Genomic DNA, 57,155 nt, shown 5'->3' with positions numbered 1-57,155 from the left:
AGTGGCCGGCGCCGACCGTGCCGGCGTGCACGAAACCGTCCTCGCCCTCGGGCTTGAGGGTCTCGAAGATCGGCATCGCCCGCTCGACGTCGGCCTTCTCGCCGCCGACCATGAGCGCGTAGCCGTTCTGCAGCCCCCAGACGCCGCCGCTCACGCCGCAGTCGACGAAGCCGACGCCCTTGGCCGCGAGCTCGGCGCCGTGCTTCTGGTCGTCGACATAGTGCGAGTTGCCGCCGTCGACGAGGAGGTCGCCGGGCGACAGCAGGCCGCCGAGCGCCTCGACCGTCGCCCGGGTCGGGTCGCCGGAGGGCACCATGACCCACACGGTGCGCGGCGCCTGGAGCCGCTCCACCAGCTCCTCGAGGCCGGAGACGTCGCTGACCGCGGGATCGCGGTCGTACCCGATGACGTCGTGGCCGCCGCGGCGCAGGCGCTCAGCCATGTTGCCGCCCATCTTGCCCAGCCCGACCATGCCGATCTGCATACGAGACCCCCTTCAGGGTTTCATCATTCACCTACGCCAGGCGTGCCCGCGCAAGCCTTACCAACTCGGCGTTCCCGCCGACGGGGTCACCCACAGGGCTGTGGAGGACGTCCTCCAGGCCGATGCGCGTGGCGAGTCCAGACTGCCCCGCCTCGTCCAGGAGAATCCAGGCGGGGTCCCCTTCACCGTGGAGAAGTCGCGGACCGGGGACGCCCAGCTCGGCGAGGCGGTCCAGAACGGCGCGCGCCCGGGAGACGGCGGTTTCCGCGGGGCCGCCGAGGATCTCGACGAGCACCCGCACGCATTCCAGGCCGGTCGCGGCGAGCGCGTCGGCGTCGTCCACCGACCAGACCCCGGCCTCCACCCCCACCCCGAGCCGTCGCAGATCATGCCACAGGGCCTCGAAGCCGGGTTCTGAGAGGTTCACCGAGGCGAAGTCCGGCAGCTCGCCGGAGGCGAGCGCGGCCCAGCCGCGGACGGCGTCGCGCCGAGTGTCCACATCCCCGCCGGTTATCCACAGCCCGGTGCTCACCCCCACGGGGAGGCCGGGGCAGGCCTCGCGCACGGCGCGTACGGCCGCCCCGATGTGGGCGGCGCTGAGCGACTCGCTGCCCGCCTCGTCGCGCGGATGCAGGTGAACGGCGTCCGCACCCGCCCCACGCGCCTCACGGGCCGCCTCAGCGAGCTCCAGGGGGGTCAGGGGCAGGGCAGGGTGGTCGCCGGGCCTCCTGGCGCCGTTCAAGCATGCCTTGAGCCACGTCGCCCCCTCCCGCCGCCCCGTCGCCCCGCCGCGCGTCTCCGCGCCTCCGCCCGCCGCCGTTCTCGGCGCGGGATCACTTCCGGGACCCGTGGGGGGATTCACCGCGGGATCCACCGGGTGATCCCCCGCGCCGGGCCGTCGCGGGGCCTCCATCAGCTGGACAGGCGGATGGGCATGATCAGGTAGCGGTAGTCGGGAACACCGCCGTCGTCCGCGGGCTTGCCACCGGTGAGGATGGCGGGCTTGGTGGACGTGGTCATCTGCAGGCGGGCCACGTCGGAGTCGATCGCGCCGAGCCCCTCCAGCAGGAACTGGTGGTTGAAGGCGATGTTGATGTCGTCGCCCTCGAAGTCGACCGGGAGCACCTCGACCGCCTGCGCCTCGTCGCCGCTGCCCGCCTCCAGGACGACCTCGTCGCCGCGGAAGGCCAGCCGTACGGGCGTGTTGCGCTCGGCGACCAGGGCCACGCGCTTGACGGCCTCGACGAAGGCGGCCGTCGGCAGCTCCGCGCGGGCGGAGAACTCCGTCGGCAGCAGCGAGCGGTACTTGGGGAACTCGGGGTCGAGCAGCCGGGTGGTGGTGCGGCGCCCCGCGCTGGAGAAGCCGATCATGCCCTCACCGGTGCCGCCCGCGGAGCTCATCGCGATCTCGACCTCGGCGCCGGTGCCGCCCAGGGCCTTGGCCGTGTCGGCGAGGGTCCTGCCCGGGATCATCGCGATCGCCGAGAAGTCGGGCTGGCCCGGCTGCCACTTCAGCTCCCGTACGGCGAGGCGGTAGCGGTCGGTCGCCGCGAGCGTGACCGTGTCGCCCTCGATCTCCACGCGAACGCCGGTGAGCATCGGCAGGGTGTCGTCCTTGCCCGCGGCCACCGCGACCTGGCCGACGGCCGAGGCGAACACGTCGCTGCCCACCCGGCCGGCGGCGGGGGGCATGGTCGGCAGGGAGGGGTAGTCCTCCACAGGCATGGTCAGGAGTGTGAACCGGGCGCTGCCACAGGTGACGACCGCCTTGGCTCCCTCCACCACGAAATCCACAGGCTGTGCGGGAAGCGCCCTGGTGATCTCGGCCAGGAGCCTGCCGGAGACGAGCACCACGCCCGCCTCGCCCGTCTGCAGTTCGAGGGTCACCTCGGCGGAGACCTCGTAGTCGAAGCCCGAGAGCTTGAGCTGCCCGTTCTCCGTGACCTCAAGACGCATGCCGGCCAGCACCGGCACGGAGGGACGCGCCGGCAGGCTGCGCGCCGTCCATGCGACCGCCTCAGCGAGCACGTCTCGGTCGACCCGGAACATCACGTGGATCCGCCTCCTGTGTGTCGAGCGCCATCCGCTCGGTGCCTGGGGTTCAAGTGTTCACTGTCGCGCACCTGCGCTCCCTCGGAACCCCTCTTATGGCTCTTGGGTTTCCTAGTTAGAGATACAAGTGGCCTTCGTATTAGGGGCTGTGGATACTGTGGAAAGCCATTGTTTCCGCAGGTCAAGTGCTGTTTTTTCATCCACCGGGGCTGTGGGTGGAGACTGTGGACAACTCTTGGGGCTGGGGAGAACCTCGGAGTACACACAGGCCGTCCCCAGATTCGGTGCCCTCTGTCCCCAAGTTTTCCACGAGGTTTCCCCAGGTTATCCACGGGGTAGGAGGTCGTTTTGTCCTTGTGGAAAACTCTCCCCACAGGGCGTCCCCAGGTTATCCACGAGTTGTCCCCAGGTTGTCCCCAAGTTCTCCCCAGGGTTGTCCACATGCGCCGAACAACGTTCGGACCAGCGGGTTTCCGGATGATCATGGTTCGACACCCTGGAGCCTCCCCGGCCCCGGCGAACCGTTGATCCACAAGGTTTTCCACAGCCTGTGCATCACTGGGTGAAAAACCTCATCATCCATTGCGGGACTGCTGCTTGATCCGGGTCGTCAGCTCGTTGACCTGGTTGTAGATCGAGCGTCGCTCGGCCATCAGGGAGCGGATCTTCCGGTCGGCGTGCATGACCGTGGTGTGGTCGCGGCCGCCGAACTGCTGTCCGATCTTCGGCAGCGACATGTCGGTCAGCTCTCTGCACAGATACATGGCGATCTGGCGGGCGGTCACCAGCACCCGCGAGCGCGACCCGCCGCACAGGTCGTCGATCGACAGCCCGAAGTAGGCGGCGGTGGACGCCATGATCGTGGCGACCGTTATCTCCGACCCCGCGTCCTCGGTGATCAGGTCCTTGAGCACGACCTCGGTGAGCTGCAGGTCCACCGACTGCCGGTTCAGGCTCGCGAACGCGGTCACCCTGATCAGGGCGCCCTCCAGCTCGCGGATGTTGGTCGAGATGCGGCTCGCGATGTACTCGAGCACCTCGGGCGGAGCGGCCAGGCCCTCCTGGATCGCCTTCTTGCGCAGGATCGCGATCCGGGTCTCCAGCTCGGGCGGCTGGACGTCGGTGATCAGACCCCACTCGAACCGGTTGCGCAGCCGGTCCTCCAGCGTGACCAGCTGTTTCGGCGCCCGGTCGCTGGAGATGACGATCTGCTTGTTGGAGTTGTGCAGCGTGTTGAAGGTGTGGAAGAACTCCTCCTGCGTCTGCTCCTTGCCCTCCAGGAACTGGATGTCGTCCACGAGCAGGATGTCCACGGCCCGGTAGCGACCCCGGAAGTTGTCGGCCTTGTGGTCGCGGATGGAGTTGATGAAGTCGTTGGTGAACTCCTCCGAGCTCACGTATCTCACCCGCGCGCCGTCGTAGAGGCTCTGGGCGTAGTGGCCGATCGCGTGCAGCAGGTGGGTCTTGCCCAGGCCCGAGTCACCGTAGATGAACAGGGGGTTGTACGCCTTGGCCGGCGCCTCGGCCACCGCGACCGCCGCCGCGTGCGCGAACCGGTTGCTGGAGCCGATCACGAAGGTGTCGAAGGTGTACTTCGGGTTCAGCCGGGCCGGCTCCCCCTGCGTCCGGCTCCCGCGGCCGTCCCACCTGTTCTGCACGCCACCGGCGCCGCCCGCGGCGGGCACGGGGGGCGCGCCGCGGTCGAACGAGTCGGGCTCGGGCCGCGGCGGTGACGGCTGCGGGGTGTAGCCGCGGCCGTATCCGGGGCTCTGCTCCCCCTGCGCGGGCGTCTGCGAGGGCTCCGCGGGCAGGTACGGCTGGGGAGACTCCTCGCCCTGCTGGTACGGGTAGGAGAACGGCTGTGCCTGTGGATAGTCGGTGGACGGCTGCGTGGGCTGGTTGCCCCCCGGATAGGGGTGCTGGAGCCCGGAACCCCCGTGGTGCTGGGGCGGAGCGGGCTGTGCATAACCCTGCCGGTCCCCGCCGGCCTGTGCATAACCCGGCGGCTGGGCCTGGGGATAAGCGTCCTGGCGGGGGGTGAGCCCGGACTCGGGACCCGCCGCGCTGGGGTCGACCATGACCGCCACCCGCATCGGGCGGCCGAACTCCTGGGAGAGCGCCTGGCTGATGAGCGGACGAAGCTTGTTCTCCAGGACATCTCTGGCGAAATCCGTGGGTGCGGCGAGCACCACGGTGTCGTTCATGAGGCCGAAGGGCCGGGTCATGTTGAGCCAGACCCGCTGCTGGGACGGGACGTTCTCGTTCAGGGAGTTCTCAAGAGCCCTCGCCCAGACCGCGCTGAGGTCCGTTCCGTCCATGGTCCGGCTCCCCTCCTCCCGACGCGGCCCGCTGGCCCACCGCGATCTGTTTATCCACAATGGTGGCCGCCGGGCGCACCGGATCTCGTCGTTGTCCACATGCCGGGAGTCCCGTGGCCCCGTCGTGGGCGCCATACGAAATCCACATCGAATCCACAGGCTGTGCACAGCCCGTTACCTGCGGTCCGACGCGTCCTCGCAGCGGAGAGAGGGTCTGGAAGGGCCGACAGTAGCCCTGTCCACAGCTGTGTACAAGACGTTGTCCACAGCCTAGTGGCGTACGGGAGGGACGGAGCGCACATCCTGTGGACGGCGAGGCGCCGGTGGATAACGTGCCTGTGGAAACGTGGATAACCTGTGTGCGCGTGCTTCGGAACACTCTCCGGTTTGACCTGGGACACGCCTGACCCGTAACGTACGACGGTCGGCTTGCCACGCGGCGGCTATTTCGCATGCCCCGCATCCGGCAAGCCAGCCACTGTCGAGCGTCCCCATGTGCTGGGGATGCGTCTTGAGCCTGGAGCCCACTCGTGAGCAAGCGTACTTTCCAGCCGAACAACCGCCGTCGTGCGAAGACCCACGGCTTCCGGCTCCGCATGCGCACCCGCGCCGGCCGCGCCATCCTTGCCGCTCGCCGTCGCAAGGGCCGCGCCGAGATCTCCGCCTGACGCATCCGTTGCGCCCGGTTCGCCGGGCCTAGGCAGTAGCGCCCGTCGCCCGCCGGCATCGCTGCCGGCGGGCGACGGGCGTACCTGCCCAGGGTCACCAAGATCTCTCGTGCTGCCGTCCGGGTCCCGCATGCGCCGGGGCGACGAGTTCGCCGGCGCGATCAGAAGGGGAAGCCGAGCAGGCCGCCCCACCCTGGTCGCGCACCTTGGCATGCGCTCTGACAGGGACACTCCCCCCCTGGTCGGATTCGTGGTGAGTCGTGCCGTAGGAGGCGCGGTCATCAGAAATCGGGTTAAACGTCAGTTGAGACACCTCATGCGAGACCGTCTCGACCGGCTTCCGAGAGGTAGCCTGCTGGTGGTGCGCGCCAATCCACCGGCCGCGTCCGCGCGAAGCGAGCGCATCGCCGCCGAACTCGACGTCGCGCTGGATCGTTTACTCAGGCGGCTGGAGCCCCCCGGGGCTCGCATGGATGGGCGATGATGACGGCGCAGCAGACCGCTGGAATTTCTCCGGCTGCCAGGATCCTGATGGCTCCGATCCGGTTCTACCGGGCCTTCGTGAGTCCTCTGCTGGGTCCCCGTTGCCGCTTCCACCCCTCGTGCAGTGCCTACGGCCTCGAGGCCGTGGCCGTTCACGGCGCGCTGCGCGGCACATGGTTGACGATCCGGAGAATCGGGCGTTGCCACCCATTCCATCCCGGAGGCTTTGACCCGGTGCCCCCGCGCCCGGGCCGGTCCGACGAAACGCAAGGGAGCTAGCTCGGTGGAGCTGTCCTGGCTGAACTGGCTGTACACAGCCGTCGCCCATGTAATCACCTGGATTCACCAGGGCTACAGCACCTTCATCCCGAAGGACAGCGGGCTCAACTGGGCGCTGACCATCATCACGCTCACCGTGCTGATGCGGCTGCTGATCTTTCCGCTCTTCCTCAAGCAGATGCGCTCGTCGAAGAAGATGCAGGAGCTGGCGCCCAAGGTCCAGGAGATCCGCAAGCGCTACAAGAACGACAAGCAGCGCATGAACCAGGAGGTCATGGCGCTGTACCAGGGGCAGGGGGCCAACCCGCTGGGTGGCTGCCTCCCGATCCTGGCGCAGTTCCCGATCTTCATCTCGATGTTCACCGTGCTGCAGGCCATGGCCGCGGGCCAGGCCAAGTTCGGGATGTCGCAGGACCTCGTCAACAGCGCCCGGGCCGCGCACATCTTCGGCGCCCCCATCCCCGCGACGTTCTTCACGAGCTCGGCCGACATCATCAAGCTGGACGCCGACCCGATCATCACCAAGGTCGTGCTCGCCATCTTCGTGGCGGTCAGCTCGCTGACGACCTTCCTCACCGTCCGGCAGAGCGTGACCCGCTCGATCGCCCAGATGCCGGACAACCCGATGGCGCAGCAGCAGAAGATCCTGATGTACGTCTCGCCGCTGTTCGCGATCTTCTCGCTGAACTTCCCTCTCGGCCTGATCCTCTACTGGGTCACCACGAACGTCTGGACCCTCGGCCAGCAGCACTGGTTCTACAGCCGTAACCCCTCCCCGGTGGTCGACGCCAAGGGCAACGTCACGACTCCCGAGCCCAAGCCGAGCCTGCTGAGTAAGGTCAAGAAGACCGCCCCCGAGCCCGAGGCGCCGCCCGTGCCGGAGGCCAAGGTGATCCGACAGCAGCCCACCCGCCAGCCCCGCAGCAAGCGGACCGGTAGCAAGAAGTCCTGACGTCTCATCCCGACAGCACGAAGGAGTGGCCGGACGTGACCGAGGCCGAGGCCGAGAAGGAGCCCGCGAAGACGGCTCCCGATCTCGCCGCCCTGGAGCAGGAAGGCGAGATCGCGGCGGACTACGTCGAGGGTCTGCTCGACATCGCCGACATCGACGGTGACATCGACATGGATGTCGAAGGCGATCGCGCCGTGGTGTCGGTCGTCGACATCAAGGGCGGCGACCTGGTCGGCCCCAACGGCGAGGTGCTGGAGGCCATCCAGGAGCTGACCCGCCTCGCGGTCCACCGCCAGACGGGTGAGCGCTCGCGCCTGATGCTCGACATCGGCGGCTACCGGGACCGCCGCCGGAGCGAGCTGAGCGAGCTCGGCACCAAGATCGCGGCGGACGTCAAGCGGAACGGCGAGCCCAAGTCGCTGCAGCCGATGACCCCGTTCGAGCGGAAGATCGTGCATGACGCCGTCGCGGCGGCGGGCCTGCGGAGCGAGTCCGAGGGCGAAGAGCCCCGCCGTTTCGTGGTGGTGCTTCCCGTTTAACGCCTCTTGGCGATGGCGTGGGCCGGTAGAGGCCGCCGCCCCCGGTTCCCCGGGGACGGCGGCCTTTTTCGTGGGCCGCTCTCTTGGCCCGCTTTGTGGGACCTTTTCGTGGGCCGCTCTCTTGGCTCGCTTCGTGACCCGCTCTCGTGGCCCGTTCTCGCGGACCGTACGGCGCGGACCGTACGGCGCGGACCGCTCTCGTGGCCCGCGCCGTACGGACACCGTCCGGGCCGCCGCGTCCCGGGGACCTCTGCCCGCGTGTGCCCCGGGATGCCGCTTCGCGGCGCCCGGGAAGGCCGCGGCGCCCACCACACGATCCGTCCGGCACCGCCGCACGCGTCGCACGGCATCGTGTCCCGCGCGCCCGCGGCGGCGTCGCCACCCCGTGCTGTACGACGGCGCCGAAGCGGGCCGTTAGCCTTGAGATCGGCCTGACCCCGATATTTCCGAGGGAAGAGTGAGCATCGAGTGAGTGACCAGATCCCCGAACCGCCCGAGGTCGCGCGCGAGGTGTTCGCCGGCGACGCCTGGGCCAGAGCGGAGGCCTTCGCGGAGCTGCTGGCCGGTCCCGGGGTGGTGCGCGGGCTGCTCGGCCCGCGGGAGGTGCCGCGCATCTGGGACCGCCACCTGCTCAACTGCGCGGTGATCGCCGAGGCCGTGCCCACCGGCGTGCGCCTGGTCGACATCGGTTCCGGTGCCGGCCTGCCGGGCCTGGTCCTGGCGATCGTACGGCCCGACATCACCGTCACCCTCCTGGAGCCGCTCCTTCGCCGGACGGTCTTCCTGGAGGAGTGCGTGGAGTCGTTGAAACTCGACAACGTCGAGGTCCTGCGCGGCCGGGCCGAGGAGTTCGCGGGCAGGCGGGAGTTCGACGTCGCCTCCGCTCGCGCGGTGGCGCCGCTCGATCGCCTGCTGAAATGGGCGCTGCCCCTGCTGCGCGAGGGGGGTGAGCTGCTGGCCATGAAGGGCGAGCGTGCCGCCGAGGAGTTGGCGGACGCCGAGCCGCAATTGCGGGCGAGTGGGGTGCAAACCGCCGAGCTTACATCGGTCGGGCACGGTAAGGTCGAGCCGCCCGCAACTCTCATCCGAGTGGTCGCCGGTCGGGCTCCCGAAGGAGCGCGGAAGGCCTCTCGCCGGAAGGATCGTGCCTCGCGAGGCAGGTAAGCGCGAGGTCACCAGGTAAACCGAGCAAAGCGAGTACGAGGCCAGTGAACGACCGTTCGAGTGCGATCGCCAGCGCGAGGAGCGGTCTCGGCTGGCCCGAGGTTCCCGCCGTTTTGCCCCATGGACGCCTTTCCGGTCTGGGCTGGCCGGCAGCGGCACCCGGTGCCGTAGTCAGGCCGGTTGAAAGGAAGACGACCGTGACCCAGACCCCCCTTAATCCCGGCGACTCGCCGCTGGTACGAGAGGCACTCAGCTCAGTGGTTTCACGTGAAACATCGGCCCAGAAGACCGCCGCCACCCCCGGAGGTTCCACCGGGGTCCGGGACGGTGACTGGCCTCGCCCTTCCAAGACCCGGATCTTCACCGTCCACCACGTCGGTCAACCTGGCCGCGGCGCTGTCCATGCACGGCCAGCGGGTGCTCGTGGTCGACCTCGACCCCCAGGGAAACGCCTCGACGGCCCTGGCCGTCGAGCACCGCGGTGACGTACCGGACATGTACAAGGTGCTCGTGGAGGACCTGCCGCTCGCGGAGGTCGTGAAGGAGGTCCCGGACATGCCGGGCCTCTACTGCGCTCCCGCCACGATCGACCTGGCCGGCGCCGAGATCGAGCTGGTCTCCATGGTCGCCCGCGAGGCCCGTCTGCAGCGCGCGCTGGCCGCGTACGACGCCGTCGAGTTCGACTACATCCTCATCGACTGCCCTCCCTCGCTCGGCCTGCTGACGGTCAACGCGCTGATGGCCGCGAACGAGCTGCTGATCCCCATCCAGTGCGAGTACTACGCGCTGGAAGGCCTCGGCCAGCTGCTGAGGAACGTGGATCTGGTCCGCGCCCACCTGAACCCCACGCTCGACCTCTCCACCATCCTCATGACGATGTACGACGGGCGCACCCGCCTCGCCTCACAGGTCGCCGACGAGGTTCGCTCCCACTTCGGCGCGACGGTGTTGAGCACGCTGATCCCCCGAAGCGTGCGTGTCTCCGAGGCTCCGAGCTACGGTCAGTCGGTCATGACGTACGATCCGGGCTCCAGTGGCGCGATGGCCTACATGGACGCCGCCCGCGAGATCGCTTACCGCGGTGCGGCCGTATGAGCACCGCGAGTCCCGTGGCCGCGGCCACGGGCATGTCAGTGAGTGCGACACCTTGAGTCTCGGGAGGGGCAGTGAGTAAGCAGCCGAGAGGGCTGGGCAGGGGACTGGGGGCGCTCATCCCCACGGGTCCGGCCGTCGTCACGGAGACGCCCGTGTCGATGACCGTGACCATGGTCGCCCCCGAGCCGGTGGTGCCGGAGCAGCCGGGCCCCAAGCCGGTCATGGGGGCCTACTTCCTCGAGATCCCCGTCGACGACATCGCACCCAACCCGCGCCAGCCCCGCGATGTCTTCGACGAGGAGGCCCTCCAGGATCTGGCCGCCTCGATCAGCGAGGTCGGCCTGCTCCAGCCGGTCGTGGTGCGGGCCACGGGTGAGGGGCGCTACGAGCTGGTCATGGGCGAGCGCCGCTGGCGCGCCTCCAAGCTCGCCGGGCTCTCCGAGATCCCCGCGATCGTGCGGAACACCCAGGAGGACAAGCTCCTGCTCGACGCGCTCATCGAGAACCTCCAGCGCGAGCAGCTCAACGCCCTGGAGGAGGCGGCGGCCTACCAGCAGTTGCTCGACGACTTCGGCGCGACCCACGAGCAGCTCGCCGCCCGGATCGGCCGTTCCCGCTCGCACGTGACCAACACGCTGCGCCTGCTGAAGCTGCCACCCGGGGTTCAGCTCAGCGTCGCGGCCGGGACGATCAGCGCGGGCCACGCCCGAGCCCTGCTCCGGCTGGACGACCCCGCGGCCCAGGAGCGTCTCGCCCGCCGGATCGTGGCCGAGCTGCTCTCGGTCCGCGCGGTCGAGGAGATCGTCGCCGTGGGCGACGCCAAGGCGGCCCCGGCCCCGGCTCCGCGTGCTCCCCGGGCGAAGCCTGACGAGGAGCCCGCCCTCCGGCATCTGGCCGACCGCCTCTCCGACCGCTTCGAGACTCGGGTGAAGGTCGACTTCGGCCGTCGCAAGGGGCGCATCGTGGTGGAGTTCGCGACCATCGACGATCTGGAGCGCATCATCGGCACGATGGCTCCGGGCTCGCTGCAGGCGATGGAAGGATGATCGAACCGGCTCCGGAAGCCCGGGAAGGCGAGCCCGTGGCGCACCCCCCGGGCCGGTGAATCTCCCCCGAGGCCCCTTCCGGGATGGCTGCCTTCCGGGACGACCCCCGGCGGCCGACCTTCCCGGACGGTTCCCCGACGACGAACGGCCTCCCTGTTTCACGTGAAACAGGGAGGCCGTTCGCGTCCTCCCCGGCTCGCGTGTACCGGTCGCTCCCGTGTCTCGGTCGTTCTCCCCGGCCCTCTCCGGTTCAGCTGGTTCGACCGGACTCCGCCCCCGCTCCGCCGGTCTCGTCTTCCCTCGGCTGCTTCCCGCCCATACGCGGCCCTTTCCCCGCCTTCGGCCTTCCCTCGTCCCGCTTTCCCCGCCGCCACGTCCTTCCCGCCTCTCGCATCCAGGTGCCCGGGACTCGTCCACCGCCCTGTGCTCGCCGCACGGCGTTACGGTGATCGACTGGGCTCCTGCCCCTTGAGACGCGTTCAACGCGTACGCATGCGCGGTTCCAGGGACGTAGAGCCCGCTTCGACGAGACCGCCGCGCGTGGAGTACCGCATTCCCGGCGGGGGCTTTTCGCGAGGCTGGCGGCCGCATCTCGCGGCCGTCTCGTCAGGTGGTCTCGCTGTCGTCATCGTGGAGGCGGCGTCGTTTCACGTGAAACATGAAGCGGTGGGGCATGCGAGCCGGACTCCGGCAAGGCGGGGGTTCCTTGATGAGGAGGAATCGAGGAGCGGCCGGAAAGACCGGGGGCGGAGCCCACGCCCATGAAGAACGGCCGAGATCTTGACGTACGGGAGAAGGAGAGCGGCTTTGGAGGCGGCGGCCGGTGTTTCACGTGAAACGTCGCCGGCTCTGGAGCCAGGCCGTTTCACGTGAAACAGATGCCGTTCAGGGGCCGGGGTTCTCCTGAACGGCAAGACGGATGTCGGCGACGAAGGCGTCGACGTGCTCGGGGGTGGTGTCGAAGGCGGTCACCCAGCGGACCACGTTCTCGGCCGCGTCCCAGACATGGAAGAGATAGCGCTGCTGCAGTTCCGCGATGGCCTTCTCGGGGAGGGCAGGGAAGACGGCATTGGACTGCACGGGATAGCGCAGGGAGACGCCCGGGAGGTCGGCGACGCCGTCGGCCAGGCGGTGGGCCATGGCGTTGGCGTGGGCGGCGTTCTCGCGCCAGAGGTCGTCGGTGAGGAGGGCGGTCAGCTGGGCGGAGACGAAGCGCATCTTGGAAGCGAGCTGCATCCCCTGCTTGCGCAGGAACAGTGCCGGGGAGTCCAGCTCCGGGCGGAGGACCACGAGCGCCTCGGCACCCATGGCGCCGTTCTTGGTGCCCCCGAAGCTGAGCAGGTCCACACCCGCGTCCGTGGTGAGGGAGCGGAGCGAGCAGCCGAGCTCGGCCGCCGCGTTGGCCAGCCGGGCGCCGTCCATGTGCAGGAAGAGGCCGTGCGCGTGCGCGAACTCCGCGAGCTCGGCGATCTCGTCGGCGGTGTAGCAGGTGCCGCACTCGGTCACCTGGGAGATGGAGATCACCCGGGGCTGGGAGTGGTGCTCATTCCCCAGCACGGACAGCTCGCCGCGGACGTCGTCCACGGAGATCTTGCCGTCATCCGTGGGGAGGGTGACCAGTTTGGCGCCCAGCACGCGTTCCGCGGCACCGCACTCGTTGGTGTGGATGTGGGCGGTGGCCGGGCAGAGCACCGCGTCGTACGCCCGAAGCACGAGTCCGAGGCCCACCACGTTGGCGCCGGTGCCGTTGAACATCGGGTAGGCGGTCGCGCGTGCGCCGAACTCGGCGCGGAAGGCGTCCTCCATCGCGGTGGTCCAGGCGTCCCCGCCGTAGGCGAGGGCGTCTCCGGTGTTCGCTTCGAGGATGGCGGTGAGAACCGCGGGATGCACGCCCGCGTGGTTGTCGCTGGCGAAGCTCTTGGGGAATGGGGTGGAGGTCAGCACACGGCCAGCGTAGGGGGAGGCCCGGCCCGCCCGCCGATCAGGTCCGCCGACTCATCCGCCGATCAGGTCCGCCGACTCATCCGCCGATCAGGTCCGCCGACTCGTCCGCTGACCAGGCCCACCGACTCGTCCGCTGACCAGGCCCACCGACTCGTCCGCCGATCAGGCCCGGCATCATGCCGGCCCGGCCCGCGCCCGCGGTGTGGTTCACGCGGGGGAGCCGGGCGAGAGGTCAGGCGCCGCGGGCGGCGGCCTGTTCCAGGAGAACGCGGCAGAGGGTGCCGAGGTCCTCCCCTGCGGCCTCCGCGGCCATGGGGAGGAGGGACGTCTCGGTCATGCCCGGGGCGACGTTCACTTCGAGGAAGTAGGGCAGGCCGTCCGCGTCGACGATCAGGTCGGTACGGGAGATGTCCCTGAGTCCGAGGGCGGTGTGCGCGGTCACGGCCATTTCGGCGCAGGCCGCCGACGCCTCGGGCGACAGGCGTGCCGGGGCGAAGAACTCGGTGTGCCCTGCGGTGTAGCGGGCCGCGTAGTCGTACACGCCCTCGTTGGCGACGATCTCCACGGGGGGCAGTGCCATCGGCCCGCTCCCGAGGTCGACCACCGAGACGGCGACCTCGACCCCCTGGATGCAGCGCTCGATCAGCGCGGTGTCACCGTAGGCGAAGCAGCCGACCATGGCGGCGGGGAAATCCTCGGCACTGCGGACGATCGACGCGCCGAGCGCCGAGCCGCCGCGGGACGGCTTGACGAACAGGGGAAGGCCGAGGCGGTCCACGATGCGGGCCAGCACCGCGGAGGCGCCGAGGTCGTGGAAGGTCTCCTTGGGCAGCGTCACCGACTCGGGGGTGCGCAGCCCGACGGAGCGGACGACGGTCTTGGCGGTGGGCTTGTCGTAGGCGACCCGGCAGGCGTCGGGGCCGGCGCCGACGTACGGGACGGAGAGGAGTTCGAGGACCGAGCGGATGGCGCCGTCCTCGCCCGCCCCGCCGTGCAGGGTGACGAAGACCGCGTCCGGCGGGTCCGCGAGCACGGCGGGAACCAGCGACGCGTCGGTGTCGCGGGTCTCCACGGAGACGCCCGCGCCGCGCAGCACCTCGCTCACCCGCCGGCCGGAACGCAGCGAGACCTCCCGCTCGTAGGAGAGCCCGCCCGCCAGGACGAGCACATGGCCCAGGTCACTCATCCGACATACCTCTCGTCAAGGCCCGCTCCGAGCCTGTCCTGTCGCTCTCGTCACGCGCGGTCCGGCTGTTCCGGCGAACCGGATCGATCACCGCGCACCGGCGCAGGAAGTCACCGTACGGTACCGGCGGGGAGGAGCTCATGCCGGAGGTGCCCCGCGGCACGGAGCACCTACCGGGTGTCAGGGCGTGGCGGGGTCACGCGAGGTCGGGTCCCGGAGTGTCGATCCCGGCGCGCTCGGTGGGCGAGCCGGTCCCGAAGGTGTCGCGGACGCGGAGCTCCTGCCCGATCACCCCGGCCAGCCGGCGGACGCCCTCGCGGATGCGCTCGGGCTCGGGGTAGCAGTAGGAGAGCCGCATGTGCCGCGCGCCGCCGCCGTCGGCGAAGAAACCGGTGCCCGGTACGAAGGCCACCCGCTCGGCGACCGCGCGGGGCAGGAGCGCCTTGGAGTCGAGCCCCTCGGGGAGGGTGGCCCAAACGAAGAACCCGCCACCGGGGCGGGTCCAGGTGACGCCGTCGGGCATCAGGGCCTCGAGCGAGGAGAGCATGGTGTCGCGGCGCTCGCGGTAGAGCTCCCTGAACGACTTGATCTGCTCGCGCCAGGGCTGGGTGGCGAGATACTGGCCGACGGCCAGCTGCGTGAAGGAGGAGTGCGACAACACCGCGGACTCCATCGCCAGCACCAGCTTCTCGCGGATGGCGTGCGGGGCGAGGGCCCAGCCGACCCGGAAACCGGGGGCCAGGGTCTTGGAGAACGAGCCGAGGTAGACGATTCCGTCGGCGTTGTCGGCGCGCAGCGTCCGCATGGGATCGCCGTCGAAGCCGAGCATGCCGTACGGGTTGTCCTCGACGATCAGCACGTCGGCCCGCTGGCAGATCTCCAGGACCTGCTGCCTGCGCGCGACGCTGAGCGTCACGCCCGCGGGGTTCTGGAAGGTGGGGATCGTGTAGAGGAACTTGATCCGATTGCCCGCGCTCTTCAGGGCGTAGATGGTCTGGGCGAGCGACTCGGGGATGATCCCCTCGCTGTCCATCGCGATATGGATGACCTTGGCCTGGTAGGCGGAGAACGTGCCCAGGGCTCCGACGTAGGAGGGGCCCTCGGCGAGCACGACGTCGCCCGGGTCGATGAAGATCCGGGTGATCAGGTCGAGGGCCTGCTGGGAGCCGACGGTCACGACGACGTCGTCGGGGTTGGCCTCGATGCCCTCCATCCGCATGACGTCGCAGATCTGCTCGCGCAGGTGCGGGTCGCCCTGCCCCGAGCCGTACTGGAGCGCGACCGGGCCGCGCTTGGCGATCAGGTCGGCGACCAGCTCCCCCACCACGTCCAGGGGGAGGGCGGTGACGTACGGCATGCCGCCGGCGAGCGAGACCACCTCGGGCCTCGACGCGACGGAGAAGAGAGCTCGCACCTCGGAGGCGACCATCCCGGTTGCCCGTGCCGCGTAACGGTCGACGTAGGCGTCGATGCGCGAGCCTTGGGTCGGGGCGATGGTCTGACCGTGTTCGTTGTCCTGGGGCACGGTCCACCTCCTAGGTAGTGTGGAGCGCGAGCGCTCATACTAGAGAAACCAGGTTACGTCAGGGGTTGCAGTCGTCTGCGTGTGGGGACGGGACCTCCTGAAACCAGGACCCGCACTGGGCTACGATGCCAGCTGGAGACGCCGTTTTCGCGCGTTTTTCGCCATGGCTTGCACTCGTCTCGCCAGGATTGGGGCCAACAGGTGTCGCGTCGGCTGGCAAACGTCACCCTCGACAATCTCGACGACCTGCCGCGCCGCTGCCGCCGGTGCGTCTTCTGGGAGCTCGATCCCGTCAACGCGGACCGGGCCGTGAAGGCCGGTGATCCGGGACTGGAGAAGGAGGCCTGGATCTCCTCCACCCTGCTGGAGTGGGGAAGCTGCGGAAAGATCGTCTATGTGGACGGGGTGGCGGCCGGCTTCGTGCTCTACGCGCCGCCCCACTACGTGCCGCGCTCGGTGGCCTTCCCGACCTCGCCGGTGAGCGCGGACGCGGTGCTGCTGATGACCGCGCACATCATCCCGGAGTTCTCCGGGGGCGGCCTGGGCCGGATGCTGGTCCAGGGCGTGGCCAAGGACCTGACCCGGCGCGGGGTGCGGGCGATCGAGGCGTTCGGCGACCTGAAGTGGGAGCAGCCGGGCGCGTGCCTGATGCCCGCCGACTACCTGCTCTCCGTGGGTTTCAAGACGGTCCGCCCGCACCTGCGTTTCCCCCGCCTCCGCCTGGAGCTCAAGAACGCCGTCTCGTGGCGTGAGGACGTCGAGGTGGCACTGGAGAGGCTGCTCGGGTCGATGAGTCCGGAGAGGGCGCTGCGGCCCGTCTGAGACCCTCTGGAGCCCGTACGGCATGCGTGGGGACCGAGCCGCGCCCTCCCGGGCCCGTGAGCCTGCCTTCGAGGCCCGTGAGCCTGCCGCCGGGGTCCGTAGGCCCGGCTCCGGGAGTCGTGAGTCTGTCTCCGGGAGTCTCGCGAGCCCGCCCGGCGCGGCGCGTGCAGGAAGCCCTGGGCGTGCGCCCTGTACGGGTGCCCGGTTCATGTGAAAGCCCCCCGCGGTGAGACGGGGGGCTTTCAGTGGGTGGGTGTGCCGCTCGGAAGCGGGTGATACGGGCGGACGCCGTGGGGGACGGCCGACCCGCAGGGGGCCTAGATGATGCCCTCGAGCTCGCGAAGCAGCATGGCCTTCGGCTTGGCGCCGATGATCTGCTTCACAACCTCTCCGTTCTTATAGACGTTCAGAGTGGGAATCTGGAGTACGCCGTAGTTTGTCGCCGTTGTCGGATTCTCGTCGACGTTCAGCTTGACGACGGTGAGCTTGTCGGCCTGCTCGCCGGCGATCTCCTCCAGGATCGGCGCGACCTGGCGGCACGGGCCGCACCATTCGGCCCAGAAGTCGACGATCACGGGCTTGTCGCTCTTGAGGACGTCGGCGTCGAAGCTGGCGTCGGTCACGTGCTTGATGGTGCCCAAGGTTCCTGCTCTCCCTCTTGTCTGAGGACGTGTTCCTGATGACCTTGCCGATGGGTGACCGGTGTGCGCGCGGTGCCGTCCGGCGGGGGTGCGACGCGCGCCCGAGGCCTGCCTCGCGGGGGCGTCACACCCGGCCGTGCACCCTGTCGTCACACGCCGTCGTCACACGCCGTCGTCACACGCCGTCGTCACGCGCCGTGGTGCTCGGCCAGCCAGCGCTCGGAGTCGAGCGAGGCGGCGCACCCGGTGCCGGCGGCGGTGATCGCCTGGCGGTAGGTGTGGTCGACGACGTCACCCGCGGCGAAGACGCCCTCCAGGTTCGTGCGCGTCGAGGGCGCCTCGACCTTGATGTAGCCCTCGTCGTCCAGCTCCACCTGGCCCTTGACCAGCTCGGTTCGGGGATCGTGGCCGATCGCGATGAACAGCCCGCTGGCCGCGAGCTCCGCCTCCGCGCCGGTCTTGAGGTTGCGTACCCGCACCCCGCTCACCTTGTTCTCGCCGAGCACGTCGACGACCTCGCTGTCCCACAGGAAGTGGATCTTCTCGTTCGCGAACGCCCGATCCTGCATGATCTTGCTGGCGCGCAGCTCGCCACGACGGTGCACCACCGTCACCGAGGCCGCGAACCGGGTCAGGAAGATCGCCTCCTCCATCGCGGTGTCCCCGCCGCCGACGACCACGATGTCCTGGCCGCGGAAGAAGAACCCGTCACAGGTGGCGCACCACGAGACCCCGTGGCCCGACAGGCGCTTCTCGTTGGGCACGCCCAGCTCGCGGTAGCCCGAGCCCATCGACAGGATGACGGACGTGGCGTAGTAGGTGTCGGTGGCGGTCTTGACGACCTTCGGGTTGGCGGCCAGGTCGACCTCGACCACGTCGTCGGCGACCAGCTCGGCGCCGAACCGCTCGGCCTGCTTGCGCATCCCGTCCATCAGGTCCGGGCCCATGATGCCGCCGGGGAAGCCTGGGAAGTTCTCCACCTCGGTGGTGTTCATCAAGGCGCCACCCGCGGTGACCGACCCCTCGAAGACCAGCGGATTCAGCTCGGCACGCGCGGAGTACACCGCGGCCGTGTAACCCGCGGGTCCCGACCCGATGATGATCACATTCCGGACGTCCATCAGCGCTCGCGCCTCTCCCTCTGTCGATGCCACCGGCGTCAACAGATCCTAGGCGCCGCTGATTCCCGCCCGGCGCGGTGACGGATCCCCCGGTGGAACCGGAAAGCCCGGCACGGACGAATCCATGCCGGGCACCCACGGTGGAAGCGAGGGTTTTGGCGGCGGATTACCCGCCGCGGATCACCTCGGGATCCTTGTCGCCGGCCTGTCACCGGTCATCCCTCGGGATGCTTGTCACCGGTCGTCCCGGGTGTTTCGCCGCCGGCCGCCCCGGGTGGCCTGTCGAGGTCACCCGGGGCCGCACCGCCGGTCACTTCCAGCGTGCGAGGCCTGGCTTCCGCACGTCGTCACACTGCGGGCCCACGACGTGGACGCGCACCGTGTTCTTGGCCTGGTCCTGCCAGAAGAGCAGGATGTTGGCCTCCTGCCCGTTGTAGAACCCCTGGTCCACGGCGAAGGGCGAGAGGCCGACCTGCGCCGAGACCTGCCGGACACACTTGTCGATCCCCGAGTTCTCGGTCGTCCCGAGGATGGTCCCGGGACCGATGTAGTCGAGCAGCGAGCCGCGAAGCTCGGCGTCGGTGTAGTTGTAGTTGCTGTCGGTCAGCGCGTACTGAATCGTGTCCGCCGGCACGGGCTGAGCGAGAGGCGCGGGGGACGGGCCGGACGCCGTCAGCGTCCCGGCTGCCAGCGCGGTCGCGCCGATCACCGCCGCCGCCACGCCCGCCGCCGCGGCGGGCATCGCCCACCGGCGCCGCAGGTTCGCGCCGCGACGCCTGGCCGGGGCCGCCGGGACCACGGTGCCGTCGTCGCCGACGACCCCCAGCCGCACCGGCTCGAGCTCAGGCTCCCGCTGCGGGAGCGGGGCCCGCAGAGGGGTCGTCTCCCATGGCGCCGGTTCTGCGGGAGAGGACGTCTCCCACGGCGCGTCACGCATTATGTCGTCCCAGGCCGGTGCTTCCACCAGGCCCACTCCACCTCCACGGAAGCTGTCTGCCTCAGCGGCCAGTGCGCGGTCGATCCTCAGCGCGACTCCCATCGGCATCGCCGGTGTAGGAGTCGCCGCCAGCACCTCACGAACTGCCGCGAGGTCGGCGAGGCTCTCACCACAGGGATCGCAGATCGCGAGATGCTCGCGTACCCGCATGGCCGTGGCGGCGTCGAGGAGCCCCTCGGCCAGTTCGGCCAAGATCTCCAGGTCGTAGTGCGTATCACCCGTCACGAAGTTCTGCTCCCTTCGCGGATGAGACGCGAGACAGGTCTGATCGGTTCCGCAAATGGGAAAGAATCGGGGCGAGTTTCGCCCTTCCGCGAGCGCACCGGCTCTTCACCGTGCCGCTCGGCACCTCCAGCACCTGGGCCGCGTCCTCGACCGAGTAGCCCATCATGTCCACGAGGACCAGCGCGGCGCGCTGGTCGGAGGGCAGCAGCTTCAGGGCCGCCGAGACCTCCATGGACACCTCGCGCTCGGCCGTCTGGTCGAGCACCGGGGTCTCGCGCTCAGCGGCCTCGACGAGCTCGTCGTCGGCCACCGGGCGCACCGATTTCCTGCGCATGCGGTCGAGGCAGGCGTTGACCACGATGCGATGCAGCCACGTGGTCACCGCCGCCTCGCCGCGGAAGCTCCCGGCCTTGCGGTAGGCCGAGACGAAGGCGTCCTGAACGGCGTCGGCCGCCTCGTCGGGATCGCCCAGCGTGCGCAGGGCGACCGCCCACATGCGGTCTCGATGTCGCTTGACTATTTCACTGAAGGCGTGCGGATCCCCGGCGATGTGCCGGGTGAGCAGGTCGGCGTCGGACACGGGGGCCTTCGCCGTCTGCTCGTCCGCCGCTGGCGGGGTCTCGGGTGGGGAATTCACAAGGAGAGTCCTGCTATACCGATCCGGGGAGAACACCTCTACGGGATAGATGGTGCCACGGATTCTCCGATGATCTGCAAGAAGCCGGGTAAAACAGATCAAATCGGAGCGGTGTCACTTGGTCGCGAGGACCTTCATGTCCAGCACCTGGCCGCGGAACTTCCCCTGGTAAGTGGGCATCTTGGTGAACCAGACGAGCACGTAGCGGCCCTTCTTCGGGCTCTCCGCGGTGAACGTCTTCTTGCCGGAGACTCCGTTGATCTTCTGCAGGACGGACAGGTCGTCCAGCTGCGGGGAGTCGCCGACCCTGAGTTCCACGGTGCCTCCCGAGGTGCTGCCGAAGTTGACCGTCACCTGCTTGACCGGGACGCTCTCGCCCATGTCCAGCAGGAGGCCCACGCCCGTCTTGAGCCGGCCGAAGTCGGCGGAGTCGTACGACTCGGAGTGCCAGTCGGTGGACTCCTTGCCGTCGGTCGCGTTGACGGCCAGCTCGCCGCGCTCCTCGTTGTCGCCCAGCGGGTCGAAGCCGGTGACCGAGGAGGGCTTCACCTCCCGGGTGCCGACGGCCGCGGTCGGCGTGGGCGTGGTGCTCTCCTCGCCGGGCGCCGGGGTGCCGGCGTTGCCGATGCTGCGGCCGAGCGTCCAGGCGCCCAGGCCGACGGCCACCATCACCAGCAGCACGACGACGGTCATGGCGACCTTGTTGACCATGCCGCCGCCCGTCTGGCGGGGCATCGGGTGGTGCTGGTTCTGGTGGTGGTGCTGCTGGGGAGGGGGCGTGTGGCGCTGGGGCGCCGCGGTGTCGATGCCCTCGGAGCGGGAGGCCGCCACCGGCAGCGCCGTCATGGGCATCGGCGTCGGCATCGGCAGGGGACTGGGCCGCGACACCGAGGCCAGGGCCTCGGCGACCTCGGCGGGCGTGGTCAGCGGTTCGAGCCCGCGCCTGGTCTCCGGCAGCAGCGCACGGCAGACGATGGCGTCCAGGTAGCCGGGAACACCCGCGGTGACCTGGCGCGGCGTGCAGAAGTGCCCGTCGCCCATGGGCGCGACGGGCAGGCCGCCGCCGTCCTGCTCGTCGCCCGGCCAGTGGCCGGTCAGCCCGGCGTACAGCAGGCGGCCGAGGCCCTCGGCGTCCTCGCGGGCGGGGTCGTCGCTCGTCACGTCGTCCAGGACGGCGTCGACTCCCAGGCCGAGCAGCTTGACGGTGCTGCCCGCCGTCCACACCAGGTGCTCGGGGGTGAGGCAGAGGTGGGCGAGGTTCGCCTCGTGCGCGTGGGCCAGCGCCTCCGCGGCCTCGGCGACCATCGCGGCGGCCCGCTCGGGGTCGAGCGGCCCGTTCGCGATCATGTCGCCGAAGGACTCGCCGCTCACCCACTCGCTGACGACGTAGGAGTGGCCGTCGTCCTCGGTCGCGTCGAAGACCTGGGTGAGGCGGGGGTCGGTCAGCCGGCTGGCCACCCTGGCCGCCGTGACGACCTCGTTCAGGCGGGGGAAGTCGGGGTCGAAGGTGTGGACGGCGACGGGCCTGGCGAGCACCTCGTCGATGGCCTTCCACAGCGTGGCACCGCCCGACTCGTGGACGCGGTCCTCGAGCCGGAAACGCTCGGCCAGCTTGGTGCCGGGCTCGACGGCGGGGGAACTCACGAGGACCCCGTACCTGAGAACACGACAGCACCATGCCCGGTCAGCACATCACGACACATCACACGATGCTGGGTGGATCCGCCCACGCCCTCCTGCTTCCATTAGCCGCATGTCACCACACGCGTCGCACCATGGTAGTCCCGCGCCGGTTCCGCCCGTGTTCGTCTTGTCAGACGTTTGAGACAAGTCTTTGGGTTACCGGCCTACCCGTCCTGCCACCATTCCAACGATCGAACTCACCTCGGGGATGCGCATCCGGTGGGCGATCGCCAAGTAAAGAACCATACCGAGTCCGCCGCCCACCGCCAGCATGATGGCCGCGCTCAGCGCGTCCAGCCCCGTGAGCTCCTGCGTGAGCCACAGGACGCCGAGCGCGAGCGCCGCCGAGGGGAGCGCGGCCACGTACATCCGGGACAGCCCGGCGGCCACCCTGCGCCCCGCCAGGCCCCCCACGCGGCGCGCCGCCAGGATCCAGGCGACCGCCGCGCCGACCACGTAGGCGACGGTGAACGCGAAGGCCAGGCCCATCACGATGTACCGGGGGGGCAGGGTGTAGTAGGCCACGAGGCTGAGCGTGGCGTTGACCGCCACGTTGCCGAGGGCGAGGAAGGCCGGGGTGCGGGTGTCGCCGAAGGAGTAGAAGACGCGCAGCAGCAGCTGGAAGATCGAGAACGGCACCAGGGCCAGCCCGAAGACCTGCAGCACGTTGCCGATGTGGACCGCCGAGTCGACGGTCATGTTGCCCCACGAGAAGATCAGCACGGTCACCGCGGGGCCCAGCACCATCAGCAGCAGCCCGGCGGGCACCAGCAGCACCGACACCAGCCGCACCCCCGAGGCGAACTCCTCGCGGACCGTGTCGAGCTGCCCGTCGGCCACCCCCCGGCTCATCCTGGGCAGCATCGCGGTGATCACCGAGACCGCGATGATCCCGTACGGGAGCTGGAAGAACTGGTAGGCGTAGGCGTAGGCCGAGTTGCCGGCACCGGGCGCGCGCTCACCCGCGCCCGAGGCGAGCTTGGTGGTGATCAGGAAGCCCAACTGGCTGATCCCGACGTAGGCGAAGGTCCAGGACGCGATCCGGCCCATCTCGCCGAGACCGGCGTTGCGCAGGTCGAACCGGGGCCGGAAACGGAAGCCGACCCGGTGGAGCGCGACGATCAGCACCACGCACTGGGCCACGATGCCGGCGGTGGTGCCGAGCCCGAGCAGCAGCAGGTCGCCGTCCGTCACGGTGTCGATGTCGGTGCCCGAATCGCCCAGTTTCACGTAGTAGACGATCGCGACGCCGATCATCACGATGTTGTTCAGCACCGGCGCCCACATGGGCGCGGCGAACCTGTCGCGGGTGTTGAGGATCGCGCCCGCGATCGCGCCGATCCCGAAGAAGGCGATCTGCGGCAGGATGTATCGAGCCAGGGTGACCGCGACCTCGGTCTTCTCCGTGCCCCAGTCGGCGCTGTAGAGGCCGATCAGCGGCCTGGCCAGCGCCACCGCGACCAGCGCCAGCAGCGTCAGCACGACGACCCCGAGGGTCATCAGGCGCTGCTCGTAGGCCCGGCCGCCGTCGGGGTCCGACCTCTGCCGCCTGACGATCATCGGCACCACGACGCTGCTCAGGATCCCGCCGATGAGCAGGTCGAACAGGATGAGCGGGATCGTGTAGGCCACGTTGTAGGCGTCGCCCAGCGCGAAGGTCCCGATGGCCGCCGCGAGCACCGCCGTCCGGACGAAACCGGTGACGCGGGAGACCATCGTCCCCGCCGCCATGATCGCGCTCGCGCGCAGGACCCTGCTCATGCGCTTTCCTTCGCTAGGTGCTCGGAGCGCCAGGCGCTCAGGACTCGGTGCCGGCGGGCTCGCGCCGGCGCTCCGGCGGCGGGGCGGCCGCGGGGCGGCGGCCTCCCCGGCGGCGCAGGACGCGCAGGACGACGGCCGCCAGCATCACCACGAGAGCCGCCCCCACGATCACCAGGGCGACCCCGGTGTAGCCGGTGGTCCGCACGGTCAGCTCGATCGGCTTGCCGTACTTGCGGCCGTCCTCGGTGGTGAGCTGGACCGTCACGGTCGTCTGGCCGCTGGACCTGGAGGTCATCGGGATCCGGATGGTCTGGTTCTGGCCGCCGCGGATCTCCAGCTTGTCCTCGTACGGCTCGATCTTGAGCAGGTCGGGCTGGTCGGAGGTCACCTTGAGCCGGACCGCGACCGCGACCTCGCCGGCCTCGCCGCTCAGCTCGTTGCGCACGCTGATCGGCACGTCGCCGTTGCTGCCGGCCAGGGTGCGCAGCCGCGACTGCTCGCTGCCGGTGATGTTGACCATGGCGATCCGGCCGTCGATCGCCTCGGCGACCTGCTGGACGTACGGCGTCGCGGCGCCGGTCCGGCCGCGCCACGCCGAGGAGGTCAGGCGCAGCAGCGCCAGGTCGAAGACGTCGAGGTCCTGGGCGGTGGTGATCGCGGCGGTCAGGTCGGCGCGGGCGCCGACGCGCTTGACGCCGGTCAGGTACTGCTTGGAGAGCTCCAGCTTCCGGTCCTGGTCGGTGTAGGTCAGGCCGGCCCGCGGGACCGGGGGGACGCCCTTGGCGCGCTTGACCGCGTCGAGCGTGACGGGCGCCAGCCAGGGCAGGGTGGCGGCCGTCTCGATCAGATCGGTCACGTACTCCGGGTCGGGGTCCCAGCGGCGGTGCGGGACGGCGATCACCGTCCTGGCCGGGGCGCCGGGCTCCGAACTGATCATCGCCGTCTCCGCGATGAACCGCTGGCGGTTCGCCAGCGCCGCGCCGGGGGCGGAGGTGTCGGCGCCGACCGTCTCGCTCAGCGCCGCGTCGGCGACCAGGGCGGTGACCGGGCCGTTCACGCTCTCCAGCGTCGCCGAGGCGTCGGGGGTGGTGACCGGGGGCGTCACCGGCGGCAGGTTCGACACGTTCAGCAGCACGGTGCCGACGCCGCCGGTGGCCAGCAGGTCCAGCCCGTCGTAGTCGATCAGGCCGCCCACCGGCCAGTTCACGTTGGTGATCACGTCGCGGCCGAGGGTCTCCCTGGCGACGATCCCGGCCGCGGCGATCCCGGTCCCGGTGGCGTCGTCGACGCCGTTGTGGGCGAGGGCCGCCACGTCGGGGTCGCCGTACGGGGTCGCCACCACCGGGTGGTCGGCGACGGCCTCGCGGAGGTCGTTCAGCCACTGGGCGGTCTCGGGGGTCGCGGGGCGCTGCTGGGTGCGGTCCTTGACCCTGACCGCGTGCGGCTCGCCCATGGCCCGCGCGTCGTCGAGCAGGGAGGGGTCGACGATCCAGGTGAGCCCCTTGGCGGACGACGTGTCCTGGGCGATCTTGAGCAGGTCGCCCAGCCGCTTGCCGGGGGCCATGGCCGCGGGCAGGCCCTCGTCGACGAAGGTGGAGTCGCCGGCCCGGCGCGGCTGGTCGACGATGGGGAGCACCGTGGCGAGCCGGGTGCGGGCCACCCTGGTCTCCCTGGGCATGTAGGTCACCGTGGTGCGCAGGGTGCCCTGCTGCCCGAAGGCGTCGAGCACCTCGACCATGACCGGGTAGACGCCGAAGCCGGAGAACTTCAGCTCCTGCGGCGTGAAGGAGAACTCCCACGGCAGCTTGCCCGAGGGCGCGATCGGGGCCTGGACGAAACTCTCGCAGCACCACGAGTTCGGGAGGGTCTGTCCCGCCTGGTAGGCCTCCAGGTCGGCGCGCCGGGCGAACGGCTGGGGGGAGTAGTGCATCCGGATGCGCAACCCGTTCAGGGTCTCGGTGCCGGAGTTGACCAGGGAGCCGGACAGTTTGATCTCGGTGGTCGGGTCGCGGGGGGCGTCGGGGCCGATCGCCTCCAGCACGACCTGGAGGCCCGCCCGGCTCACCGAGGTCGTCCGGGCGTTCGCCGTACCCGGAACGACCACGGCCGCGGGAACGAGCAGCGTGGTGGCGAGCAGGGCGAGGAGCGCGGCCTTGTGGATCACGTGCCGGCCAGGGGTCGAGTACGGCGCACGCCGGTAATGCTATGGCCTAACCGGCGAGGGGAAAGGTCGCCGGCTCTCTGCGGGAGCCGTGCCGGGCCAGGTCGACGATCTTTCCTGACACCAGTGTGAGCAGATGGTCGGCACGGATCAGGAGTGCCGTACGACGCTCTCCGGTGGGCACGTAAACGGGTGTGACGGTGCGGGTGAGCCGCTCGTCCACCAGCACGGTGAGCGTGGGGGGCAGCAGCAGCGGGCAGACCAGGCCCGAGGCGTAGTCGGTGGCGGAGTTGACGGTGAAGGCCGAGGCCTGCCGGACCCGTCGGGCCTCCAGGATGCCGGCGACCACGCCGGGGCGCGGCGGGGAGCCGACGGAGGTGACGACCGCCACGGGTTCGCGGCCGATCCGCGTCGTGACCTCGAGAACCGTGACTCCCAAGCAGATCTCGGGACTCGCCGACAGCACCTCGGGGAGTTCGTCCGAGCATGTCATCGCGCGCGGAAGGCGTACGATCTCATGATGGACCTGGTGTGCGAGGAGCCAGCGGTGGATCGCGAGCGCATCCTTCATGTGTGTGCTCCTTGCCTCGACGCACAGTCCCCGAGGTTCCCTGACCGACCGTAACCTGGTGATCGCTTCAGGTGTATCCCCGCAGGGGAACATGTTCCGTAACCGAAGGACCTACCCGGCTTGTCCCTTTCAAATCTGACCCAGAGCCAGCGCCACGGCATGAGCGAGTTGTTCCGGAAGATCGCACCTGTGGCGGACGAGCTCGGCGAGCTCTTCGCCGCCAGGGGATACCAGATCGCCCTCGTCGGCGGCTCCGTACGCGACGTCTTCCTGGGCAGGATCGGCAACGATCTCGACCTGACCACGGACGCGAGGCCCGAGACGGTCCTGGAGCTCGTCCGCGACTGGGCCGACTCCATCTGGACGATCGGCATCGACTTCGGCACCGTCGGCGTCCGCAAGGGCGGGTGGCTGCTGGAGATCACCACCTACCGCAGCGAGTCGTACGATCCCAAGTCGCGCAAGCCCGACGTGGCCTACGGCGACACGCTGGAGGGTGACCTGGCCCGGCGCGACTTCGCGGTCAACGCGATGGCTCTGCGCCTGCCGTCCCGCGATTTCGTCGACCCGCACGGCGGCCTCGACGACCTGCACGCCAAGGTGCTGCGCACCCCGGGCCCCCCCGAGCGCTCCTTCGGCGACGACCCGCTGCGGATGCTCCGCGCGGCCAGGTTCGCCAGCCAGCTCGGCTTCGCCGTCGACCCGGCGGCGCTCGCCGCGATGGGCGCGATGGCCGACAGGATCGACATCGTCTCCGCCGAGCGCATCCGCGACGAGCTGGACAAGCTCATCGGCGGCGGCCACCCCCGCGAGGGCCTGCGGCTCCTCGTCGAGTCCGGGCTCGCCGACCACGTGCTGCCCGAGGTGCCCAAACTCCGTCTGGAGATCGACGAGCACCACCGGCACAAGGACGTCTACGAGCACTCGCTGATCGTGCTGGAGCAGGCGATCGACCTGGAGGAGAGCGGTCCCGACCGGATCCTGCGCTGGGCCGCGCTCCTGCACGACGTGGGCAAGCCGAAGACCCGCCGCCACGAGCCCGGCGGCCGGGTCTCCTTCCACCACCACGAGGTGGTCGGCGCCCAGCTCGCCAGGAAGCGCATGGCGGAGCTGAAGTTCCCCAAGGACGTGGTGGCCGACGTCTCCCGCCTGGTGGAGCTGCACCTGCGCTTCCACGGGTACGGCACGGGCGAGTGGACCGACTCGGCCGTCCGCCGCTACGTCCGCGACGCCGGGCACCTGCTGGAGCGCCTGCACAAGCTGACCCGCGCCGACTGCACCACCCGCAACCGGCGCAAGGCCCAGGCGCTGTCGCAGACCTACGACCAGCTGGAGGAGCGCATCGCCCGGCTGGCCGAGGAGGAGGAGCTCGGCAAGATCCGCCCCGAGCTCGACGGCAACGAGATCCAGGAGCTCCTCGGCGTCCCGCCGGGTCCGGTCGTGGGCCGCGCCTACAGGTTCCTGCTGGAGATGCGCCTCGACCGGGGTGTCCTCGGCAAGGAGGCCGCCGCGGACGCCCTCCGCGAGTGGGCACGGGCGAACGGGGTGGACGGCCGGAGCGGCGACGCCGGCGGTGAGGTGGACCCTGAACGGCGCCCCTGACCTCGGCGGCCTCGGTGGCTCCGGTGCTCCCGGTCCTCGTCCCGGCCGTGACGGCCGGGACGGCCGCGGCGGTCCCGGCGGCCTTGACGAGATCGCGGGAACGGCCGGGATCGCGGAGACGGCCGAGGGCGCGGAGATCGCCCCGGCGGAGATCGCCCGGCTCGACCGTGAGCACGTGTGGCACCCCTACGCGGCCACGCCCCAGCCGGTGGCGCCGCACGTCGTCTCCCGCGCGGACGGGGTGCGGCTGACGCTCGCCGACGGCCGCGAGCTGGTCGACGGCATGTCGTCCTGGTGGGCGGCGATCCACGGCTACAACCACCCCCGGCTCAACCGGGCGCTGAAGGACCAGCTGGAGGACATGGCGCACGTCATGTTCGGCGGGCTCACCCACGAGCCCGCCGTGCGGCTGGCCGCCGCGCTCGCCGCGATGACCGGGCTGCCGAAGGTGTTCCTCGCCGACTCGGGGTCGGTCGCCGTCGAGGTCGCGATCAAGATGGCGTTCCAGTTCACCGGCAGGGGGCGGCTGCTCACCGTGAGGGGCGGCTACCACGGCGACACCTTCGGGGCGATGTCGGTCTGCGACCCGGTCAACGGCATGCACCACCTGTTCTCCGGCGTGCTGCCCGAGCACGTGTTCGCCGACCGGCCGCCGCGCGAGTACGACGAGGGTTACGCGGCCCGGCTGGCGGACCTGGTCGCCCGGCACGCCGGCGAGCTGGCCGCGATCATCGTGGAGCCGGTCGTCCAGGGGGCGGGTGGCATGCACTTCTACCACCCGGCCTACCTGCGGCTGCTCCGCGAGCTGGCCGACGAGCACGGCGTCCTGCTGATCGCCGACGAGATCGCCACCGGGTTCGGCAGGACCGGGGAGCTGTTCGGCTGCGACCACGCCGGGATCAGGCCCGACATCATGTGCCTGGGCAAGGCCCTGACCGGCGGCTACATGTCGCTGGCCGCGACGCTGTGCACCGAGCGGGTGGCCAGGGGCGTCGGCGTGCTGGCGCACGGGCCGACGTTCATGGGCAACCCGCTGGCCGCGGCCGTCGCGAGCGCCTCCCTGGAGCTCCTGCGGGAGCGCCCGTGGCGCGAGGAGGTCGGCCGGATCGAGGCCGGTCTCCTCGCGGGCCTGGCCGGGGCCTCGGGGGCACCCGGGGTGAGCGACGTGCGGGTCCTCGGCGCGATCGGGGTGATCGAGGCCCGCGAGCCCGTCGACGTCCCCGCCGTTCAGGACCTCGTCATGCGGCACGGCGTCTGGCTCCGCCCGTTCGGACGGCTGATCTACGCGATGCCGCCCTACTCGATCGGCGACGGCGACCTGGAGAGGGTCACGACGGCGATGACGGCGGCGGCCCGGTCACTGTGAGGGTGACGACGGCGGGCACGGTCACCGTTGAGATCACTGTGAGGGTGACGACGGCGACGACGGCAGCGGCTCGACGGCCCTGGCCGGCGTGACGATCCGGTAGATCACCGCGCCCGCGACGTATCCGGCGGCGATGACCACCAGCACGAGCAGCGACTTGCCGTCCGGCGGGAGCAGGGCCGCCGCCAGGGCCGCGGCCAGCACGTAGCTGCCGTTGAAGAGCATGTCGTAGATGGAGAAGGCCCGGCCGAGGTAGGCGTCCTGCAGGTCGCGCTGGACGGCGGTGTCGGCGCAGATCTTGATGCTCTGCCCGGCGATGCCGAGGACGAAGCCCGCGGCCGCGAACCCCCACTGCTGGAACGGCGCGCAGAGCGCCGCCGTCAGCACCCCGGCGGTGACCAGCATGGCCGGGACCCACCGCTCGATGCCGAAGCGCTCGGTGGCCCACGGCGTGACCAGGATGGCCAGGAAGTAGCCGACCCCCGAGGTGGCGACCACGATGGAGACCGCGTTCAGCGCGTCCTCGGCGTTCTCGGCGAAGTAGTAGCGCGACAGCAGCACGAGCATGGCCGTGCACATGCCGTACATGAACCGGTGGGTCGCCATCGCGCCCATCGCCGCGGCGGCGGCCCGGTGCCGGGCGAGGTGCCGCGCGCCGTCGACCAGGCCGGTCAGCACGTGGCGCACGGCCTCGCGGGCCTGCGGGCGGTCGGGGTCGTAGGCGGGACCGAGCAGCCGCCTGCCCATGGTCATGGAGATGAGCGCGCTGAGCCCGAAGACGAGCCCGGAGACGACCAGCAGCACCGCGGTGCCCCGGTGGTCGGAGCCGAAGACCGCCCGGAGCAGGTAGCCGGCGCCGATGCCCACGAAGGTGAGCACGGTGCCCGAGGTCGGGGTGACCGCGTTGGCCACCATCAGCCGGTCGGCCGGCACGACGTGCGGGAGCGAGGCCCCCAGCGCGGACAGGAAGAAGCGGTTCACCCCGAGCACGCCGAGCGCGGCGGCGTAGAAGATCCCGTCGGGGGCGTCCGCGGCGACGAGCGCCGCCGTGGCGAGCAGCAGCGCCCCGCGGACCAGCGGCGCGATGACCAGGATCTGCCGCCGCGACCAGCGGTCGATGAACACCCCGACGAAGGGGCCCAGGATCGAGTAAGGAAGCAGCAGCACGGCCAGCCCGGCGGCGATCTCCACCGCGCTCGTGCTCTTCTCCGGGCTGAAGAACGCGAACCCGGCCACGGCGAACTGGAAGATCCCGTCGGAGAACTGCGAGACCAGGCGGGTCGCGTACAGCCTCCGGAAGTCCCGACCTTCCAGGACCACGCGTAGATCGGATACGAATGACACGCGCTCAGCCTATGTGCGACGGCGATGGGCGGGCATCGGGAACATCCCTGATGGGGTAGTTGGACATTTCGTACCTTTGACTACGTATCGCTTAGGGGGCGCGGTAAACCGACATGATCACGTACCCTCGGTCGAGTGACACCTGATGAACACGTTGTGCTCGTCGACACCGAGGGAAACGCGATCGGCACGGCGGCCAAGGCCACGGTGCACGGTCTCGACACTCCCCTCCACCTGGCCTTCTCCAGTTACGTGTTCGACGAGCAGGGGCGGGTCCTCCTGTCCCGCCGCGCACTGCACAAGATCACCTGGCCGGGGGTGTGGACCAACAGCTGTTGTGGCCACCCCCTGCCCGGCGAGCCGCTTCCCGAGGCGGTGACCCGCAGGCTCTCGCACGAGCTGGGCCTCGCGGCCGGCCAGGTCGATCTCCTCCTGCCCCGCTTCTCCTACCGCGCGGTCATGGACAACGGCACCGTCGAGCGGGAGCTGTGCCCGGTCTACCGGGTGCTCGTGACCGCGCAGGCGGCGCCCAACCCCGACGAGGTCGACGACGTCCGCTGGATGCCGTGGAAGGAGTTCACCGACGGGGTGCTCGGCGACCGTCTGGCGATCTCCCCCTGGTGCCGCGAGCAGGTTCCGCAGCTGGCCGAGCTCGGTGCCGACCCGCTCGCCTGGCGGGCCGCCGACCCCGCCGATCTCCCGCCCGCCGCCCGCTGACCCGTCCGCGGTTCGTCCCACCGGCGGCCGTCCCACGGCGAGAGCCCCCGGCCCACATGGGCCGGGGGCTCTCGCCGTCCACTGCTCGATCGTCGTGCGACGCCGGCAGGTCAGCGCTCGACCTCGCCGCGGATGAACTTCTCCACGTAGTCGCGCGCCTCGTCGTCGGAGTACTGCTCCGGCGGTGACTTCATGAAGTACGAGGAGGCGGACAGGATCGGGCCGGAGATGCCCCGGTCAAGGGCGATCTTGGCGGCGCGCACCGCGTCGATGATGATGCCGGCGGAGTTGGGGGAGTCCCAGACCTCCAGCTTGTACTCCAGGTTGAGGGGAGTGTCGCCGAAGGACCTGCCCTCCAGGCGCACGTACGCCCACTTGCGGTCGTCGAGCCACGGCACGTGGTCCGACGGGCCGATGTGCACGTCGGCCTTCTGCATCTCGTGCGGGATCTGCGAGGTGACCGACTGGGTCTTGGAGATCTTCTTGGACTGCAGGCGCTTGCGCTCCAGCATGTTCATGAAGTCCATGTTGCCGCCGAAGTTCAGCTGGTACGTGCGCAGCAGCTCGACACCGCGGTCCTCGAACAGCTTGGCCATCACGCGGTGCGTGATGGTCGCCCCGACCTGCGACTTGATGTCGTCGCCGACGATCGGGACCCCGGCGTCGACGAACTTCTGGGCCCACGTGGGGTCGGAGGCGATGAACACCGGCAGCGCGTTGACGAACGCGACCTTCGCGTCGAGGGCGCACTGGGCGTAGAAGCGGTCGGCCTCCTCCGAGCCCACCGGCAGGTAGGACACGAGAACGTCGACCTTGCTGTCCTTGAGGACCTGGACGACGTCGACCGGGGCCTCGTCGGACTCCTCCACCATCTCCCGGTAGTACTCGCCGAGACCGTCGTAGGTGGGACCACGCTGCACCGTCACGCCGAGCGGCGGCACGTCGCAGATCTTGATCGTGTTGTTCTCCGAGGCCACGATCGCCTCGGACAGGTCACGCCCGACCTTCTTGGCGTCCACGTCGAAAGCCGCGACGAACTCCACGTCGCCGACGTGGTAGTCGCCGAACTTCACGTGCATCAGGCCCGGCACCCGGGCACCGGGGTCGGCGTCCCGGTAGTAGTGCACGCCCTGAATGAGCGACGTGGCACAGTTGCCTACACCGACAATGGCTACGCGCACCGAACCCATGGCACTCGCTCCCCTTTGTTCTCTCAGTGGTCAGTTCTCTTCCGGGGTGGCGTGCCGCCCCGTCGTGCCCGTCCCTGGCGCGGGCGCCCTGGACGTCTCATCTCGCGCGGGCCGCCGTTCCCCCTCCGGCGGCGATGCTCGCCGTTCGGTGGCGATCAGCTCATTCAACCAGCGCACTTCGCGTTCGACCGACTCCAGACCGTGACGCTGGAGTTCGAGGGTGTAGCTGTCCAGCCGTTCGCGCGTACGGGCGAGTGCCGTGCGCACGGCGTCCAGACGTTCCTCCAGCCGGCTGCGGCGACCTTCGAGGATGCGCAGGCGCACCTCGGCCTCGGTGTGCCTGAAGAAGGCGAAGTGCACGCCGAAGCTCTCGTCCTCCCAGGCGGACGGGCCGGCCTGGGTGAGGAGTTCCTGAAGGCGTTCCTTGCCCTCCGCGGTCAGCTTGTAGACGATCTTCGAACGGCGGCCGGGGAGCACGATGGCGCTGTCGGCGGCCGTGGTGGCCGCGGCGGCGTCGCCGTCTTCGACGATCAGCCCGTCGGTGAGCAACTGGCGGAGGCACGGGTAGAGGGAGCCGTAGGAGAACGCCCGGAACATGCCGAGCAGGGCGTTGAGCCGTTTGCGCAGCTCGTAACCGTGTAGCGGGGTCTCGTGCAACGACCCGAGCACGGCCAGTTCCAGCACGCCGCCACGTCCGCCGGCCACTGGAAACCACCACCTCTCGCGTCGATGTATCGAACCGATACATCGACAGGATACGTCCATTCAACATAAGGCTGCAATCAGCGACTTTCCCAAGAGGTTGGGAGCAAACCGCAAAAAGCCGTAGTCTGGCGCGTATGTGGTCACAGCAGGCGGTGGTGGGACACGGCCCCCGCGCGGCGTGGACCGCTTCTCAATGCCGGGAATCCCGCGTCAACGCGGGGGAGGTCTGCCAAGGTTGTTGCTCGAACCACCTGGCGATCTCGTTCGTCCCCGGGAATGGAGATCCACCCGAATAGGCCGGCTACCAGTGAGCCAAGGCGGCGAGGTCTCCGTTGATCAGGAGGTAGTCTCGCCCGCCTGCACGCCGTCATAGACCCCGATGACCAAACGAGGACGCGTGAGTTACAGCCACAGCAATGACCCGGAGCCGGACGGGCGCCATGAGGGCGCCGACGGATCGGCTCGCCAGGGGCGGCGCCGTCGCTCGAGCCCAGGAGCCGCTCCCCGTGCAGTTCCCCCCTCACAAAACCCCCAAACTGCCGCGAGCTGGGATTCTTCCCGGCAGGCACCGCAGGCCCGGCCGCCGCAGAGAGCGGGAGCCGATCCCCGGACCGCGATGATGCCCCAGCCCGGCGGGATGCCCTACCCCGGTGGCGCGTCCCCCCAGCCCGGCGGACCGCCCCGGCGCGACGCGGGCGCCCCCGGCGGCATGCCCCCGCGCGGCCCCGGTGCCCCCGGCGAGGCGCGCCGCCGCGACACCGACCCGACCGGCCGCCGCGCCGAGGCCGCCTTCGAGGACACCCAGGCGATGCTCGCCGCCCAGGCGGGCGGCGGGCGTTCCGCCGGTCCGAGGCCGGGTGAGGGCGGGCGCAGGCGCCGCGGGCGTGGCGCGAGCGGTCCCGTCGCAGGCGGTCCCGAAGGTCCCGGGGGTCCCGGAGGTCCCGGGGGAGGCGGTCCCGACGGCGACGACGAGCCCGAGGCCAGGAGGTGGACGCGCTTCCTGCCCAACTGGAAGATCGTCATGGCCAGCTTCGTGGTGCTCAGCGCGGGCGTCTTCGGCATGATCGCGGTCGCCTACGCCAACACCCCCATTCCCTCGTCCACGCAGGCCAGCGCGGACGACCGGGGCAGCGTGATCTACTACCGCGACAAGAAGACCCCGATCGCGCGGCTCGGCGTCCAGCGCGTCCCGGTGAAGCTCGCGCAGATCCCCAAGCACGTCCAGGACGCGGTGATCGCCCTGGAGAACCAGACCTTCCGCACCGACAGCGGCATCGACATCGCGGGCATGGCCCGATCGCTGTGGAGCACCGTGAGCGGCACCCAGCTCCAGGGTGCCTCGACCATCACCCAGCAGATGGCGCGCGGCTACTACGAGGGCCTCAGCCAGGAGGTCTCGATCCAGCGCAAGATCAAGGAGATCTTCGTCTCGGTCAAGCTGAGCAAGGAGAAGACCAAGGACGAGATCCTCGAGGAGTACTTCAACCTCATCTACTTCGGTCGCGGCGCGCACGGGATCCAGGCGGCCGCGAAGACGTTCTTCGGCAAGAACGTCGGCCAGCTGACCGTGCCGGAGGGCGCCTACCTGGCCGCCCGGGTCCAGAACCCGAGCGCCTTCGACGTCCAGGAGGAGAAGGGCGACTACTCCGCGATCAAGTGGCGGTTCGGCGCCGCGCTCAAGAACATGGCGGAGATGGACCCCGCCAAGTACGGCAAGTACGCGGGAAGCTCCTTCGAGGACCTGAAGTTCAAGGAGGCCAAGGTCACGAACACCTACAAGGGCCTCAAGGGCTACATGCTCAACATCGTCCTGCGGGAGCTCAAGGGGCGGGGCATCAAGCAGGAGGACCTGGAGACCGAGGGCTACAAGGTCTACACCACCTTCGACGAGAGCATGATGACGGAGGCGTACAAGGCGGTGAAGGCCCGCACCGCGGGCCTGGAGCGGACCATCCACGCCAGGCTGGCCTCGGTGGACCCGAAGAACGGCCGGGTGCTCGCCTTCTACAGCGGCGACGACTTCGTCAACGACTTCAACAACCGCGCGTTCGACTCCACCAAGCAGGCGGCGTCGGCGTTCAAGCCCTACGTGCTCGCGGCCTGGCTGGAGAACGACAAGTCGCTCGACAGCCTGGTCGACGGCATGCGGACGATCAAGATGCCCGGCACCACCCCGATCAGCAACTCGGGGAACCAGGCGTTCGGGCCGATCGACATGGTCAAGGCGATGGCCAGTTCGGTCAACACCGTCTTCGTGCAGATGGGCGAGGAGGTGACCCTCGAAGAGGTGGCGAAGATCGCCAAGACGGCGGGGGTCGGTGAGACGGCCAAGTACAACCCCGTCTACGGGGGCAAGAACGCGGTCGACTACGCGGTCGATGAGCAGAAGTACCAGGTCACCATCGGCAGTGCCTCGGTCACCGCGGTCGAGCAGGCCGCCGGTTACGGGATCTTCGCCAACGAGGGCAAGCACTTCAACTGGCACACCATCACCAAGGTGACCACGGTCGACGGCTCCCTCGTGCTCCCCGAGCAGGTCGTCGAGACGCAGGTCATCACCCCCGAGACCGCGGCCGACACGACCGTCGCGCTGCAGGCCGTCGTCAGGAGCGGCACCGGTAGCGCCGCCAACCTCGGCACGCGGCCGGTGGCCGGCAAGACCGGCACGAACAACGGCTACAAGGACGCCTGGTTCGTCGGCTTCACCCCGCAGATCGTCACCGCGGTCGGCATGTCCAAGGACGTGCCCTACAACAAGGCCGGGACGCGCAAGCTCAAGGTCGACAAGTACGGCCTGCCGAGCAGGAAGATCAAGGACGAGAACATCCTCTGGAAGGAGGAGCCCATGCCCTCCTTCATCGGAGGTGGCGGCACCCCCACCCAGATCTGGCACGACTACATGCAGGCCGTGACCGCCAAGGACGAGGTCCTGCAGTTCCCGCCGAGGGCCAACACCGGGACGCGGAACAACCTGGTCACGCCCACCCCGACGCCCACCGCGACGCCGACGATGGACGACACCAACCCGTTCCCCGACGAGAACGGCGACGACGGCGGCTGGCCGAACGGCAACAACGACGGCGGCGGCGATCAGGGCGAGCCCGACGGCCGCGAGTGCCTGCCCTGGGACGGCTCGTGCGACGTCGGCGACGGCGGCGATCCGGGCAACGATCCGCCGAACGGCGAGCTGGAACAGAACGGCGCGCCGGGCGCGGTCGGCGCCCCCGGCGCGCCGGCCGCCCTGGTCCCGACACCCTCGGCGAGCGGACGGCGTCCCTGATGAAGAACCTCCTGTCGCCGCGAAGCCCGCTGCCCGAGTTAGGCACCCGGGCCGTCCCGTACCTGCCCCTGGCCCTGTTCGCGGGACTGGGGGCGGTCCTGGCCTGGTTCTGGAAGTGGCCGTGCCGCGTCGACGGGGCGTGGAACCACGGGACCCTGCAGTTCACGAACTTCTGTTACACCGACATCTATCCCCTGTGGTGGAACGAGAAGCTCAACGAGGGCAAGATCCCCTATTTCGACTATCCGGTCGAGTACCCCGTCGGCATCGGCGGGATCATGGAGTTCTTCCGCCGGATCGTCACCCCGATGAGCGACCAGGGGACGGCTTTCTACGACCTCACCGTCATCCTCATGGCGCTCTGCCTGGTCGTCGGCGTGCTGCTGATGGCCACGCTGGCCGGTCCCGCCAGGCGCTGGGACGCGCTCTGGTACGCCCTGGCCCCCGCGCTGATCCTCACCGCGTACATCAACTGGGACCTGGCGGCCAACGCCCTCGCGCTGGGCGCGCTGCTGGCCTGGTCGAAGCGGAAGCAGTGGCTCGCGGGCATCCTGCTCGGCCTGGCGATCGCCACCAAGTTCTACCCGCTGATGTTCCTCGGCCCGCTGTTCCTGCTGACGCTGCGCACCGGCAGGTGGATGCCGTTCCTCAAGACGATCGGCGGTGTCGCGGGCGCCTGGCTCGTCGTCAACGTGCCGATCATGGTCTTCGCCTTCGACGGCTGGAAGAGGTTCTACGTCTTCAGCCAGGAGCGACCGGCCGACTGGGGCTCTATCTGGTACTTCTTCAACCAGAAGCAGTGGCCGATCCTGGGTGACTCCGAACTCCTCGACAGGCTGGGCGTCGTCTCGCTCGCCGCGTTCTGCCTGGCGATCGCCGTGATCACCCTGACGGCGAAGACCCGTCCCCGCCTGATGCAGCTGTGCTTCCTCACCCTGGCGGCGTTCATGCTGACCAACAAGGTGTGGTCGCCGCAGTACGTGCTCTGGCTGATCCCCTTCGCGGTGCTGGCCAGGCCGGGCTGGAAGCCGATCGCGCTCTGGCAGCTCGCCGAGTGCTGGTACTTCTTCGCGATCTGGCTGTATCTCGTCGGCATCCAGCCGGGCAACGAGGCCCTGGGCATCGCGGGCGACACCTACTTCACCGCCGTGTGGGCCCGCGCGATCACCATTCTGATCATGATGGCGTTCGTCGTACGGGACATCTTCGTCCCGGACAAGGACGTGATCCGCGAGGACGGGACCGACGACCAGGCGGGCGGCGTCTTCGACGGGGCACCCGACCGCTTCCGGCTCGCGCTCTCCTAGCGCCGGGCTGAAACGTTCGCGCCGGGCAGGTCCGGCGCGCCCGGTGGGGTGACGGGAGGCGGATGCGAGGCGTCCGCCGAGGTGAAACGGGCCGGGGCGAGCGTCCGGCGAGGTGGCAGGAGGCGGAGTGGGCCCGTTCGGCGAGCGTCCGAGTCTGGCGGCCCGCCGAGGTGATCCGGAACAATTCGACCTTGTGACCACTCCTCCCGCTCCCCCTCGCGACATCCCTTCGCGCGACGCCCCTCCGCGCGACACCGCGGCGGAAGGGCTGCTGCTCTGGCTGGCCTCCCGGCTGGGAATCGTCGTCCTGGTCGTCGTCGGCGCGCAGGCGCTGATGGAGGGGGACGCCGTACCGAAGCCGTTCCTGGAGCGCTGGCGCAACTGGGACGCGAACCTCCTCATCACCATCGCCGAGCACGGCTACGACGGCGTCCCGGGCAGCGAGCCCGACAAGGGGCTGCCCGCCTTCTTCCCCGGAATGCCGCTGATGCTCCGCGCGGTGCATCTCGTGATCGACGACTGGACGCTCGCCGGTCTGCTGATCTCCCTGGTGGCCGGTGCCGTCGCGATGGCGGCGCTCGCCAGGCTGGCCGAGTTCGAGGGGCCGGAGGGAACCGGCCGGCGCGCGGTGCTGGCGCTGCTGCTCTGGCCGATGGCGGTGTTCCTGTTCGCGGGCTACAGCGAGTCGCTCTTCCTGGCCTTCGCCGTCCCGGCCTGGCTCGCGGCGCGTCAGGGCCGCTGGCCGCTCGCCGCGGCCCTGGCGGCGGGCGCCTCCTGCGTGCGCATCACCGGCCTGTTCCTGGCCGTCGCGCTGATCGTGGAGTTCCTCGTCCGCAGGCAGCCCTTACGGCGGGCGGTGTGGCTGCTCCTCCCGTTCGTGCCGCCGGCGCTCTACTCCGCCTACCAGTACTCCCGCACGGGCGACTGGCTGGCCTGGAAGAGCGCGCAGGAGGCCGGCTGGGGGCGTCACATGGTGTGGCCCTGGGAGTCGCTGATCACGACCTTGAACGCGGCCGCGGGCGAGGGGCGAATGGCCTGGGCGTTCCGGATGGAGATCGCGGGGGCGATCGTCGGTGTCGCGCTCGTGCTGGTCCTGCTCTTCCTGCGGAGATGGAGCGAGTTCGTCTACGTGGGACTCCAGGTGGGCGCGCTGCTGTGCTCCGCCTACTATCTGTCGGTCCCGCGCTCGGCGCTGCTGTGGTGGCCGCTCTTCATCCTCATCGCCAGGGCGAGCGGCGGGCCGGCGCCGTGGCGACGATGGGTCATCATCGTCTACGCCCTGGTGGTGGGCCCGTTGATGGCGCTCAACGTGTTGATCTTCGCCGACGGGGCCTGGGTGGGCTGAGCCGCGGGGAGAACTCCTTACCCACTCTCCGGGAAAAGTAATCCCATGAAGTTATCCACAGGCTGTGGATCAATCTCGTCCCGAAGTCCGGAGTCTCGCCAGAGCCTCTCTCTGAGCTTCTGGAGCTCTAGAGCTTCGTCCTGAGGAAGGCGATGTCCTCGGCCTGGCCGTCGAAGGGGGTCTCCACCACGATCGGGGCGTTCGCGCTCCGGCACACCCCCAGGATGAGCTCGGGGTCGATCTGGCCCGCGCCGAGGCTCGCGTGCCGGTCGGCGCCGGAGTCGAAGGCGTCGCGCGAGTCGTTGCAGTGGATCAGGTCGATCCTGCCGGTGATCGCCATGACCCGCTCGACCACGTCCGCCAGGTCCTCGCCGCCCGCGTGGGCGTGGCAGGTGTCGAGGCAGAAGCCCACGTCGAAGCCGTCGAGCGCGTCCCACAGCCGGGCGACGCGCTCGAGCTTGCGCGCCATCGCGTTGCCGCCGCCCGCGGTGTTCTCGATGAGCACGGGGACCTCGTGCTCCTCCAGGCGCTCGAACACCTTGCGCCAGTTGTCGAAGCCCGTCTGCGGGTCGTCTCCGGCGCCGACGTGCCCGCCGTGGACGATCAGCCCCCGGGCGCCCAGCTCGGCCGCCGCCGCGAGGTGCGAGCTCAGCAGCTTGCGGCTGGGGATGCGCACCCGGTTGTTGGCGGTCGCCACGTTGATGACGTAGGGGGCGTGGACGTACACCTCCACGTCCGAGTCCTTGATCTCCCGCGTCTTCTCGCCGATGACCGGGGCCTTCCACCCCTTCGGGTCACCGAGGAAGAACTGCACGACCTCGGCGCCGCGCGCCCTGGCGTGCGCCAGCGGGTCGTCCTGGTCGACATGAGCTCCGATAAGCGGCATGTATCCGAGAGTAGCCGTTTCAACGCCGAGGGCATGGGCAGTCGCAGGTCGCGCCCCACCGCCCGCCCCCACGGGCCAACCCCAAGGAGTTCCAAGTGGCTGCTCGCTATCGCAGAGGGATCAGTCTCATCGGCCTCATCTACATCCTGATCGGCATCTACGTCGCCTGGGTGTACGACTACATCACCCCCGCACTCCTGAAGGACATCGCCGAGGCCCTGCTCGCGGTCTTCCTGTGGTTCCTCATCCTGCTGGGCGTGGACCTGCGCCTGGCCGGCTAGCTGGCCGTTCCCCGCCCGCGTGCCGCCCGGCGGCCCGGCCCGCATGGCCTGGCCGCCGCGGCCCGGCCTTCGCCGGTGTGGCCCTCGTCAGGTTCGGGACCCTACGGGAGGAAACCCCCGTTGCGGATGCCGAAGGCCACACCGACGAACGAGGCCACGATGCCCACGATGTTCAGCGCGCGCTCCGGCGTCGTCGCGGAGATGTACTGGGAGTAGAGGCCGCCGAAGAACCCCAGCACTCCCAGGAACGACGCCACGGAGTGCGCCGCGGGGAAGAACCCGGCCACGAAGGCGATCAGCCCGCAGAGGATCGTGCAGACGCTCAGCGCGTTCTCCAGGGGGTGACGCCGCCCGTCGCTGTTCAGCCTGAACCGGGAACGCCCGCTCCGGCCGTGCCCGGACACCTGCGGCATCCTCCCCGCCCCCTTTCCCGGTGAGGACGTGTCTCACCAGGACGTACCCGTTTCCCCTGATGGGGACGTGCCCGGTGAGGTGACGGCCCAACCCTTGCCGGACTGGTAGGCTGGCACGGCTACGTCGAATGGGTGTGTCATGGCCCACCCTCCACCCCGAGCGCCGAAATGGGAGCCCGAGGTGAAGTACGTCAGCGTCCTCCTGTCACGGCACGGTGTCGTGACCGCAAGAGTCCAGAGGAGGTTGGAAGTCAGCATGCGCCGTTACGAAGTGATGGTCATCCTTGACCCCTCGCTCGATGAGCGTACGGTCGCCCCTTCCCTCGACCAGTTCCTCACGGTCGTCCGCAACGACGGCGGCACCGTGGAGAAGGTCGACGTGTGGGGTCGCCGCAGGCTGTCCTACGACATCGCGAAGAAGCCCGAGGGCATCTACGCCGTCATCGACCTGAGCGCCGAGCCCGCCACGGTCAAGGAGCTCGACCGGCAGATGAACCTCAACGAGGGAATCCTGCGCACCAAGGTCCTGCGCCCGGACGTGCACTAATCTCCGGCATTTTGTCGGGCGGCAGCCGTACTCTGAGCCGATAACCAGCGAAGGCCGCAGGAAGGGCAGCGCTAGCCATGGCAGCAGGCGACACCACGATCACCATCGTCGGCAACCTCGTCGACGATCCGGAGCTGCGCTTCACCCCCACGGGGCAAGCGGTGGCCCGGTTTCGCATCGCGTCCACTCCGAGGTTCCTCGACAAGACGACCAACGAGTGGAAAGACGGCGAAGGCCTGTTCCTGACCTGCAACGTGTGGCGGCAGGCGGCGGAGAACGCCGCCGAGAGCCTCCAGCGCGGCATGCGGGTCATCGTTCAGGGACGGCTCCGCCAGAGGTCTTACGAGACCAAGGAAGGCGAGAAGCGCACCGTTTACGAGGTTGAGGTCGACGAGGTCGGCCCCTCCCTGAGAAACGCGACCGCCAAGGTCAACAAGACCGCCCGTCAGGGCGGTGGCGGCGGTGGCGGCTTCGGTGGCGGCCCCGCCAACGACCCGTGGGCCTCCGCGGCGCCGGCCGCACCGCAAGGTGGCGGCTTCTCCGGCGGCGGCGGCAACAACTACGGGGGCGGCGGCGGTCAGCAGCAGCAGGGTGGCGGCGGCTTCGGCGGCGGCGACTTCAGCGACGAACCGCCCTTCTAGGGACGCTCCTGCGGGACGGCCGCGACCGCGTCCCGAAATCCCAGTCCATATCCGCAGCGACCATTCCCGCCTGACGGCGGGGCTCTGAAAGGAGCACCACGATGGCCAAGCCGGCACTGCGCAAGCCTAAGAAGAAGGTTTGCCTGTTCTGCCACGACAAGATCTCCTACGTCGACTACAAGGACACGGCGCTGCTTCGGAAGTTCATCTCCGACCGCGGCAAGATCCGTGCCCGCCGGGTGACGGGCAACTGCACCCAGCACCAGCGTGACGTGGCGACCGCTATCAAGAACGCTCGTGAGATGGCGCTCCTGCCGTACATGAGCACCGCGCGCTAAGGAGGTCCGGACAGATGAAGCTCATTCTCACCAGTGAGGTCACCGGCCTCGGCGCCCCTGGTGACATCGTCGAGGTCAAGAGCGGCTACGGCCGCAACTACCTGCTTCCCCGCGGCTTCGCGATCCTCTGGACGCGTGGCGGCGAGAAGCAGATCTCCTCGATCAAGAAGGCCCGTGACGCTCGCGAGATTCGCGACCTCGGCACCGCCAAGGAAGTCGCCGGCCAGCTGCAGGCCCTGAAGGTGGTCCTGAAGACGAAGGCCGGCGAGTCCGGCCGTCTCTTCGGCTCCATCACCACGGGTGACGTCGCCGAGGCCGTCAAGGCCGCCGGTGGCCCCCTGCTCGACCGCCGTCGCATCGAGATCGCCTCCGCGATCAAGAGCCTCGGTTCCCACCGGGTCAGCGTCAAGCTGCACCCGGAGGTCTCCGCGTCCCTCGATGTCGAGGTCGTCGCGGCCTGACAGGTCCCGTGCGACAAGGGCCCCTCCCCGTTCGCGGGGAGGGGCCCTTGTCCTTTCCAGGTCCTCGCCGTTTCCCGGTACTCCCGCCGGGTCCTCGCCGTTTCCCGGTCCTCCCGCCGACGTCCTCCCGTCGGCCAGGAAAGCCGGTGAGGACTGCCCTTCCCGGTCCTCACACGGGCCCGGAAGGCCGGTGAAAACCCTCTTTTCCGCCGGGAGATTTCACATTTTGATATCCCGTTACCCCAGGTCACTGCTAGTACATACAATTCGGGAACCGTTGCTTCGCCCTGGAGGTTTCGCCATGGTCCGTCCCTCGACGCTGTTCGCGCTCGGTGCCCTCGCGGCGACCGCGGTGGCCTGTGCGCCGGCCTCGGAAACGACGACCCAGGCGAGCCCAGCGTCCTCGGGCGTCTCGGGCGCCTCCACGGCTCCCAGCGCCTGCGCCAAGGACAGCCCCGCGCTGAAGACCCCCGGCAAGCTGACCATCGGCACCGACAAGCCCGCGTACGAGCCGTGGTTCAGCGACGACGACCCGGCCAACGGCAAGGGCTTCGAGAGCGCGGTCGCCTACGCCGTCGCGGACCGGCTGGGCTTCGCCAAGGGTGACGTCACCTGGGCGACGGTGAAGTTCGACTCCGCGTTCGCACCGGGTGCCAAGCAGTTCGACTTCGACGTCAACCAGGTCTCGGTGACTCCCGACCGGGCCAAGGTCGTCGACTTCAGCAAGGGCTACTACACGGTCAAGCAGGCCGTGGTCGCGCTGGACGGTTCCAAGGTCGCCTCCGCCACGGACCTGGCGGGCCTGAAGGACGCCAAGATCGGCGTGCAGATCGGCACCACCTCGCTGCAGGCGGTCAAGGACGTCATCAAGCCGTCGTCCGAGATCAACGTCTACAACGAGCAGATCGACGCCGTCAACGCGCTGAAGAACAAGCAGGTCGACGCCGTGGTGGTCGACCTGCCCACCGCCTTCTACGTGACCGCGGCCCAGGTCGAGAACTCCAGGATCGTCGGCCAGTTCGGCACGGCCTCCGGGGAGCCCGAGGTCTTCGGCGCGGTCTTCGAGAAGGGCAGCCCGCTGGTGGGCTGCGTCAACGAGGCCATCGACGAGCTGACCGCCTCCGGTGAGCTGGCGAAGATCGAGACCGAGTGGCTCGGCTCCGCCGCGGGCGCACCGGAGCTGAAGTGACCCTGGAGTCCCCTCCGACGTCGCTCATGCTCATGCTCATGTCGATGTCCGAAGCCGGAACCACGGCCCGAGGCAGAGCCGCAGCCGGGGCAGAGGGTTCGCCGCGGGCGCGGAGCGCGTACGGGCCGCGTCACGGCGGCGCTCGATGAGGAGCGACGAGCGCCTGGGGGTTCCCACCGGCTGGGCGAAGAGCGAGCGGCAGCTGGAGCGGGAGCGGCTCCGCAGGAGGTCGTCGATCCGTTCGGGCTCCGTCGCGACGGTCTCGACGATCCTCGTGATCGTCCTGCTGCTCTGGCTCTTCGCCACCTCGCCCGGCTGGCCCCGGGTGCGGGAGACGTTCTTCGACCTCGACCAGTTCACCGAGGCGCTGCCGGACGTGCTGAGCGGGTTCCTGCTCAACATCAAGATCTTCCTGATCGCCGAGCCGCTGATCCTCGTGGTGGGAATGCTCGTCGCGCTGGCCCGCAACCTCACGGCGCCGGTGTTCTTCCCGCTGCGCGCTCTCGCGGTGATCTACACCGACGTCTTCCGCGGCGTGCCCACGATCCTCGTCATCTATCTCGTCGGCTTCGGCCTGCCCGCGCTCGGCCTGCAGGGCACGCCGACGGACCTCGCGACGCTGGGCATCATCGCGCTCACCCTCTCGTACGGCGCGTACGTGGCGGAGGTCTTCCGGGCCGGCATCGAGTCGGTGCACCCCAGCCAGCGGGCCGCCGCCCGATCCCTCGGGCTGAGTCACGGCCAGACCATGCGCCACGTGGTGGTGCCGCAGGCCGTGCGCCGGGTGGTGCCGCCGCTGCTCAACGACTTCGTCTCGCTGCAGAAGGACACCGCGCTCGTCGCCACGATCGGTCCCCTGGAGGCGCTGCGGCAGGCGCAGATCCACGTCGCCAGCACCTTCAACTACACCCCCTACCTGGCGGCGGCGCTGCTGTTCATCCTGCTCACCATCCCCATGGCCCGCTTCACCGACTACCTGGCGGCCCGCTCGCAGCGGCGGCGGGGCCAGTGAGCGGGCGAACCGGGGCGTACGGCGGCAGCGCCCCACCGCCCGGTGAGACGGCGGCGGCACGGGAGGAGAGGGCATGAGCCTGCTGGCCATCGAGGGCCTGTGGAAGAACTACCGCGGCCACAGCGTGCTGCGCGGGATCGACCTGGAGGTCGAGCCGCACGAGGTGGTCTGCCTGATCGGCGCCTCCGGCTCCGGCAAGTCCACCCTGCTGCGCTGCGTCAACCTGCTGGAGACGGCCGACGACGGCACGATCACCCTGGACGGTGAGGAGATCACCGACGCCAGGACCGATCCCGACGACGTGCGCAAGCGCATGGGCATCGTGTTCCAGGCGTTCAACCTGTTCCCGCACATGAGCGTGCTGGACAACATCACGCTGGCGCCGCGCAAGGTGCACAGGACGGGCAGGAAGCAGGCCGAGTCGCAGGCCCGCGACCTGCTGGCCAGGTTCGGCCTGGCGGACAAGGCGGACGCCTACCCCGACCAGCTCTCCGGCGGCCAGCAGCAGCGTGCCGCCATCATCAGGGCCCTGGCCACCCAGCCTCGCCTGATGCTGCTGGACGAGGTCACCTCGGCCCTGGATCCGGCGCTGGTCAAGGAGGTGCTCGGGATCATCCGGGAGCTCAAGGAGGGGGGCATGACCATGGTCCTGACCACCCACGAGATGGGTTTCTGCCGCGAGATCGCCGACACCGTCTGCTTCCTCGACGGCGGCGTGCTCCTGGAACGAGGCACCCCCGAGCAGATCTTCACCGATCCTCGTGAGCCCCGTACCAGGGAGTTCGTACAGAGTGTGATCGACGCCCGGCGCCTTTGACCTCTTGCCGCTCCAGGGTTTCCGGGCTTGCCGAGGCCTCGGCGGACGGTCTCAGCGGCGGTGCCTGCCGCGGGGCCCGGCGGCGGGTCCGGGTCCGGGGCCGGGGCCGGGACCGCCGGGCGGACCGAACGGAGGACCGGGCGGACCGGGCGGGCCCGTCCGTCCGTCCCCGGGGCCGTAGTGGGAGCGCCCCGGGGCGGGACGTGCGGGAGTCTCGGGGAGAGGCCGCGCCGTCGTGGCGAGCACGCTGTTGCGCCTTCCGTACACCAGGTAGACCAGCACGCCGAAGGCCATCCAGATGATGAAGTACAGCCAGGTGATGAGCTGCAGGTTCACCATCAGCCACAGGCAGGCGAGGATCGAGGCGATCGGCACGCCGGGAGAGAGCGGGGTGCGGAAGCCTCGTGGCAGGTCCGGCATCGTCTGCCGCATCCTGACGACCCCGCCGGCCACGGCGATGAACACGAACAGGGCCCCGATCACGACCAGCGGTTCGAGCGTCAGCACGTCCACGAACTCGGCCAGCAGGATCGCGAGGAATCCGATGGTCACCGTGACCCTCGTCGGGCTGCGGTAGCTACGGTTGATCTTGGAGAGCGAGCGGGGGATCAGCCCGTCGCGCGCCATGGAGAACAGCACGCGGGTCAGGCCGACGAGCAGCACCAGGACGACGGTGGTGAGGCCGAGCACCGCCCCGATGTTGATGACGTGCACCATGAAGCCCTCGCCCGCCTCGCGGAAGGCGCTGGCGAGCGGGGCATCCGTGGAGATCTTGTCATACGGGGTCATCCCGACCATGATCACCGCGACCGCGATGTAGATGACCGTGGTGAGCACCAGCCCGCGGATGATGCCCTTCGGGATCGACCGCGGGGCGTCCTCGGACTCCTCGGCGGCGGTGGCCACGACGTCGAAGCCGATGTACGCGAAGGTGATGGCCGCCGAGGCGGCGAAGATGCCGAACCAGCCGAACGTGCCCGTCTGGCCGAGGAGGAGGCCGAGCAGCGGGGAGTGCAGGGCTTCCTCTGCCCTCCCCGCGGGCACCGCCGGCACCGGGATGGCCGCGAGGTTGCGCTGGTCGAAGTGGAGGGCGCCGACCACGATGACCGCGCCGATGGCCAGCAGCTTGGCGACCACGATGACCCACAGGGTGCGCAGTCCGACGCGGGCGCCCAGGGCCACCACGGCGGTGAGGATCGCCAGGATGAACAGCGTGAACAGGTCGAAACCCGTGGTCTGGCCGACCATGCCCGCGATCACCTCGGGAAGGCGTACGCCGAGGTCGGTGAGCATCTGGGCGGCGTAGAGCGACCAGGCGCGGGCCACCGCCGCCGTGGCCAGCAGGAGTTCCAGGACCAGCGCCCAGCCCACGATCCAGGCCCAGACCTCGCCGAAGATGACGTAGGCGAAGGTGTAGGCGCTTCCCGAGCTCGGCATGGCGGAGGACAGCTCGGCGAAGCAGAAGGCCACGAGCAGGCTGGTGATTCCCGCGATCATGAAAGAGAGGATCACGCCCGGTCCGGCCATGTTCGCGGCCTGGCGGCCGGCGAGGCCGAAGATGCCCGCGCCGATCATGACCCCGACGCCGAGGACGATGAGGTCAGCCCCGCGATAGGCCGTGGGAAGGCCGTGGCGCGCACCGGTCAACCGGCCTGTGGCATGGTCCGGCGGCATGCGGCGAACGATCGACGAAGAAGGACCTTCGGGCACGACGCGACCAATCGTGGTGGGCTGATAACCCTATATTGTGGGACTCGTTTCACAGTGCCGCAGGGGAGTTCCACCGGACAAGGGTTATCCGGTCACGTCGTGGACACCACAGTGTCACGCCTGGATCACCTGCCGGAGGACACCGTCCGTCACGGGCGAACCGCCCGCCGTCTCGCCTCCCTGGCGTCCACCCGGCCGCTTCGGCCGGTTCAGTCGCTTCAGCCGCCGACCACCAGCCACGCCCTGCCGTACGCCCGCGTCGACAGGGTGACCAGCCGGGCCGTCATCCACAGCCCGAGCGCCAGCCAGAGCGTCACCAGGCCGCCGCCCCGCAGGTCCACCAGGAACGCGGCGGGCAGGTAGGCGATCGTCGTCCACACCCCCGCCCAGGCGAGGTAGCGCCGGTCCCCGGCCCCGATCAGCACGCCGTCCAGCACGAACACCACCCCGGCGACGGGCTGCAGGGCGGCCACCACCCAGAGCAGGTCGAGCAACTCCGCGGCGACGACGGGGCCGGCGTCGAACAGCGCGGGCACGAAAGGCCTGGCCAGCACGATGAGGAAGCTGAGCAGCACGCCCGAGCCGACCCCCCAGACGACCATCCTCCCGGTCGCGCCGCGGGCTCCCGCCACGTCGCCGGCGCCCAGCGCGCGGCCGGTGATCGCCTGCCCGGCGATGGCGATCGCGTCCAGGGCGAACGCCATCAGGGTCCAGATCCTGATGGCGACGGTGTGCGCCTCGATCTGCTGCTCTCCCATGCGGGTGGCCGCGGCGGTCGCGACGGCCAGGACCAGCTGAAGGCACGCCGTACGGATGATCAGAGCGATTCCGGCCGAGCCCGCCGCCCGCACGCCCGCCAGATCGGGGCGGAACGGCGCGCGGTACCGGACGAGGATCAGCAGGAGATAGACGGTGGCGGCGAGCGACTGGGCCAGCACGGTGCCCCAGGCCGAGCCCGCGATCCCCCAGCCCAGTCCCAGGACGAACACGATGTTGAGCACGGCGTTCAGCGCGAAGGCCCCCACCGCCACCACCAGCGGGGTGGCGGTGTCCTGCATGCCGCGCAGCACGCCCGTGCCCGCGAGCACCAGCAGCATGGCGGGGACGCCCAGCAGGCTGATCCGCAGGTAGGTCACCGCCTGCCGGGCGAGCTCGCCCTCGGCGCCGATCAGGTGAACCAGCGAGGGAGCCAGCGGCCAGACGACCACGATGATCGCCACTCCCACCCCGGCGGCCAGCCAGAGGCCGTCCACCCCCTGCCGGAGCGCCCGCCCGGTCTCGCCCGCCCCGATCTGCCGTGCCACCGCCGCGGTCGTGCCGTACGCCAGGAACACGCACAGTCCCACCAGGAAGCTCAGCACCGTGCTCGCCACTCCCAGGGCGCCGAGCGCGGGGGCGGGCAGGCGGCCGACGACGACGGTGTCGGTCAGCAGGAACAGCGGTTCGGCCACCAGGGCGCCGAACGCGGGCAGCGCCAGCCGCAGGATCTGCCGGTCGTGGTCGCGACCGGATCCGCCGGACCGGCCGGATCCGCCCGATCCACCGAAGCGACCGGATCCGTCGGCCCGGCCTGATTCGCCGGACCGACCTGATTCGCCGGACCGACCTGATGCGTCGGATCGACCTGATGCGTCGGATCGGCCGGATCGGGACCGTTCGGATCGGCCGGATCGAGGGGTAAGAGGCACTCGTCTATTGTGCCTCTTACCACCGGATGGATCTTCAGCGGGATGAACCCGTCAGAGGGTGTCATCTGGGGCGACTTTCGGCGTGTCGTGCCAACTTTCTTTTCTCCACAGGCAGTGGATGACGTTTCCCCTGGTCACAGAGGTATCCACAGCTGTGGACAACAGTTATCCACAGAACTGTCCCCAGGGTGCCCACACCTCTGGGGAAGAAGTGCACAGCTTATCCACACCTCTGTCGACAGGCCGCGTTGCCAGCCGGGCGTGAAGCCGCGAAACTGTCACACCGATCGGCTACAAATAGAGATAACGTAACTGTGTTCGAAAGAGGGGGTGTGTGGTGAGCATCGCGGAGCCGCCGGTCTTCGAGCCGAGATTCGAGCGCACCCCACCGAACAACATCGAGGCCGAGCAGTCGGTCCTGGGCGGCATGCTGCTGTCCAAGGACGCCATCGCCGACGTGGTCGAGATCCTGCGGTCCGACGACTTCTACCGTCCGGCCCACCAGATCATCTACGACATCATCACCGACCTCTACGGCCGGGGCGACCCCGCCGACGCCGTCACCATCCTCGACGAGCTGCAGAAGCGGGGCGAGGTCGCCAGGATCGGCGGCGGCGCCTACCTCCACACGCTGACCGCCGTCGTCCCGACCGCGGCCAACGCCGGTTACTACGCGAGGATCGTCCGCGAACAGGCCATCCTCCGCCGCCTGATCGAGGCCGGCACCCGCATCGTCTCCTACGGCTACGGCGGCCAGGACGAGGAGGTCGACGACCTCGTCGACCGCGCCCAGGCGGAGATCTACAAGGTCACCGAGCGCCGCACCTCCGAGGACTACATCCCGCTGGCCGACATCATGCCGGGCGCCCTCGACGAGCTGGAGGCCATCGGCGGCCGCAGCGGCCAGATGGTCGGGGTCCCCACCGGCTTCCAGGACCTCGACTCCCTCACCAACGGCCTGCACCCCGGCCAGATGATCGTCGTGGCCGCCCGTCCGGCCATTGGGAAGTCGACTTTGGGGCTGGATTTCGCGAGATCTGCCGCTATCAAGCACGGTATGACGACTGTGGTGTTCTCGCTGGAAATGTCGCGTAATGAGATCACGATGCGTCTGCTGTCGGCCGAGGCGCGGGTGGCGCTGCACGCCATGCGGTCCGGCACCATGACCGACGACGACTGGGCCAAGCTGGCCCGGCGGATGGGCGAGGTGGCCGAGGCCCCGCTGTTCATCGACGACTCGCCCAACATGTCGATGATGGAGATCAGGGCCAAGTGCCGCCGTCTCAAGCAGCGCAACGACCTGCGGTTCGTCATCATCGACTACCTGCAGCTGATGTCCTCGCCGAAGAAGACCGAGAGCCGCCAGAACGAGGTCTCCGAGATCTCCCGGGCCATCAAGCTCCTCGCCAAGGAGCTGGAGGTCCCGGTGATCGCGATCTCCCAGCTCAACCGTGGCCCGGAGCAGCGGACGGACAAGAGGCCCATGGTCAGCGACCTGCGCGAGTCCGGAAGCATCGAGCAGGATGCGGACATGGTCATTCTTCTCCACCGGGAGGACGCCTACGAGCGCGAGTCGCCCAGGGCGGGCGAGGCCGACCTGATCGTGGCCAAGCACCGTAACGGTCCCACCGCCACGGTCACCGTGGCCTTCCAGGGCCACTACAGCCGTTTCGTCGACATGGCCCCTCACTAGACCTCGCGCGACGCGGGTCCTCGTTTCCCGCGGCTGGGCCACCGCCCGCGGTTCGGTGATCCACGAGTGCCGGTTGGAGCTCACCCGGCCGCCGCACGGCCCTGTTCTCCTTGCTCTTCCTCTCCGCCCCGTCCGCGTCTTCGCCGCGCCCGCCGGATCGGCGGGCCTGTGTCGCTCACGTGGATGTTTGCCCACTGGGGAGCGGGTAAGAGCCCGCTCGCAGGCAGAAAACTCGCAGGTAGAAGAGAGGCGTCGGGGCCCGGGGGTGGGGTCGCGGCGCATCCGGGGGACAGGAGCAGGACGTGCCCGACGCGGTGCTCAAGGCGGTGCGATCACTGCCGGAGCAGACCTTCGCCACCCTGGCGGAGGTGGCGCAGACCCTCGGTTACGGCAAGGAAGAGACGGGACAGGGCTGAGACCCGCGGGTGATCACGGTTTCTCGTACGGACGGCCGTGATCACATACGGCCTGATCATGAGGGGGTGAGGGCATGGGTGCTGTTGCGGTGATCGTGGTGGACATGCTGAATCCCTACGACCACGAGGACGCCGACACCCTGGAAAAGAGCGTCGAGCAGATCGTGGAGCCCCTGGCGAGGCTGATGAGGCGCGCCCACCGGCATCGAGACGCCCGGCTGATAGTCGTCAACGACAACCACGGCGACTTCGCCGCCACGACCGAGGACCTGCGGCGGCGCGCCCTGGAGGGCCGGCGCCCCGACCTGGTCGAGCCGGTGCTTCCCCCGGACGACTGCGCCTTCATGCCCAAGGTGCGCCACAGCGCGTTCTTCGGCACGCCACTGGAGTACCTGCTGCGCCGCGAGGAGATCGACACCGTCGTGCTGGCCGGACAGGTCACCGAGCAGTGCGTGCTCTACAGCGCGCTGGACGCCTACGTGCGCGACTTCTCCGTCCGGGTGGCCAACGACTGCGTGGCCCACATCCACCCCGACCTCGCCGAGGCGTCACTGCGGATGATGGAGCGCAACATGCGCGCCGACCTCCTGCCCGCAGACCGGTGCCTGGAATGACAGGCCGCGCGCACGCCGTCTCTCGTTGTTGATCACGATTTTTCTCACCATGCGTACGGCCGGGAGGTTAGCTCGGGAAAGACGAGGGCATCAGGGGCGTACGGTACGTGTGTTCGATAAGTCCGTATATGAACGTATATGGCCGCATCGGCACCGACGGTCGCGCCGTCACCGTGGCATGCACCTCCATCGGGTCGGGAGCGATCCGGCGGCGCGACCCCAAGACGAGACGCCCTTCCAGAAGATGAGACCGCCAAGTTTTTCCCCGAGTCCTTCACCTGAGCCTTTCGTCGCCATGGGAGATCGTGATGCAGCTTCCCACGCCCCGAGGTCCTCTCACCGCCGCGCTCTTCGAACGGCTGAGGCACCCGCCGCACACCTTCGATCCGCCGTCGGCACCGGCCGGAGGGCCGGCCGTCGAGGATGAGGACCTCCAGCTGGCGCTCTTCGCCTGCTACGAACTGCACTACCAGGGTTTCGAGGAGGTGCGGCAGGAGTGGGAGTGGGAGCCGTCGCTGCTGGCGGCCAGGAAGGCGCTGGAGCGGCGATGGGAGGAGGGCCTGGCGCGGGCCGTGCCGCGTCCGCCGTTCATGCCGGGTGTGCCCATGCGCCGCGCCCTGGCCGAGCTGGTGGCCGCCGACGAGGGGCCCCGCCTGTCGGCGTTCCTGGCCAGGCAGGCCGACCTGGGACAGTTTCGCGAGTTCGTCACGCACCGGTCGATCTATCACCTCAAGGAGGCCGACCCGCACACCTGGGCGATTCCCCGGCTGAGCGGCCGTCCCAAGGCGGCGCTGGTGGAGATCCAGGCCGACGAGTACGGCGGCGGGCGCGTCGAGCGGATGCATTCGGAGCTGTTCCGGGCCACCATGCGCGGGCTGGGCCTGGACGACTCCTACGGCGCCTACCTTGAGCGGGTCCCGGCGAGCACGCTGGCGATCTCCAACACCATGTCGCTGTTCGGGCTGCACCGGCGCCACCTCGGAGCGTTGCTGGGCCACCTGGCGGCGTTCGAGATGACCTCCTCGGCGCCCAACCACCGCTACTCCCTGGGCCTGCGCAGGCTGGGCGGCGATGAGACGGCGCGGCGTTTCTACGACGAGCACGTGCAGGCCGACGCCGTCCACGAGCAGGTCGCGGCGCACGACATGTGCGGCGGCTTCGTGGCGCAGCACCCCTCGCGGGCCGGTGACGTCCTGTACGGCGCGGCCTGCGCCCTGGCCCTGGACCGGCTCTTCGCCGAGCACGTCATGGATCGCTGGCGGTGCGGTGTCTCCTCACTGCGTGAGGCGCGTGAGGCGGACCTGATGGCAGGGACCCGGTGACAGGCCTGGAAACGGGCCGGGAGACGGATCTCGACACGGACTACGTGCTGCCGCTGCGCTGGAGTGACGACGCCGGGCTGGCGGAGCTGACCGCCTACCTGCGTCGGCTGCGCTCCAGCGTCCGTGTCATCGTCGTCGACGACTCCCCGGCCGGGCTGTTCGCCCGGCACGCCGCCCGCTGGGACGGCCTCGCGCTGCACGTACGACCCGACGGCGACCTCGACTTCGCCAACGGCAAGGTCAACGGAGTGATCACCGGGATGCGCCTGGCCCGTGCCGAACACGTGATCATCGCCGACGACGACGTCCGCTACGGCGAGAGCGAACTGGCCCGCCTCGACGCCCTGCTGCGGAAAGCAGACCTGGTCCGCCCGCAGAACCACTTCGACCCGATGCCGTGGCATGCTCGCTGGGACAGCGCCCGCATCCTGCTCAACCGCGGTTTCGGCGCCGACTACCCCGGTACGTTCGGGGTGCGCCGCTCGACCTTCCTGGCGATGGGCGGCTACGACGGGAACGTGATGTTCGAGAACCTCGAACTCATCCGCACCGTCCGCGCTCACGGCGGCCGCGAGGAGCGCCCCCTCGATCTCTACGTCCGCCGCCTGCCGCCCGATCCGCGCCACTTCTGGTCCCAGCGGGTGCGGCAGGCCTACGAAGACCTCGCGCAACCGGCCCGCATGGCGTTCTTTCTCGCCATCGTGCCCGCGCTGGCCGTCGCGCTGCTGCGGCGGCGCCCGGGGCCGGTCCTGGCCGGTGCGGGGATGGCGATGGGCCTGGCCGAGCTCGGCCGCCGCCGCGCGGCCGGGCGGCGGGTCTTTCCCTTCACCACCACCCTGTTCGCCCCGGTGTGGCTGTTGGAGCGGGCCGTCTGCAGCTGGCCGGCCCTGGCGGCCCGGTTCCTGCGCGGCGGGATCTTCTATGCCGGGCGCCGGATACCGCTCGCCGCGCACTCGTCCCGCCGGCTCAGGACGCGAGCTCAGGCCACCGCGTCGGGCTCGCTCGCGGCCCGGAAACCGGACCGCTTGTGCGAGCCGTCACAGAACGGCTTGGCCGAGGATCGGCCGCAGCGGCACAGCGCCACCGTCGCCCGGCCGGGATCGATGACGGTCCCGTCCTGAGTGAGCAGGGTGAACGGCCCCCGGATCAGCAGCGGCCCATCCTCACACGGGGTGATGCTGACCGAATCATCCATTTTTAGCGCCATATGAGGCCTTGTGCCCGACACGTCCGCGAAAAAACACCGATCGCCTCCCTCGCGGCCCGGCTCGGGTCCCGGCCCCTTTTTCCGAGGCCGGACCCCGAGGGCCGGCCTTGAGCGAGTGGTCGGTGTCGGGCGGCCGTGCGCCCTGAGCGGTCGTCAGGTACGCCCCGCCCTGTGCCCGCGCCGGCCGCCGGCACGTCGGTGGGCTGCCCGGTCGGGGAGAACGCCTCCGGTCCGCTCTGGTCGGGCTTGGGGGCAGGGGCGCCCGAGGTTCGGTCGGCTCCCGCAGCGACGGCGTCTCGCCGCCCGGCTCGACCGCGGCCACGTCCGCGGGAAGGCTCCGCGGGGCCGCCTGGTCGCCGCGGCTCAGGGGGTCAGGACGATCTTCCCGGTGGTGCGGCGGGTCGACAGGAGCTCGTGTGCCTTGGCCGCCTCGGCCAGCGGCAGCACCTGATCCAGGTGGACCCTGAGCCGGCCCGACTCCGCCAGGGCCGTCAGCCGTGACAGGTCGGCCGCCGAGGGGCGCACGCTCACCACCGCCAGCCGTACGCCCAGCTCGGCCGCGCGTTCCCGCGTGATGCCGAGGTCGCCCCCCAGCGCTCCGACGAGCAGGCCGCCGGGCTTGAGCGCGGCGGCGGAACGTTCCCCGTACTCGCCGCCCACCAGATCGAACACCACGTCCACCGGTGCGGTCTCCGCGACGAAGTCCGCGGTGGTGTGATCGACCAGGGTGTCCGCGCCGAGCTCGCGCAGGAGGTCGTGCTTGGCGGTTCGGGCGGTACCGGTGACGTGCGCCCCGAAAGAGGCGGCGACCTGGACGGCGAGGTGGCCGACCCCTCCTCCGGCGGCGTGCACGAGAACCCGCTGTCCCTCGGCGACACGGGCGATGCCGACCAGCGCCTGCCAGGCGGTCAGCCCGGCCAGGGGGAGCCCTCCCGCCTGCTCCACGGGCAGCGCGGCGGGCCGGTGGACGATCTCGTTGGGCGAGGCGAGCACGTAGTCGGCGTAGGCGTTGCCGGCGCCGGGGAAGGCGAGCAGGCCCAGCACCTCGTCACCGGGGGCGAACGCGGACACGCCGGGCCCGGTGGACTCGACCGTGCCCGCGACGTCCCAGCCGAGGGTGAAGGGCGGCGGGCCGAGCAGCGGGAAGAGGCCGGAGCGGACCGCTCCGTCGACCGGGTTGACCCCGGCGGCCCTGACCTTGATCAGGACCTGCCCGTGATCCGGCTCCGGCCGGTCGACCTCGGCGACATCGAGCACGGAAGGGTCGCCGACGGCGGACTGGGTGATGACGCGCATCGTGATCTCCTCTGAAGGGAAGTTCTTCGGGATCAATCGTCGGCGACACCGGTATCTCATTGAAAGAAGGCACCTTTTGGATATATAGGTACCTCATGGAAACTACTTCTGGCCTGCGGGAGCACGGCGCCGCGAACGCGTACCTTCGGGAGTGCGGCTCGCGGAAGGTCCTGGAGGCGATCGCCAACAAGTGGACGTGCCTGCTGGTGGACGCCCTGCGGGACGGCCCGGTCCGGTTCGGGGTGCTCCGCCGCAGGATCGACGGGATCACCCAGAAGAGCCTCACCCAGACGCTGCGGAACATGGAACGCGACGGGATGGTGACCCGCACCGTCTACCCGACGATCCCGCCCCGGGTGGAGTACGAGCTCAGCGCGCTGGGGCGGAGCGTGGTCACGCTGATGGAGGGCGTCAAGAGCTGGTCGGAGAAGCACGTGGCCGAGATCATGGCCGCTCGCGAGCTCTACGACCTCCGCGCGGCCGAGGAACCCGGGCCCGTCCAGGTGGGCTGAGCGGACCCGGGCGTGTCGCCGACCGTCACGCGTGCGGGCCCGTCCAGCGGGCCCGAGCGGAATCCGAGCGCGTCATCGGCCGCCACGCGCGACGGCGCCCGCCGCCCGGAATCGTGTTCCGGGTGACGGGCGCCGTCGTCTCCGGGGTCACGGATGGCTCGTGGCCGCCGTGGATCCCCTCCGCGTCCGGACGCTCACGACCGCCGCGTGATCCCCGGACGTCGTTCTACCAGCCGCTGCCGGACCGGTAGAGCTGGCCGCGCACCGCGCCGCCGCCGAACTCGGTGGTGTGCAGGTTGGTGTACCAGTTCTTCGGGTTCTTCTTGATGCCCCGGGCGATGTCGGACTTCACCGACGCGGTGCCGGCGATGCCGGTGACGCCCTTGGGCAGGCCGTTCGTGTCGGCGAAGAAGTCGATCACGACATCGCCGTTCTTGCCCTTCTTGCCACGGTGGATGTGCCCGTTGGTGGGGGCGGCGAGCTTCTCCCAGATGGTGGCGTAGTAGACCTTCGTGCCCTTGATGCCGACAAGCCACTCGGCGCGGCCGTTCGGGTCGCCGACCTTCTTGCCGGGGGCCGGGACCTCCTGGCGGCCGTCGGCGTTGGAGTGGTAGCTGGGGTGCACCCCGCTGGCCAGCACGTTGGCCAGGTTGGTCGGGTGGATCCGGTGCATCTGGGCGCGCACCGCGCCACCCGGGAACTCGGCGGTGTGCAGGTTGAGGTACCAGTTCTTCGGGTTCTTCTTGATCCCGGACAGCAGGCCGCCGTCGTTGACCTTGACGCTGCCGAGGATGGCCTTGCTGCCGCCCGGCAGGGCCTCCATGAAGAAGCCGACCTTCACGTCGCCGTTCTTACCGGCCTTGCCCTGGTGGATGTGGAACGCGGTGGGGGTGGCCGTCCCC

At 69.8% G+C, this 57,155-nt stretch carries 53 protein-coding genes and 1 pseudogene (2 of these 54 cut by a window edge); 28 read left to right on the top strand and 26 right to left on the bottom strand.

The features are described 5' to 3' along the window. The 4 genes from gnd to dnaA all read right to left on the bottom strand — a co-directional run. A protein-coding gene (gene gnd, locus ACTOQ1_RS26375) for a phosphogluconate dehydrogenase (NAD(+)-dependent, decarboxylating) (protein ID WP_440070685.1) crosses the window boundary here: on the bottom strand, positions 1–484 show its 5' portion. 461 nt of this gene lie to the left of the window's left edge; the window shows 484 of its 945 coding nt (coding positions 1–484); it begins with the start codon at positions 482–484; its stop codon lies beyond the left edge, outside the window. Between the two features lie 31 nt (positions 485–515). Next, entirely contained in the window at positions 516–1,346 is an 831-nt protein-coding gene (locus ACTOQ1_RS26370) for a 3-keto-5-aminohexanoate cleavage protein (protein WP_440070684.1), read from the bottom strand. A 50-nt stretch (positions 1,347–1,396) separates the two neighbouring features. After that, positions 1,397–2,536: a DNA polymerase III subunit beta gene (gene dnaN / locus ACTOQ1_RS26365; protein WP_440070683.1), complete on the bottom strand. Its 1,140-nt coding sequence runs from the start codon at positions 2,534–2,536 to the stop codon at positions 1,397–1,399. 575 nt (positions 2,537–3,111) lie between these two features. Beyond that, on the bottom strand, positions 3,112–4,854 hold the full coding sequence (gene dnaA / locus ACTOQ1_RS26360) for a chromosomal replication initiator protein DnaA (RefSeq protein ID WP_440070682.1): 1,743 nt from the start codon (positions 4,852–4,854) through the stop codon (positions 3,112–3,114). 530 nt (positions 4,855–5,384) lie between these two features. Between dnaA and rpmH the strand changes: the two genes are divergently transcribed. The 8 genes from rpmH to ACTOQ1_RS26320 all read left to right on the top strand — a co-directional run bounded on the left by rpmH (position 5,385) and on the right by ACTOQ1_RS26320 (position 11,080). Next, entirely contained in the window at positions 5,385–5,522 is a 138-nt protein-coding gene (gene rpmH, locus ACTOQ1_RS26355; protein WP_329088117.1) for a 50S ribosomal protein L34, read from the top strand. 109 nt (positions 5,523–5,631) lie between these two features. Beyond that, on the top strand, positions 5,632–6,006 hold the full coding sequence (gene rnpA, locus ACTOQ1_RS26350) for a ribonuclease P protein component (RefSeq protein WP_440070681.1): 375 nt from the start codon (positions 5,632–5,634) through the stop codon (positions 6,004–6,006). Then, complete coding sequence (gene yidD / locus ACTOQ1_RS26345) at positions 6,003–6,284, top strand: membrane protein insertion efficiency factor YidD (protein WP_425583256.1); 282 nt, start codon at positions 6,003–6,005, stop codon at positions 6,282–6,284. The genes rnpA and yidD overlap by 4 nt, the downstream gene beginning before the upstream one ends. Before the next feature lie 4 nt (positions 6,285–6,288). Further along, the gene (gene yidC / locus ACTOQ1_RS26340) at positions 6,289–7,236 is read left to right on the top strand and encodes a membrane protein insertase YidC (RefSeq protein ID WP_440070680.1); all 948 of its coding nucleotides are present in this window, start codon (positions 6,289–6,291) and stop codon (positions 7,234–7,236) included. A 35-nt stretch (positions 7,237–7,271) separates the two neighbouring features. Next, a complete protein-coding gene (locus ACTOQ1_RS26335) occupies positions 7,272–7,775 on the top strand; it encodes a Jag family protein (protein WP_344744242.1) in 504 nt (167 codons plus the stop codon). Positions 7,776–8,243: 468 nt separating this feature from the next. Further along, positions 8,244–8,939: a 16S rRNA (guanine(527)-N(7))-methyltransferase RsmG gene (gene rsmG / locus ACTOQ1_RS26330; RefSeq protein WP_440070679.1), complete on the top strand. Its 696-nt coding sequence runs from the start codon at positions 8,244–8,246 to the stop codon at positions 8,937–8,939. Between the two features lie 327 nt (positions 8,940–9,266). Further along, positions 9,267–10,034, top strand: coding sequence for a ParA family protein (locus ACTOQ1_RS26325; RefSeq protein ID WP_440070678.1), 768 nt, complete (start codon positions 9,267–9,269; stop codon positions 10,032–10,034). Between the two features lie 71 nt (positions 10,035–10,105). Further along, positions 10,106–11,080, top strand: coding sequence for a ParB/RepB/Spo0J family partition protein (locus ACTOQ1_RS26320; protein WP_440070677.1), 975 nt, complete (start codon positions 10,106–10,108; stop codon positions 11,078–11,080). Between the two features lie 885 nt (positions 11,081–11,965). Here the strand turns inward: ACTOQ1_RS26320 and ACTOQ1_RS26315 are convergent. The 3 genes from ACTOQ1_RS26315 to ACTOQ1_RS26305 form a co-directional block, all read right to left on the bottom strand. After that, on the bottom strand, positions 11,966–13,024 hold the full coding sequence (locus ACTOQ1_RS26315; protein WP_440070676.1) for a threonine aldolase family protein: 1,059 nt from the start codon (positions 13,022–13,024) through the stop codon (positions 11,966–11,968). Between the two features lie 232 nt (positions 13,025–13,256). Continuing rightward, positions 13,257–14,210, bottom strand: coding sequence for a D-alanine--D-alanine ligase family protein (locus ACTOQ1_RS26310; RefSeq protein WP_440070675.1), 954 nt, complete (start codon positions 14,208–14,210; stop codon positions 13,257–13,259). A 196-nt stretch (positions 14,211–14,406) separates the two neighbouring features. After that, on the bottom strand, positions 14,407–15,639 hold the full coding sequence (locus tag ACTOQ1_RS26305) for a PLP-dependent aminotransferase family protein (protein ID WP_440070719.1): 1,233 nt from the start codon (positions 15,637–15,639) through the stop codon (positions 14,407–14,409). A gap of 297 nt (positions 15,640–15,936) precedes the next feature. Here ACTOQ1_RS26305 and ACTOQ1_RS26300 point away from each other — a divergent pair, with 297 nt between their 5' ends. After that, complete coding sequence (locus ACTOQ1_RS26300) at positions 15,937–16,557, top strand: GNAT family N-acetyltransferase (RefSeq protein WP_326646217.1); 621 nt, start codon at positions 15,937–15,939, stop codon at positions 16,555–16,557. 317 nt (positions 16,558–16,874) lie between these two features. Here the strand turns inward: ACTOQ1_RS26300 and trxA are convergent, their stop codons facing one another. From trxA to ACTOQ1_RS26260, 8 genes are all read right to left on the bottom strand, one after another. Next, positions 16,875–17,198 (bottom strand): thioredoxin, encoded by a 324-nt coding sequence (gene trxA, locus ACTOQ1_RS26295; protein WP_362688192.1) that lies wholly within the window; start codon positions 17,196–17,198, stop codon positions 16,875–16,877. A 188-nt stretch (positions 17,199–17,386) separates the two neighbouring features. After that, positions 17,387–18,322 (bottom strand): thioredoxin-disulfide reductase, encoded by a 936-nt coding sequence (gene trxB, locus ACTOQ1_RS26290; protein ID WP_440070718.1) that lies wholly within the window; start codon positions 18,320–18,322, stop codon positions 17,387–17,389. Between the two features lie 307 nt (positions 18,323–18,629). After that, entirely contained in the window at positions 18,630–19,541 is a 912-nt protein-coding gene (locus tag ACTOQ1_RS26285) for a zf-HC2 domain-containing protein (protein WP_440070674.1), read from the bottom strand. Further along, on the bottom strand, positions 19,531–20,178 hold the full coding sequence (sigM, locus tag ACTOQ1_RS26280; protein ID WP_329088091.1) for an RNA polymerase sigma factor SigM: 648 nt from the start codon (positions 20,176–20,178) through the stop codon (positions 19,531–19,533). The genes ACTOQ1_RS26285 and sigM overlap by 11 nt, the downstream gene beginning before the upstream one ends. A 114-nt stretch (positions 20,179–20,292) precedes the next feature. Beyond that, positions 20,293–21,822: a protein kinase family protein gene (locus ACTOQ1_RS26275; protein WP_440070673.1), complete on the bottom strand. Its 1,530-nt coding sequence runs from the start codon at positions 21,820–21,822 to the stop codon at positions 20,293–20,295. A 195-nt stretch (positions 21,823–22,017) separates the two neighbouring features. Then, on the bottom strand, positions 22,018–23,622 hold the full coding sequence (gene murJ, locus ACTOQ1_RS26270; protein ID WP_440070672.1) for a murein biosynthesis integral membrane protein MurJ: 1,605 nt from the start codon (positions 23,620–23,622) through the stop codon (positions 22,018–22,020). A 37-nt stretch (positions 23,623–23,659) separates the two neighbouring features. Then, on the bottom strand, positions 23,660–25,786 hold the full coding sequence (locus ACTOQ1_RS26265) for a DUF6049 family protein (protein WP_440070671.1): 2,127 nt from the start codon (positions 25,784–25,786) through the stop codon (positions 23,660–23,662). Positions 25,787–25,832: 46 nt separating this feature from the next. Next, the gene (locus ACTOQ1_RS26260; RefSeq protein ID WP_440070670.1) at positions 25,833–26,354 is read right to left on the bottom strand and encodes a YbaK/EbsC family protein; all 522 of its coding nucleotides are present in this window, start codon (positions 26,352–26,354) and stop codon (positions 25,833–25,835) included. A 159-nt stretch (positions 26,355–26,513) separates the two neighbouring features. On the opposite strand from ACTOQ1_RS26260, the gene ACTOQ1_RS26255 reads away from it, so the two are divergent. After that, on the top strand, positions 26,514–27,956 hold the full coding sequence (locus ACTOQ1_RS26255) for a CCA tRNA nucleotidyltransferase (protein WP_440070669.1): 1,443 nt from the start codon (positions 26,514–26,516) through the stop codon (positions 27,954–27,956). A gap of 151 nt (positions 27,957–28,107) precedes the next feature. Continuing rightward, positions 28,108–29,322 carry an adenosylmethionine--8-amino-7-oxononanoate transaminase gene (locus tag ACTOQ1_RS26250; protein ID WP_440070717.1) on the top strand — a complete coding sequence of 405 codons (1,215 nt, stop codon included), beginning with the start codon at positions 28,108–28,110 and terminating at the stop codon, positions 29,320–29,322. Between the two features lie 33 nt (positions 29,323–29,355). Here the strand turns inward: ACTOQ1_RS26250 and ACTOQ1_RS26245 are convergent, their stop codons facing one another. Further along, a complete protein-coding gene (locus tag ACTOQ1_RS26245; protein ID WP_440070668.1) occupies positions 29,356–30,666 on the bottom strand; it encodes an MFS transporter in 1,311 nt (436 codons plus the stop codon). Between the two features lie 135 nt (positions 30,667–30,801). Here ACTOQ1_RS26245 and idi point away from each other — a divergent pair, with 135 nt between their 5' ends. Then, positions 30,802–31,383 carry an isopentenyl-diphosphate Delta-isomerase gene (gene idi / locus ACTOQ1_RS26240; RefSeq protein WP_440070667.1) on the top strand — a complete coding sequence of 194 codons (582 nt, stop codon included), beginning with the start codon at positions 30,802–30,804 and terminating at the stop codon, positions 31,381–31,383. A gap of 110 nt (positions 31,384–31,493) precedes the next feature. On the opposite strand, the gene ACTOQ1_RS26235 is transcribed toward idi, so the two are convergent. Then, positions 31,494–32,573, bottom strand: coding sequence for an inositol-3-phosphate synthase (locus ACTOQ1_RS26235; RefSeq protein ID WP_362688163.1), 1,080 nt, complete (start codon positions 32,571–32,573; stop codon positions 31,494–31,496). Between the two features lie 30 nt (positions 32,574–32,603). Continuing rightward, positions 32,604–33,278: a PadR family transcriptional regulator gene (locus ACTOQ1_RS26230; protein WP_344744221.1), complete on the bottom strand. Its 675-nt coding sequence runs from the start codon at positions 33,276–33,278 to the stop codon at positions 32,604–32,606. 616 nt (positions 33,279–33,894) lie between these two features. Between ACTOQ1_RS26230 and ACTOQ1_RS26225 the strand changes: the two genes are divergently transcribed. The 3 genes from ACTOQ1_RS26225 (at position 33,895) to ACTOQ1_RS26215 (ending at position 39,210) form a co-directional block, all read left to right on the top strand. Continuing rightward, complete coding sequence (locus ACTOQ1_RS26225) at positions 33,895–36,558, top strand: transglycosylase domain-containing protein (RefSeq protein WP_440070666.1); 2,664 nt, start codon at positions 33,895–33,897, stop codon at positions 36,556–36,558. Beyond that, entirely contained in the window at positions 36,558–37,865 is a 1,308-nt protein-coding gene (locus tag ACTOQ1_RS26220; protein ID WP_440070665.1) for a glycosyltransferase family 87 protein, read from the top strand. Before ACTOQ1_RS26225 ends, ACTOQ1_RS26220 begins: the two co-directional genes overlap by 1 nt. A gap of 193 nt (positions 37,866–38,058) precedes the next feature. Continuing rightward, a complete protein-coding gene (locus ACTOQ1_RS26215) occupies positions 38,059–39,210 on the top strand; it encodes a hypothetical protein (RefSeq protein WP_440070664.1) in 1,152 nt (383 codons plus the stop codon). Between the two features lie 127 nt (positions 39,211–39,337). Here ACTOQ1_RS26215 and ACTOQ1_RS26210 read toward each other — a convergent pair whose 3' ends face one another. Further along, on the bottom strand, positions 39,338–40,096 hold the full coding sequence (locus ACTOQ1_RS26210; protein ID WP_440070663.1) for a deoxyribonuclease IV: 759 nt from the start codon (positions 40,094–40,096) through the stop codon (positions 39,338–39,340). A gap of 95 nt (positions 40,097–40,191) precedes the next feature. On the opposite strand from ACTOQ1_RS26210, the gene ACTOQ1_RS26205 reads away from it, so the two are divergent. Beyond that, the gene (locus ACTOQ1_RS26205) at positions 40,192–40,377 is read left to right on the top strand and encodes a hypothetical protein (protein WP_329088054.1); all 186 of its coding nucleotides are present in this window, start codon (positions 40,192–40,194) and stop codon (positions 40,375–40,377) included. 101 nt (positions 40,378–40,478) lie between these two features. Here ACTOQ1_RS26205 and ACTOQ1_RS26200 read toward each other — a convergent pair whose 3' ends face one another. Further along, positions 40,479–40,790: a hypothetical protein gene (locus ACTOQ1_RS26200; protein ID WP_440070662.1), complete on the bottom strand. Its 312-nt coding sequence runs from the start codon at positions 40,788–40,790 to the stop codon at positions 40,479–40,481. Positions 40,791–41,046: 256 nt separating this feature from the next. On the opposite strand from ACTOQ1_RS26200, the gene rpsF reads away from it, so the two are divergent. The 7 genes from rpsF (at position 41,047) to ACTOQ1_RS26165 (ending at position 45,795) form a co-directional block, all read left to right on the top strand. Next, positions 41,047–41,337, top strand: a complete 291-nt coding sequence (rpsF, locus tag ACTOQ1_RS26195; RefSeq protein ID WP_030919721.1) for a 30S ribosomal protein S6 — start codon at positions 41,047–41,049, stop codon at positions 41,335–41,337. A gap of 77 nt (positions 41,338–41,414) precedes the next feature. Then, complete coding sequence (locus ACTOQ1_RS26190; RefSeq protein ID WP_350968673.1) at positions 41,415–41,978, top strand: single-stranded DNA-binding protein; 564 nt, start codon at positions 41,415–41,417, stop codon at positions 41,976–41,978. 101 nt (positions 41,979–42,079) lie between these two features. Next, on the top strand, positions 42,080–42,316 hold the full coding sequence (gene rpsR / locus ACTOQ1_RS26185; RefSeq protein ID WP_012895699.1) for a 30S ribosomal protein S18: 237 nt from the start codon (positions 42,080–42,082) through the stop codon (positions 42,314–42,316). Positions 42,317–42,330: 14 nt separating this feature from the next. Next, positions 42,331–42,777 carry a 50S ribosomal protein L9 gene (gene rplI, locus ACTOQ1_RS26180; RefSeq protein WP_344744211.1) on the top strand — a complete coding sequence of 149 codons (447 nt, stop codon included), beginning with the start codon at positions 42,331–42,333 and terminating at the stop codon, positions 42,775–42,777. A gap of 301 nt (positions 42,778–43,078) precedes the next feature. Then, a complete protein-coding gene (locus ACTOQ1_RS26175; protein ID WP_440070661.1) occupies positions 43,079–43,966 on the top strand; it encodes an ABC transporter substrate-binding protein in 888 nt (295 codons plus the stop codon). A gap of 145 nt (positions 43,967–44,111) precedes the next feature. Further along, on the top strand, positions 44,112–44,978 hold the full coding sequence (locus tag ACTOQ1_RS26170; protein ID WP_440070660.1) for an amino acid ABC transporter permease: 867 nt from the start codon (positions 44,112–44,114) through the stop codon (positions 44,976–44,978). Positions 44,979–45,051: 73 nt separating this feature from the next. After that, positions 45,052–45,795 (top strand): amino acid ABC transporter ATP-binding protein, encoded by a 744-nt coding sequence (locus ACTOQ1_RS26165; protein ID WP_440070659.1) that lies wholly within the window; start codon positions 45,052–45,054, stop codon positions 45,793–45,795. Between the two features lie 51 nt (positions 45,796–45,846). On the opposite strand, the gene ACTOQ1_RS26160 is transcribed toward ACTOQ1_RS26165, so the two are convergent. From ACTOQ1_RS26160 to ACTOQ1_RS26150, 3 genes are all read right to left on the bottom strand, one after another. Continuing rightward, the gene (locus ACTOQ1_RS26160) at positions 45,847–47,469 is read right to left on the bottom strand and encodes an APC family permease (RefSeq protein ID WP_440070658.1); all 1,623 of its coding nucleotides are present in this window, start codon (positions 47,467–47,469) and stop codon (positions 45,847–45,849) included. Positions 47,470–47,723: 254 nt separating this feature from the next. Continuing rightward, positions 47,724–48,956: an MATE family efflux transporter gene (locus tag ACTOQ1_RS26155; RefSeq protein WP_440070657.1), complete on the bottom strand. Its 1,233-nt coding sequence runs from the start codon at positions 48,954–48,956 to the stop codon at positions 47,724–47,726. Next, positions 48,932–49,258, bottom strand: coding sequence for a hypothetical protein (locus ACTOQ1_RS26150; protein ID WP_440070656.1), 327 nt, complete (start codon positions 49,256–49,258; stop codon positions 48,932–48,934). The genes ACTOQ1_RS26155 and ACTOQ1_RS26150 overlap by 25 nt, the downstream gene beginning before the upstream one ends. A gap of 272 nt (positions 49,259–49,530) precedes the next feature. Between ACTOQ1_RS26150 and dnaB the strand changes: the two genes are divergently transcribed. The 4 genes from dnaB (at position 49,531) to ACTOQ1_RS26130 (ending at position 54,359) form a co-directional block, all read left to right on the top strand. Beyond that, complete coding sequence (gene dnaB, locus ACTOQ1_RS26145; RefSeq protein ID WP_344744206.1) at positions 49,531–50,886, top strand: replicative DNA helicase; 1,356 nt, start codon at positions 49,531–49,533, stop codon at positions 50,884–50,886. Between the two features lie 490 nt (positions 50,887–51,376). Further along, positions 51,377–51,916: a cysteine hydrolase family protein gene (locus ACTOQ1_RS26140; protein WP_440070655.1), complete on the top strand. Its 540-nt coding sequence runs from the start codon at positions 51,377–51,379 to the stop codon at positions 51,914–51,916. Positions 51,917–52,224: 308 nt separating this feature from the next. Then, on the top strand, positions 52,225–53,238 hold the full coding sequence (locus ACTOQ1_RS26135; protein ID WP_440070654.1) for an iron-containing redox enzyme family protein: 1,014 nt from the start codon (positions 52,225–52,227) through the stop codon (positions 53,236–53,238). Continuing rightward, positions 53,235–54,359: a glycosyltransferase gene (locus tag ACTOQ1_RS26130; protein WP_440070653.1), complete on the top strand. Its 1,125-nt coding sequence runs from the start codon at positions 53,235–53,237 to the stop codon at positions 54,357–54,359. The genes ACTOQ1_RS26135 and ACTOQ1_RS26130 overlap by 4 nt, the downstream gene beginning before the upstream one ends. On the opposite strand, the pseudogene ACTOQ1_RS26125 reads toward ACTOQ1_RS26130, so the two are convergent. After that, a pseudogene (locus ACTOQ1_RS26125) lies at positions 54,323–54,433 on the bottom strand (hypothetical protein); the annotation flags it as partial. The gene ACTOQ1_RS26130 and the pseudogene ACTOQ1_RS26125 sit on opposite strands and share 37 nt — an antisense overlap. Positions 54,434–54,808: 375 nt before the next feature. Further along, positions 54,809–55,741 (bottom strand): NADP-dependent oxidoreductase, encoded by a 933-nt coding sequence (locus tag ACTOQ1_RS26120; protein ID WP_440070652.1) that lies wholly within the window; start codon positions 55,739–55,741, stop codon positions 54,809–54,811. Between the two features lie 95 nt (positions 55,742–55,836). Here ACTOQ1_RS26120 and ACTOQ1_RS26115 point away from each other — a divergent pair, with 95 nt between their 5' ends. Further along, a complete protein-coding gene (locus tag ACTOQ1_RS26115) occupies positions 55,837–56,253 on the top strand; it encodes a winged helix-turn-helix transcriptional regulator (RefSeq protein ID WP_440070651.1) in 417 nt (138 codons plus the stop codon). Positions 56,254–56,479: 226 nt separating this feature from the next. On the opposite strand, the gene ACTOQ1_RS26110 is transcribed toward ACTOQ1_RS26115, so the two are convergent. Further along, positions 56,480–57,155: the 3' portion of a CHRD domain-containing protein gene (locus tag ACTOQ1_RS26110; protein ID WP_440070650.1), read on the bottom strand. It continues 275 nt past the right edge of the window; only the last 676 of its 951 coding nucleotides appear in the window; its start codon lies beyond the right edge, outside the window; its stop codon occupies positions 56,480–56,482.

This window comes from Streptosporangium sp. OZ121 (assembly GCF_051918885.1).
In the GTDB taxonomy this organism is placed as follows: Bacteria; Actinomycetota; Actinomycetes; order Streptosporangiales; family Streptosporangiaceae; genus Streptosporangium.
This window is presented reverse-complemented; position numbering and strand designations above follow the sequence as displayed.

Excerpts from the sequence above, each read along its gene's own strand:
- dnaA (WP_440070682.1), bottom strand. The coding sequence starts at position 4,854 with ATGGACGGAACGGACCTCAGCGCGGTCTGGGCGAGGGCTCTTGAGAAC.
- yidD (WP_425583256.1), top strand. The coding sequence starts at position 6,003 with ATGATGACGGCGCAGCAGACCGCTGGAATTTCTCCGGCTGCCAGGATC.
- ACTOQ1_RS26310 (WP_440070675.1), bottom strand. The coding sequence starts at position 14,210 with ATGAGTGACCTGGGCCATGTGCTCGTCCTGGCGGGCGGGCTCTCCTAC.
- ACTOQ1_RS26305 (WP_440070719.1), bottom strand. The coding sequence starts at position 15,639 with ATGGTCGCCTCCGAGGTGCGAGCTCTCTTCTCCGTCGCGTCGAGGCCC.
- murJ (WP_440070672.1), bottom strand. The coding sequence starts at position 23,622 with ATGAGCAGGGTCCTGCGCGCGAGCGCGATCATGGCGGCGGGGACGATG.
- ACTOQ1_RS26260 (WP_440070670.1), bottom strand. The coding sequence starts at position 26,354 with ATGAAGGATGCGCTCGCGATCCACCGCTGGCTCCTCGCACACCAGGTC.
- ACTOQ1_RS26255 (WP_440070669.1), top strand. The coding sequence starts at position 26,514 with ATGAGCGAGTTGTTCCGGAAGATCGCACCTGTGGCGGACGAGCTCGGC.
- ACTOQ1_RS26235 (WP_362688163.1), bottom strand. The coding sequence starts at position 32,573 with ATGGGTTCGGTGCGCGTAGCCATTGTCGGTGTAGGCAACTGTGCCACG.
- ACTOQ1_RS26225 (WP_440070666.1), top strand. The coding sequence starts at position 33,895 with ATGATGCCCCAGCCCGGCGGGATGCCCTACCCCGGTGGCGCGTCCCCC.
- ACTOQ1_RS26220 (WP_440070665.1), top strand. The coding sequence starts at position 36,558 with ATGAAGAACCTCCTGTCGCCGCGAAGCCCGCTGCCCGAGTTAGGCACC.
- ACTOQ1_RS26210 (WP_440070663.1), bottom strand. The coding sequence starts at position 40,096 with ATGCCGCTTATCGGAGCTCATGTCGACCAGGACGACCCGCTGGCGCAC.
- ACTOQ1_RS26200 (WP_440070662.1), bottom strand. The coding sequence starts at position 40,790 with ATGCCGCAGGTGTCCGGGCACGGCCGGAGCGGGCGTTCCCGGTTCAGG.
- rpsF (WP_030919721.1), top strand. The coding sequence starts at position 41,047 with ATGCGCCGTTACGAAGTGATGGTCATCCTTGACCCCTCGCTCGATGAG.
- ACTOQ1_RS26190 (WP_350968673.1), top strand. The coding sequence starts at position 41,415 with ATGGCAGCAGGCGACACCACGATCACCATCGTCGGCAACCTCGTCGAC.
- rpsR (WP_012895699.1), top strand. The coding sequence starts at position 42,080 with ATGGCCAAGCCGGCACTGCGCAAGCCTAAGAAGAAGGTTTGCCTGTTC.
- rplI (WP_344744211.1), top strand. The coding sequence starts at position 42,331 with ATGAAGCTCATTCTCACCAGTGAGGTCACCGGCCTCGGCGCCCCTGGT.
- ACTOQ1_RS26175 (WP_440070661.1), top strand. The coding sequence starts at position 43,079 with ATGGTCCGTCCCTCGACGCTGTTCGCGCTCGGTGCCCTCGCGGCGACC.
- ACTOQ1_RS26170 (WP_440070660.1), top strand. The coding sequence starts at position 44,112 with ATGAGGAGCGACGAGCGCCTGGGGGTTCCCACCGGCTGGGCGAAGAGC.
- ACTOQ1_RS26165 (WP_440070659.1), top strand. The coding sequence starts at position 45,052 with ATGAGCCTGCTGGCCATCGAGGGCCTGTGGAAGAACTACCGCGGCCAC.
- ACTOQ1_RS26160 (WP_440070658.1), bottom strand. The coding sequence starts at position 47,469 with ATGCCGCCGGACCATGCCACAGGCCGGTTGACCGGTGCGCGCCACGGC.
- ACTOQ1_RS26150 (WP_440070656.1), bottom strand. The coding sequence starts at position 49,258 with ATGACACCCTCTGACGGGTTCATCCCGCTGAAGATCCATCCGGTGGTA.
- ACTOQ1_RS26140 (WP_440070655.1), top strand. The coding sequence starts at position 51,377 with ATGGGTGCTGTTGCGGTGATCGTGGTGGACATGCTGAATCCCTACGAC.
- ACTOQ1_RS26135 (WP_440070654.1), top strand. The coding sequence starts at position 52,225 with ATGCAGCTTCCCACGCCCCGAGGTCCTCTCACCGCCGCGCTCTTCGAA.
- ACTOQ1_RS26120 (WP_440070652.1), bottom strand. The coding sequence starts at position 55,741 with ATGCGCGTCATCACCCAGTCCGCCGTCGGCGACCCTTCCGTGCTCGAT.
- ACTOQ1_RS26115 (WP_440070651.1), top strand. The coding sequence starts at position 55,837 with ATGGAAACTACTTCTGGCCTGCGGGAGCACGGCGCCGCGAACGCGTAC.